The organism is Streptomyces sp. NPDC090106 (assembly GCF_044747265.1).
GTDB lineage: Bacteria > Actinomycetota > Actinomycetes > Streptomycetales > Streptomycetaceae > Streptomyces.
Genome location: NZ_JBIVDS010000013.1, coordinates 114,583 through 154,994, shown reverse-complemented (window position 1 = coordinate 154,994; position 40,412 = coordinate 114,583). Strand labels below are relative to the sequence as shown.

Annotated in this window: 39 protein-coding genes (1 of these 39 running past the window's edge); 35 read left to right on the top strand and 4 right to left on the bottom strand. The window is 70.7% G+C overall.

The genetic code is table 11. The annotated features are described in order from the left end of the window. Window positions 1-619: 619 nt before the first annotated feature. The 12 genes from ACIPSE_RS35205 to ACIPSE_RS35150 all read left to right on the top strand — a co-directional run bounded on the left by ACIPSE_RS35205 (window position 620) and on the right by ACIPSE_RS35150 (window position 13,025). Window positions 620-1,162 (top strand): hypothetical protein, encoded by a 543-nt coding sequence (locus ACIPSE_RS35205; RefSeq protein WP_401670922.1) that lies wholly within the window; start codon window positions 620-622, stop codon window positions 1,160-1,162. A 126-nt stretch (window positions 1,163-1,288) separates the two neighbouring features. After that, the gene (pdxS, locus tag ACIPSE_RS35200) at window positions 1,289-2,194 is read left to right on the top strand and encodes a pyridoxal 5'-phosphate synthase lyase subunit PdxS (protein WP_401670919.1); all 906 of its coding nucleotides are present in this window, start codon (window positions 1,289-1,291) and stop codon (window positions 2,192-2,194) included. Beyond that, on the top strand, window positions 2,194-2,799 hold the full coding sequence (gene pdxT, locus ACIPSE_RS35195) for a pyridoxal 5'-phosphate synthase glutaminase subunit PdxT (protein ID WP_401670917.1): 606 nt from the start codon (window positions 2,194-2,196) through the stop codon (window positions 2,797-2,799). The genes pdxS and pdxT overlap by 1 nt, the downstream gene beginning before the upstream one ends. Window positions 2,800-2,848: 49 nt before the next feature. Beyond that, window positions 2,849-3,601, top strand: coding sequence for a YebC/PmpR family DNA-binding transcriptional regulator (locus tag ACIPSE_RS35190; protein ID WP_401670914.1), 753 nt, complete (start codon window positions 2,849-2,851; stop codon window positions 3,599-3,601). Window positions 3,602-3,712: 111 nt separating this feature from the next. Continuing rightward, window positions 3,713-4,252: a crossover junction endodeoxyribonuclease RuvC gene (gene ruvC / locus ACIPSE_RS35185; RefSeq protein WP_401670911.1), complete on the top strand. Its 540-nt coding sequence runs from the start codon at window positions 3,713-3,715 to the stop codon at window positions 4,250-4,252. Beyond that, entirely contained in the window at window positions 4,249-4,857 is a 609-nt protein-coding gene (ruvA, locus tag ACIPSE_RS35180) for a Holliday junction branch migration protein RuvA (protein ID WP_401670908.1), read from the top strand. The genes ruvC and ruvA overlap by 4 nt, the downstream gene beginning before the upstream one ends. Window positions 4,858-4,881: 24 nt before the next feature. Next, window positions 4,882-5,952 carry a Holliday junction branch migration DNA helicase RuvB gene (gene ruvB, locus ACIPSE_RS35175; protein ID WP_401670905.1) on the top strand — a complete coding sequence of 357 codons (1,071 nt, stop codon included), beginning with the start codon at window positions 4,882-4,884 and terminating at the stop codon, window positions 5,950-5,952. A gap of 198 nt (window positions 5,953-6,150) precedes the next feature. Further along, a complete protein-coding gene (gene yajC / locus ACIPSE_RS35170; protein ID WP_401670902.1) occupies window positions 6,151-6,675 on the top strand; it encodes a preprotein translocase subunit YajC in 525 nt (174 codons plus the stop codon). A 132-nt stretch (window positions 6,676-6,807) separates the two neighbouring features. After that, window positions 6,808-8,574: a protein translocase subunit SecD gene (gene secD / locus ACIPSE_RS35165; RefSeq protein ID WP_401670899.1), complete on the top strand. Its 1,767-nt coding sequence runs from the start codon at window positions 6,808-6,810 to the stop codon at window positions 8,572-8,574. A gap of 2 nt (window positions 8,575-8,576) precedes the next feature. Beyond that, window positions 8,577-9,665: a protein translocase subunit SecF gene (gene secF / locus ACIPSE_RS35160; RefSeq protein WP_401670896.1), complete on the top strand. Its 1,089-nt coding sequence runs from the start codon at window positions 8,577-8,579 to the stop codon at window positions 9,663-9,665. Beyond that, complete coding sequence (locus tag ACIPSE_RS35155; protein WP_401670894.1) at window positions 9,662-10,201, top strand: adenine phosphoribosyltransferase; 540 nt, start codon at window positions 9,662-9,664, stop codon at window positions 10,199-10,201. Before secF ends, ACIPSE_RS35155 begins: the two co-directional genes overlap by 4 nt. Window positions 10,202-10,487: 286 nt before the next feature. Next, a complete protein-coding gene (locus ACIPSE_RS35150; protein WP_401670892.1) occupies window positions 10,488-13,025 on the top strand; it encodes a RelA/SpoT family protein in 2,538 nt (845 codons plus the stop codon). 85 nt (window positions 13,026-13,110) lie between these two features. Here ACIPSE_RS35150 and ACIPSE_RS35145 read toward each other — a convergent pair whose 3' ends face one another. Both ACIPSE_RS35145 and ACIPSE_RS35140 read right to left on the bottom strand, forming a co-directional pair. Continuing rightward, a complete protein-coding gene (locus ACIPSE_RS35145; protein ID WP_401670889.1) occupies window positions 13,111-14,340 on the bottom strand; it encodes a DUF349 domain-containing protein in 1,230 nt (409 codons plus the stop codon). A 135-nt stretch (window positions 14,341-14,475) separates the two neighbouring features. Then, window positions 14,476-15,309, bottom strand: coding sequence for a peptidylprolyl isomerase (locus ACIPSE_RS35140; protein ID WP_401670887.1), 834 nt, complete (start codon window positions 15,307-15,309; stop codon window positions 14,476-14,478). Window positions 15,310-15,509: 200 nt separating this feature from the next. On the opposite strand from ACIPSE_RS35140, the gene ACIPSE_RS35135 reads away from it, so the two are divergent. The 5 genes from ACIPSE_RS35135 (at window position 15,510) to rpsD (ending at window position 20,720) form a co-directional block, all read left to right on the top strand. Then, entirely contained in the window at window positions 15,510-16,220 is a 711-nt protein-coding gene (locus ACIPSE_RS35135) for an MBL fold metallo-hydrolase (protein ID WP_401670884.1), read from the top strand. Between the two features lie 11 nt (window positions 16,221-16,231). Continuing rightward, the gene (hisS, locus tag ACIPSE_RS35130; RefSeq protein ID WP_401670881.1) at window positions 16,232-17,494 is read left to right on the top strand and encodes a histidine--tRNA ligase; all 1,263 of its coding nucleotides are present in this window, start codon (window positions 16,232-16,234) and stop codon (window positions 17,492-17,494) included. Between the two features lie 266 nt (window positions 17,495-17,760). Then, entirely contained in the window at window positions 17,761-18,411 is a 651-nt protein-coding gene (locus tag ACIPSE_RS35125; RefSeq protein WP_401670878.1) for a vitamin K epoxide reductase family protein, read from the top strand. Between the two features lie 44 nt (window positions 18,412-18,455). Continuing rightward, window positions 18,456-19,811: a replication-associated recombination protein A gene (locus ACIPSE_RS35120; protein ID WP_401670875.1), complete on the top strand. Its 1,356-nt coding sequence runs from the start codon at window positions 18,456-18,458 to the stop codon at window positions 19,809-19,811. 294 nt (window positions 19,812-20,105) lie between these two features. Continuing rightward, window positions 20,106-20,720: a 30S ribosomal protein S4 gene (rpsD, locus tag ACIPSE_RS35115; RefSeq protein ID WP_401670873.1), complete on the top strand. Its 615-nt coding sequence runs from the start codon at window positions 20,106-20,108 to the stop codon at window positions 20,718-20,720. Between the two features lie 30 nt (window positions 20,721-20,750). Here rpsD and ACIPSE_RS35110 read toward each other — a convergent pair whose 3' ends face one another. Beyond that, window positions 20,751-22,889 (bottom strand): ATP-binding protein, encoded by a 2,139-nt coding sequence (locus tag ACIPSE_RS35110; RefSeq protein ID WP_401670871.1) that lies wholly within the window; start codon window positions 22,887-22,889, stop codon window positions 20,751-20,753. A 156-nt stretch (window positions 22,890-23,045) separates the two neighbouring features. Between ACIPSE_RS35110 and ACIPSE_RS35105 the strand changes: the two genes are divergently transcribed. The 14 genes from ACIPSE_RS35105 (at window position 23,046) to nusB (ending at window position 36,198) form a co-directional block, all read left to right on the top strand. Beyond that, entirely contained in the window at window positions 23,046-23,480 is a 435-nt protein-coding gene (locus ACIPSE_RS35105) for a DUF948 domain-containing protein (RefSeq protein ID WP_401670869.1), read from the top strand. A gap of 10 nt (window positions 23,481-23,490) precedes the next feature. After that, complete coding sequence (locus tag ACIPSE_RS35100) at window positions 23,491-23,853, top strand: hypothetical protein (RefSeq protein WP_401670867.1); 363 nt, start codon at window positions 23,491-23,493, stop codon at window positions 23,851-23,853. Then, on the top strand, window positions 23,853-26,525 hold the full coding sequence (alaS, locus tag ACIPSE_RS35095; protein WP_401670864.1) for an alanine--tRNA ligase: 2,673 nt from the start codon (window positions 23,853-23,855) through the stop codon (window positions 26,523-26,525). The genes ACIPSE_RS35100 and alaS overlap by 1 nt, the downstream gene beginning before the upstream one ends. A gap of 2 nt (window positions 26,526-26,527) precedes the next feature. Next, window positions 26,528-26,992 carry a Holliday junction resolvase RuvX gene (gene ruvX, locus ACIPSE_RS35090; RefSeq protein WP_401671306.1) on the top strand — a complete coding sequence of 155 codons (465 nt, stop codon included), beginning with the start codon at window positions 26,528-26,530 and terminating at the stop codon, window positions 26,990-26,992. Between the two features lie 116 nt (window positions 26,993-27,108). Then, entirely contained in the window at window positions 27,109-28,812 is a 1,704-nt protein-coding gene (gene mltG / locus ACIPSE_RS35085; protein WP_401670862.1) for an endolytic transglycosylase MltG, read from the top strand. After that, window positions 28,812-29,651, top strand: a complete 840-nt coding sequence (locus ACIPSE_RS35080; protein WP_401670859.1) for a shikimate dehydrogenase — start codon at window positions 28,812-28,814, stop codon at window positions 29,649-29,651. Before mltG ends, ACIPSE_RS35080 begins: the two co-directional genes overlap by 1 nt. 69 nt (window positions 29,652-29,720) lie before the next feature. Continuing rightward, a complete protein-coding gene (locus tag ACIPSE_RS35075) occupies window positions 29,721-29,999 on the top strand; it encodes a hypothetical protein (protein WP_401670857.1) in 279 nt (92 codons plus the stop codon). 170 nt (window positions 30,000-30,169) lie between these two features. Continuing rightward, window positions 30,170-31,354, top strand: coding sequence for a chorismate synthase (gene aroC / locus ACIPSE_RS35070; protein WP_401670856.1), 1,185 nt, complete (start codon window positions 30,170-30,172; stop codon window positions 31,352-31,354). Continuing rightward, on the top strand, window positions 31,351-31,866 hold the full coding sequence (locus ACIPSE_RS35065; RefSeq protein ID WP_401670853.1) for a shikimate kinase: 516 nt from the start codon (window positions 31,351-31,353) through the stop codon (window positions 31,864-31,866). The genes aroC and ACIPSE_RS35065 overlap by 4 nt, the downstream gene beginning before the upstream one ends. Then, window positions 31,863-32,954 carry a 3-dehydroquinate synthase gene (gene aroB / locus ACIPSE_RS35060; protein ID WP_401670850.1) on the top strand — a complete coding sequence of 364 codons (1,092 nt, stop codon included), beginning with the start codon at window positions 31,863-31,865 and terminating at the stop codon, window positions 32,952-32,954. Before ACIPSE_RS35065 ends, aroB begins: the two co-directional genes overlap by 4 nt. A gap of 164 nt (window positions 32,955-33,118) precedes the next feature. After that, window positions 33,119-33,961 (top strand): Pro-rich N-terminal domain-containing protein, encoded by an 843-nt coding sequence (locus tag ACIPSE_RS35055; RefSeq protein WP_401670848.1) that lies wholly within the window; start codon window positions 33,119-33,121, stop codon window positions 33,959-33,961. Between the two features lie 67 nt (window positions 33,962-34,028). Further along, window positions 34,029-35,135, top strand: coding sequence for an aminopeptidase P family protein (locus ACIPSE_RS35050; protein ID WP_401670846.1), 1,107 nt, complete (start codon window positions 34,029-34,031; stop codon window positions 35,133-35,135). Window positions 35,136-35,194: 59 nt separating this feature from the next. Then, on the top strand, window positions 35,195-35,761 hold the full coding sequence (gene efp, locus ACIPSE_RS35045; RefSeq protein ID WP_401670843.1) for an elongation factor P: 567 nt from the start codon (window positions 35,195-35,197) through the stop codon (window positions 35,759-35,761). A gap of 2 nt (window positions 35,762-35,763) precedes the next feature. Then, window positions 35,764-36,198, top strand: a complete 435-nt coding sequence (gene nusB, locus ACIPSE_RS35040) for a transcription antitermination factor NusB (protein WP_401670840.1) — start codon at window positions 35,764-35,766, stop codon at window positions 36,196-36,198. A 194-nt stretch (window positions 36,199-36,392) separates the two neighbouring features. On the opposite strand, the gene bldD is transcribed toward nusB, so the two are convergent. Further along, window positions 36,393-36,896, bottom strand: coding sequence for a transcriptional regulator BldD (gene bldD / locus ACIPSE_RS35035; RefSeq protein WP_401670838.1), 504 nt, complete (start codon window positions 36,894-36,896; stop codon window positions 36,393-36,395). Window positions 36,897-37,148: 252 nt separating this feature from the next. On the opposite strand from bldD, the gene pyrR reads away from it, so the two are divergent. The 4 genes from pyrR to ACIPSE_RS35015 form a co-directional block, all read left to right on the top strand. Beyond that, window positions 37,149-37,727, top strand: coding sequence for a bifunctional pyr operon transcriptional regulator/uracil phosphoribosyltransferase PyrR (pyrR, locus tag ACIPSE_RS35030; protein ID WP_401670836.1), 579 nt, complete (start codon window positions 37,149-37,151; stop codon window positions 37,725-37,727). Between the two features lie 84 nt (window positions 37,728-37,811). After that, on the top strand, window positions 37,812-38,789 hold the full coding sequence (locus ACIPSE_RS35025; protein ID WP_401670833.1) for an aspartate carbamoyltransferase catalytic subunit: 978 nt from the start codon (window positions 37,812-37,814) through the stop codon (window positions 38,787-38,789). Between the two features lie 5 nt (window positions 38,790-38,794). Continuing rightward, complete coding sequence (locus tag ACIPSE_RS35020; protein ID WP_401670831.1) at window positions 38,795-40,081, top strand: dihydroorotase; 1,287 nt, start codon at window positions 38,795-38,797, stop codon at window positions 40,079-40,081. Further along, window positions 40,078-40,412 carry the 5' portion of a hypothetical protein gene (locus tag ACIPSE_RS35015; protein WP_401670828.1) on the top strand. 235 nt of this gene lie beyond the right edge of the window, so the window shows 335 of its 570 coding nt (coding positions 1-335); its start codon is at window positions 40,078-40,080; its stop codon lies off the right edge, out of view. The genes ACIPSE_RS35020 and ACIPSE_RS35015 overlap by 4 nt, the downstream gene beginning before the upstream one ends.

Genomic DNA, 40,412 nt, shown 5'->3' with positions numbered 1-40,412 from the left:
CTGCGGGCACGTTCGGGGCGGCTTGCGGCCGACGGGCTTGCCGTCTGCGCAGTGTGGTCGAGCCGACCGGTCGCGGGTGCCGATGGCGATCGGGTTTTGGGGCGGGAGGGCGTGGGCTGTGATGTCCGGTCAGGCCCGCGTCTGAGGGCTCGCTGCGGCGGCCTGTGGTTGACGTGCGGGCGGCGGATGCGGCGGTGGTGCCGCGCCTGTCGACGACGGGTCTGGGGGCCGGGGCTGCGGGCACGTTCGGGGCGGCTTGCGGCCGACGGGCTTGCCGTCTGCGCAGTGTGGTCGAGCCGACCGGTCGCGGGTGCCGATGGCGATCGGGTCTCGCGGGCGAGGTCGCGGGCGGTGCTGGCACGGCCCAGGTCTGAGTGCGGCCTGCGGTGGCCTGTGGCCGATGTGCGGGTCGCGGGTGCGGCGGCGGTTGCTGCGTTCGACGTCGACCGGACCTCGGGACCGGGGCTACGGGCGCGTCCGGGCTCGGCCCGTGGCCGACGGGTGCGTCGGCGGCGCCGTGCGCGGGCGATTCCCGGCCCGGCCCGCGGCCGGCGTCTTCCGGTGGCGGGGAGGTGAGGGCGTCGCGGTCCGGACGGTGGACGTCGGTAACCTTCCGCCCGTGACCGCAACCCTCATCTGGATCCTCGTCGCCCTCGTCGCGATCGGCCTGTACCTGAGCTGGACCGCGGGGCGGCTCGACCGGCTGCACTCGCGGATGGACGCCGCCCGGGCCGCCCTGGACGCGCAGTTGCTGCGCCGCGCCTCGGTGGCGCAGGAACTCGCGACCTCCGGGGTGCTCGACCCGGCCGCCTCGATCGTGCTGTACGAGGCCGCGCACGGCGCCCGGCAGGCCGAGGAGGAGCAGCGGGAGGTCGCCGAGAGCGAGCTGAGCCAGGCGCTGCGGGCCGTGTTCGCGGAGGGCGCGCAGGTCGAGACGGTCAAGGAGGCGCCCGGGGGAGAGGCCGCGATCCACGAGCTGACCGAGTCGGTCCGCCGGGTTCCGATGGCCCGCCGCTTCCACAACGACGCGGTCGGCGCCGCCCGGCGGCTGCGCGAGCACCGCAAGGTCCGCTGGTTCCGGCTGGCCGGCCACGCCCCGTTCCCGCTCGCGTTCGAGATGGACGACGAGCCCCCCGTGGCCCTGGTGGACCGGGCCGCCTGAGGCCCGCGGAGTCCAAAACGATCCACCGCCTCATCATTGGCCCTTGCTGTGGACTGGTCGTCTCCCGTTTCCTCGATGCTGCAGAACCGCTCAGGAAATCCTCTTTTCACACAGCGAGGTCAACCCGTGTCCAGCACCGAGAACCAGGCCCCCGAGACCGGCACCGCGCGCGTGAAGCGCGGCATGGCGGAGCAGCTCAAGGGCGGCGTGATCATGGACGTGGTCAACGCCGAGCAGGCGAAGATCGCCGAGGACGCCGGCGCCGTGGCCGTCATGGCCCTGGAGCGGGTCCCCGCCGACATCCGCAAGGACGGCGGCGTGGCCCGGATGTCGGACCCGAACATGATCGAGGAGATCATCGAGGCCGTCTCCATCCCGGTCATGGCCAAGTCCCGCATCGGACACTTCGTCGAGGCCCAGGTCCTGCAGTCCCTCGGCGTGGACTACATCGACGAGTCCGAGGTCCTCACCCCGGCCGACGAGGTCAACCACAGCGACAAGTTCGCCTTCACGACCCCGTTCGTCTGCGGCGCCACCAACCTGGGCGAGGCCCTGCGCCGGATCGCCGAGGGCGCGGCCATGATCCGCTCCAAGGGCGAGGCCGGCACCGGCAACGTCGTCGAGGCCGTCCGCCACCTGCGCCAGATCAAGAACGAGATCGCCCGCCTGCGCGGCTTCGACAACAACGAGCTGTACGCCGCCGCCAAGGACCTCCGCGCCCCGTACGAGCTGGTCAAGGAAGTCTCCGAGCTGGGCAAGCTCCCGGTGGTGCTGTTCTCCGCCGGTGGCGTCGCCACCCCGGCCGACGCCGCCCTGATGCGCCAGCTCGGCGCCGAGGGCGTCTTCGTCGGCTCCGGCATCTTCAAGTCCGGCGACCCGGCCAAGCGCGCCGCCGCCATCGTGAAGGCCACCACCTTCTACGACGACCCGAAGATCATCGCCGACGCGTCCCGCAACCTCGGCGAGGCCATGGTCGGCATTAACTGCGACACCCTGCCCGAGGCCGAGCGGTACGCGAACCGGGGCTGGTGATGACCGATCCCGTCATCGGAGTGCTCGCGCTCCAGGGCGATGTACGCGAGCACCTGATCGCCCTGGCCGCGGCGGACGTCGTGGCCAGGCCGGTCCGGCGCCCCGAGGAGCTCGCCGAGGTCGACGGCCTCGTCATCCCCGGCGGCGAGTCCACGACCATCTCGAAGCTGGCCGTCCTCTTCGGCGTGATGGAGCCCCTTCGCGCGCGCGTGCGGGCGGGGATGCCCGTCTACGGCACCTGCGCGGGCATGATCATGCTCGCCGACAAGATCCTCGACCCGCGCTCGGGCCAGGAGACGATCGGCGGCATCGACATGATCGTCCGCCGCAACGCCTTCGGCCGCCAGAACGAGTCCTTCGAAGCGGCGGTCGACGTGCAGGGCGTCGCGGGCGATCCCGTGGAGGGCGTCTTCATCCGGGCCCCCTGGGTGGAGTCCGTGGGCGCCGAGACCGAGGTCCTCGCCGAGCACGACGGCCACATCGTCGCGGTCCGCCAGGGCAACGCGCTCGCCACGTCGTTCCATCCGGAGCTGACCGGCGACCACCGCGTGCACTCCCTGTTCGTCGACATGGTGCGCGCGAACCGGACGGCTCAGTCCTTGTAGGATCGCTGGCGTTCGTTGTTTGGATGGGTTACGCGAAGGAGACAGGCAGATGTCCGGCCACTCTAAATGGGCTACGACGAAGCACAAGAAGGCCGTGATCGACGCCAAGCGCGGCAAGCTCTTCGCGAAGCTGATCAAGAACATCGAGGTCGCGGCCCGTATGGGCGGCGTCGACATCGAGGGCAACCCGACCCTTTACGACGCCATCCAGAAGGCGAAGAAGCAGTCGGTCCCGAACAAGAACATCGACTCCGCGGTCAAGCGCGGCGGCGGCCTGGAAGCCGGCGGCGCCGACTACGAGACGATCATGTACGAGGGCTACGGCCCGAACGGCGTCGCGGTGCTCATCGAGTGCCTCACCGACAACCGCAACCGCGCCGCCTCCGACGTGCGCGTCGCCATGACCCGCAACGGCGGCAACATGGCCGACCCCGGCTCGGTGTCGTACATGTTCAGCCGCAAGGGCGTCATCATCGTCCCCAAGGGCGAGCTCAGCGAGGACGACGTCCTCACCGCCGTCCTGGAAGCGGGCGCCGAGGAGGTCAACGACCTCGGTGAGTCCTTCGAGGTGCTCAGCGAGGCCACCGACCTGGTCGCGGTCCGCACCGCCCTCCAGGAGGCCGGCATCGACTACGACTCCGCCGACTCCAACTTCGTCCCCTCCGTCCAGGTCGAACTGGACGAGGACGGCGCCCGGAAGATCTTCCGGCTGATCGACGCGCTGGAGGACAGCGACGACGTCCAGAACGTCTTCGCCAACTTCGACGTCAGCGACGAGGTCATGGAGAAGGTCGACGCCTGAGCCGGCACTCCGGATTCGAACGGGCCGACGGGACACACCCCGTCGGCCCGTCGCATTGTCGGTGGCACCCGATAGCCTGCACAAACAGGCGATCGAGCGGGAGGGGGCGCGGTGCGGGTACTCGGGGTGGACCCCGGTCTGACGCGATGCGGTGTCGGTGTCGTCGAGGGGGTGGCGGGACGGCCGCTCACCATGGTGGGCGTCGGTGTCGTCAGGACGCCCCCGGACGCCGAGCTGGGAAACCGCCTCGTCGCCATCGAGCAGGGAATCGAGCAGTGGCTGGATGAGCACCGGCCCGAATGCGTCGCCGTGGAGCGGGTGTTCAGCCAGCACAACGTCCGCACGGTGATGGGCACCGCCCAGGCCAGCGCCGTCGCCATGCTGTGCGCAGCCCGCCGCGGCATCCCCGTCGCCCTGCACACCCCCAGCGAGGTCAAGGCCGCCGTCACCGGCAGCGGACGCGCCGACAAGGCACAGGTCGGCGCCATGGTGACCCGGCTGCTGCGGCTCGACGCACCGCCCAAGCCGGCCGACGCCGCCGACGCCCTCGCCCTCGCCATCTGCCACATCTGGCGCGCCCCCGCGCAGAACCGACTCCAGCAGGCCGTGGCCCTGCACACCGCCCAAGCAGGGAAAGGCCGTACGGCATGATCGCCTTCGTCAGCGGCACGGTCGCCGCACTCGCCCCCGACTCCGCGGTCGTCGAGGTCGGCGGGGTCGGCATGGCCGTGCAGTGCACACCGAACACCCTCTCCACCCTCCGCCTCGGCCAGCCCGCCAAGCTCGCCACCTCCCTCGTCGTACGCGAGGACTCCCTCACCCTCTACGGCTTCGTGGACGACGACGAGCGCCAGGTCTTCGCGCTGCTCCAGACCGCGAGCGGCGTCGGCCCGCGGCTGGCCCAGGCGATGCTCGCCGTCCACACCCCCGACGCCCTGCGCCGCGCCGTCGCGACCAACGACGAGAAGGCGCTCACCGCCGTCCCCGGCATCGGCAAGAAGGGCGCCCAGAAGCTGCTCCTGGAGCTGAAGGACCGCCTCGGTGAGCCCGTCGGCACCGCCCCCGCGATCGGCGCCCCCGTCACCCAGAGCTGGCGCGACCAGCTGCACGCCGCCCTGATCGGCCTCGGCTACGCGACCCGCGAGGCCGACGAGGCCGTCTCCGCCGTCGCGCCCCAGGCGGAGGCCGCCGAGGGCACACCCCAGGTGGGGCAGCTGCTGAAGGCGGCCCTGCAGACCCTGAACCGCGCCCGCTGACCACGACTTCCGTAAGGCACGTACATGAACTGGGACGACACGACCGACGAGACGGCCGCCGAGCGGCTCGTGGGCTCCGTCGCCGACCGTGAGGACCAGGCCGTCGAGGCCGCGCTGCGCCCCAAGGACCTCGGCGAGTTCATCGGCCAGGAGAAGGTCCGCGAACAGCTCGACCTCGTCCTGCGCGCCGCCCGCGCGCGGGGCGCCACCGCCGACCACGTCCTGCTCTCCGGCGCCCCCGGCCTCGGCAAGACCACCCTGTCGATGATCATCGCGGCCGAGATGGGCGCCCCGATCCGCATCACCTCGGGCCCCGCCATCCAGCACGCGGGCGACCTCGCCGCGATCCTCTCCTCCCTCCAGGAGGGCGAGGTCCTCTTCCTCGACGAGATCCACCGCATGTCCCGGCCCGCCGAGGAGATGCTGTACATGGCCATGGAGGACTTCCGCGTCGACGTCATCGTCGGCAAGGGCCCCGGCGCCACCGCGATCCCGCTCGAACTGCCGCCCTTCACCCTCGTCGGCGCCACCACGCGCGCGGGCCTGCTGCCGCCCCCGCTGCGCGACCGCTTCGGCTTCACCGCGCACATGGAGTTCTACGAGCCCGCCGAACTGCGACGGGTCGTGCACCGCTCCGCCGACCTGCTCGACGTGGAGATCGACACCCACGGCGCCGCCGAGATCGCGGGCCGCTCGCGCGGCACCCCCCGCATCGCCAACCGCCTGCTGCGCCGGGTGCGGGACTACGCGCAGGTCAAGGCCGACGGTCGCATCGACCGGGAGATCGCCGGCGCCGCGCTCCAGGTGTACGAGGTGGACGAGCGGGGTCTGGACCGCCTCGACCGCGCCGTCCTGGAGGCGCTGCTGAAGCTGTTCGGCGGCGGTCCGGTGGGCCTGTCGACGCTGGCCGTGGCCGTGGGGGAGGAGCGCGAGACCGTCGAGGAGGTCGCCGAACCCTTCCTCGTCCGGGAGGGGCTGCTCGCCCGCACCCCGCGCGGACGCGTCGCCACTCCGGCCGCCTGGGCGCACCTCGGCCTCACCCCGCCCCGCGCGGCGGGCACAGGAAACGGACAAGGGGACCTGTTCGGGACGTGACGTCCGTCGCGGCGTCCGGCGTGATGTCTTTGTGACGGCGGGGTATTGGCCGGGCCAGGAACCCGGGTGCCATGCTGAGCGTTGTTCCATGCGCGCGGACTCGCTTAGACTCCGCCGATGCCGCCTTTGTCGGCGGCGTACATACCCCCAACCAACAGGCCGCTCACCATCGCGGTCACGTGAAGGAAGTACCGACCCGTGAGTCTCGTGACCCTCCTCCCGTTCATCGTGCTCATCGGGGCCATGTTCCTGATGACCCGGTCGGCGAAGAAGAAGCAGCAGCAGGCCGCCGACATGCGCAATGACATGCAGCCCGGCAGTGGCGTCCGCACCATCGGGGGTATGTACGGCACCGTCAAGGAGGTCAACGACGACACCGTCCTCCTCGACGCGGGCCCGGGGGTCGAACTCCTCTTCGCGAAGAACGCGATCGGTGCCGTCCTCACGGACGACGAGTACAACCGCATCGTCCACGGTGTCGAGCACGACCTGAAGACCGACGTCGTCCCGGACGACGCCTCCTCCCTCACCGGGACCGACGAGTCCGCCGACGAAGCTGCCGCCGCCTCCGACGACGACAAGGCCGTCGACCTCGGCAAGAAGGACGAGCCCGCCGACAAGGCCCAGGCCGAGGAGAGCGCCGAGACCGCCGATGCCCCCGAGGCGAAGACGGACACGGACGACGAGCCGAAGAAGACCGACGGCGACTCCGACGCGAAGTAGTCGTGCCCCGGGGCGTGCGGCCCATGCCCGCGTGCCCCGGTACCGACCCAGTGCGCAGGGGATCCCTACACATTGTCATGGCCGCCCGCACGCCCGACCGGCGTGAGGCGGCCCGAGAGGGAGTACGAGAAGGTGGCAGCACCTAAGAAGGGCCGGAGCGCGAGCGCCCAGAGCAAGCCAGGGCGCTCGCTGGCCCTGATCCTGATCGCCATCGTGGCGCTCACTGGGGGAATGTTCCTCTCCGGACACACCACCCCGCGCCTCGGCATCGACCTCGCCGGCGGTACGAGCATCACGCTCGAGGCGAAGGCCGACCAGGGGTCGGCGATCAACAAGGCCAACATGGACACCGCGGTCGAGATCATGAACCGCCGTGTCAACGGGCTGGGCGTCTCCGAGGCGGAGGTGCAGACCCAGGGCGATCGCAACATCATCGTCAACATCCCCAAGGGCACCAACTCCAAGGAAGCCCGGGATCAGGTCGGCACCACCGCCAAGCTGTACTTCCGCCCCGTGCTGGCCCAGGAGGCCACCGGCGCCGCCGCGGCCACCGAGTCGCCGAGCGCGTCGAGCAGCAGCTCCTCCAGCGCCTCGCCGAGCCCCTCCGCGAGCGCGTCCGGCACCGGTGAGAAGGCGACCTCCACCTCCTCCGCGAGCCCCTCGTCCTCCGCCACCTCGCAGGGCCGCGCCGTCACCGACGCGCTGAAGGCCGACTCCTCGCCGTCGGCGTCCGCGAGCGCCTCCGCCTCGGCGAGCGCCTCCGCGAGCAGCAGCGCCGCCACCAGCGACGCCGACGCCAAGATCCAGGCCGCGTACACCGCCCTGGACTGCTCCAAGCAGGCCCAGCGCACCAAGGCGGGCGAGGGCGCCAAGCCGGCCGACACGACCGTCGGCTGCGGCGAGATCTCCGGCGTCTGGTACAAGTACCTGCTCGGCCCGGCCGCCGTCGCCGGCACCGAGGTCGACAAGGCCCAGGCCGTCTACGACACGCAGACCGCCGCCGGCTGGCAGGTCACGATGGACTTCAACGACAGCGGTGCGAAGAAGTTCGCGGACGTCACCGCGCAGCTCGCGCAGAACACCCAGCCGCAGAACGAGTTCGGCATCGTCCTCGACGGCGAGGTCGTCTCCAGCCCGTACGTGAGCCAGTCCATCACCGGTGGCCAGGCCCAGATCTCCGGCAGCTTCACGCAGGAGGAGGCCCAGAGCCTCGCCAACATGCTGTCGTACGGCGCGCTCCCGCTCTCCTTCCAGGAGCAGAGCGTCACCACCGTGACCGCCGCGCTCGGCGGTGACCAGCTGCACGCCGGTCTGCTCGCCGGCGCGATCGGCCTCCTGCTGGTCGTCATCTACCTGGTGGCCTACTACCGCGGCCTGTCGGTCGTCGCGATGGCCTCGCTGCTCGTCTCCGCGATCCTCACCTACGTGCTCATGGCGCTGCTCGGCCCGGCCATCGGCTTCGCGCTGAACCTGCCGGCCGTGTGCGGTGCGATCGTCGCCATCGGTATCACCGCGGACTCGTTCATCGTGTACTTCGAGCGCATCCGGGACGAGATCCGTGAGGGCCGCACCCTGCGCCCCGCCGTCGAGCGGGCCTGGCCGCGCGCCCGGCGCACGATCCTCGTCTCCGACTTCGTGTCGTTCCTCGCCGCCGCGGTCCTGTTCATCGTGACCGTCGGCAAGGTCCAGGGCTTCGCGTTCACCCTCGGTCTGACCACCGTCCTGGACGTCGTCGTGGTCTTCTTCTTCACGAAGCCGCTGATGACGCTCCTGGCCCGCCGGAAGTTCTTCGCGGGCGGCCACAAGTGGTCCGGCCTCGACCCGAAGAGCCTGGGCGCCCAGCCGCCGCTGCGCCGCACTCGCCGTACTTCCGCCCCCGCTGAACCGAAGGAGGCGTGAGCATGTCGAAACTCGGCAACCTCGGCGCCCGACTGCACCGTGGCGAGGTCTCCTACGACTTCATCGGCCACCGCAAGCTCTGGTACGGCATCTCGATCCTGATCACCATCACGGCGATCGTCGGCCTCGCGGTGCGCGGCCTCAACATGGGCATCGACTTCCAGGGCGGTGCCGTCTTCACCACCCCGAAGACGAGCGTCTCGGTCTCCCAGGCCGAGGAGTACGCGAAGGACGCCTCCGGCCACGACGCGGTCGTGCAGAAGCTCGGCAACGGCACGCTGCGCATCCAGATCGCCGGCATGGACACCACGCAGTCCGACGACATCAAGAACAAGCTCGCCGCGGACTTCAAGGTCGACGAGGAGAAGATCGCCGCCGACCTCGTCGGTCCGAGCTGGGGCGACCAGATCGCCAACAAGGCCTGGCAGGGCCTGGCGATCTTCATGGTCCTCGTCGTGATCTACCTGGCGATCGCCTTCGAGTGGCGCATGGCCATCGCGGCGCTCGTCGCGCTGATCCACGACATCACCATCACCGTCGGCATCTACGCCCTCGTCGGCTTCGAGGTCACCCCGGGCACGGTGATCGGTCTGCTGACCATCCTCGGTTACTCGCTCTACGACACGGTGGTCGTCTTCGACTCCCTCAAGGAGCAGACGAAGGACATCACCAAGCAGACCCGCTTCACCTACAGCGACATCGCCAACCGCTCGATCAACAGCACCCTGGTCCGCTCCGTCAACACCACGGTGGTCGCGCTGCTGCCGGTGGCGGGCCTGCTGTTCATCGGTGGCGGCTTCCTCGGCGCGGGCACCCTCAACGACATCTCGCTGTCGCTGTTCGTGGGTCTCGCCGCCGGTGCGTACTCCTCGATCTTCATCGCCACGCCGCTCGTCGCCGACCTCAAGGAACTCGAGCCGCAGATGAAGGCCCTCAGGAAGCGGGTCCTGGCCAAGCGTGCCCAGGCCGCCGCCGAGGAGGGCCAGGCCCAGTCCCGCGGCGAGTCCCCCCTGGACGGTCCCGAGGACGCCACCCCGGCGGTCGTCGGCCCGCGTGCCACCCGCCGCCGTCCCTCGGGCAAGCGCCGGTGACCGGCGTCGAGGAGCTGCTGCTCAGCCGCATCCGGGACGTGGCGGACTACCCGGAGCCGGGCGTGATGTTCAAGGACATCACCCCGCTCCTGGCGGACCCCGCGGCGTTCACCGCGCTGACGGACGCGCTCGCGGAGATCGCCGGGCGCACCGGCGCCACGAAGATCGTCGGCCTGGAGGCCCGCGGCTTCATCCTCGGTGCCCCCGTCGCCGTCCGCGCCGGGCTCGGCTTCATCCCCGTCCGCAAGGCCGGCAAGCTCCCCGGAGCGACGCTCGGCCAGACGTACGACCTGGAGTACGGCTCCGCGGAGATCGAGGTGCACGCGGAGGACCTGTCCGCCGGTGACCGCATCCTCATCGTCGACGATGTCCTCGCCACGGGCGGCACCGCCGAGGCCTCCATCCAGCTGATCCGCCGGGCGGGCGCCGAGGTCGCCGGCCTCGCGGTCCTGATGGAACTCGGCTTCCTCGCGGGCCGCACCCGCCTGGAACCGGCTCTCGCGGGCGCCCCGCTGGAGGCACTCCTCCAGGTGTGACGCACCCCGAGCACCCCCGAGCACCACTCGGTCACGGCCGCCCCCGCACTCCGGGGGCGGCCGTCGCCGTCCGCACGCCCCGTCGGCGCACCCCTGGGGGCGGCAGTCCCGCACCGCACCCCCGTATCCACCCACGGGCCACCCTCAGGAATCCCCGGCTCGCCCCTCGCGTTACTTGCGTAGACGGCCCTCACACCGGGCTGGAGGCGATCCCGCCGCTCAGGATCGCTACCATGGGATCTCCGGAGCCTGACCGGGGGACCCGGATCGCGCACGAGGAGTCCTCTTGGCAGACGAGGCCCAGCCCCTGACCGCCGCCAAGCCCGAGTCCGCCTCGGGAGCCGCGGCGACGCCCGCGTCGAGCCCGAAGAGCGCCACCCAGGGCTCCGCCGAGCACGCCCAGTCCGCGCCCGCCGACGGGCAGGCCGACCGGTCGCGCCCCAAACCGGCCACCCCGGCCGAGCGCCCCACCCCCGCGTCCACGCCGCCCGCGGTCCGTCCGCCCGCCGGGCAGCCGGCCCGCTCCGGCTCCTCCAACCGCGTCCGCGCCCGCCTCGCCCGCCTCGGCGTCCAGCGCTCCAACCCGTACAACCCGGTCCTGGAGCCCCTGCTGCGGATAGTGCGCAGCAACGACCCGAAGATCGAGACGGCGACGCTGCGCCAGGTCGAGAAGGCCTACCAGGTCGCCGAGCGCTGGCACCGCGGCCAGAAGCGCAAGAGCGGCGACCCGTACATCACGCACCCGCTCGCCGTGACCACCATCCTCGCCGAGCTCGGCATGGACCCGGCCACCCTCATGGCCGGTCTCCTGCACGACACGGTCGAGGACACCGAGTACGGCCTCGACCAGCTCCGCCGTGACTTCGGAGACTCCGTCGCCCTCCTCGTCGACGGCGTCACCAAGCTCGACAAGGTCAAGTTCGGCGAGGCCGCGCAGGCCGAGACCGTGCGCAAGATGGTCGTCGCCATGGCCAAGGACCCCCGCGTCCTGGTCATCAAGCTCGCCGACCGCCTGCACAACATGCGCACCATGCGCTACCTCAAGCGCGAGAAGCAGGAGAAGAAGGCGCGCGAGACGCTGGAGATCTACGCGCCCCTCGCCCACCGCCTCGGCATGAACACCATCAAGTGGGAGCTGGAGGACCTCGCCTTCGCGATCCTCTACCCCAAGATGTACGACGAGATCGTACGGCTGGTGGCCGAGCGGGCGCCCAAGCGTGACGAGTACCTGGCCATAGTGACCGACGAGGTGCAGCAGGACCTGCGCGCGGCCCGTATCAAGGCGACCGTCACCGGCCGCCCGAAGCACTACTACAGCGTCTACCAGAAGATGATCGTCCGCGGCCGTGACTTCGCGGAGATCTACGACCTGGTCGGCATCCGCGTCCTCGTGGACACCGTCCGGGACTGCTACGCCGCCCTCGGCACCGTGCACGCGCGATGGAACCCGGTCCCCGGCCGGTTCAAGGACTACATCGCGATGCCCAAGTTCAACATGTACCAGTCGCTGCACACGACGGTCATCGGACCCAACGGCAAGCCCGTCGAGCTGCAGATCCGCACCTTCGACATGCACCGCCGCGCCGAGTACGGCATCGCCGCGCACTGGAAGTACAAGCAGGAGGCCGTCGCCGGCGCCTCCAAGGTGCGCTCGGACGCGCCCCGGACGACCGGCAAGGACGACCACCTCAACGACATGGCGTGGCTGCGCCAGCTCCTCGACTGGCAGAAGGAGACCGAGGACCCGGGCGAGTTCCTGGAGTCCCTGCGCTTCGACCTGTCCCGCAACGAGGTCTTCGTGTTCACGCCGAAGGGCGACGTGATAGCGCTGCCCGCCGGCGCCACCCCCGTGGACTTCTCGTACGCGGTGCACACGGAGGTCGGCCACCGGACGATAGGAGCACGCGTCAACGGACGCCTCGTGCCCCTCGAATCCACCCTCGACAACGGCGACCTGGTCGAGGTCTTCACCTCCAAGGCGGCCGGCGCGGGACCCTCGCGGGACTGGCTCGGCTTCGTCAAGTCGCCGCGCGCCCGCAACAAGATCAGAGCGTGGTTCTCCAAGGAGCGCCGAGACGAGGCGATCGAGCAGGGCAAGGACGCCATCGTCCGTGCGATGCGCAAGCAGAACCTGCCGATCCAGCGCATCCTCACCGGCGACTCCCTGGTCACGCTCGCGCACGAGATGCGCTACTCCGACATCTCCGCGCTGTACGCGGCGATCGGCGAGGGCCATGTCTCGGCGCAGCACATCGTGCAGAAGCTGGTCTCCGCGCTCGGCGGCGAGGAGGCCGCCACCGAGGAGATCGACGAGGCCGTCCCGCCCACCCGCACCCGGGGCCGCAAGCGCCGCTCCAGCGCCGACCCGGGCGTCGTCGTCAAGGGCGTCGACGACGTGTGGGTCAAGCTGGCCCGCTGCTGCACGCCCGTACCCGGCGACCCCATCATCGGGTTCGTCACGCGGGGCAGCGGCGTTTCGGTTCACCGCAGCGACTGCGTCAACGTGGACTCCCTGTCCCGTGAGCCCGAGCGCATCCTGGACGTCGAGTGGGCGCCCACCCAGTCCTCGGTCTTCCTGGTCGCCATCCAGGTCGAGGCCCTGGACCGCTCCCGGCTGCTGTCGGACGTCACCCGCGTCCTGTCCGACCAGCACGTCAACATCCTCTCCGCGGCCGTCCAGACCTCCCGCGACCGTGTCGCCACCTCCCGCTTCACCTTCGAGATGGGCGACCCGAAGCACCTGGGCCACGTCCTGAAGGCCGTACGGGGCGTCGAGGGCGTCTACGACGTCTACCGCGTCACCTCGGCGCGCAACAGGTCGTAGGAGCCCCGAGAGCGGCAGACACGACGAGAGGGGCCCCGTACGCGAAGTACGGGGCCCCTCTCGTCGTGTCGAGGAAGCGGGCGGATCAGCCGCCGAACTCCTGGAGACCCTTCAGCGCCTGGTCCAGCAGGGCCTGGCGCCCTTCCAGCTCACGCTCCAGCTTGTCCGCGCGGGAGGCGTTGCCCTGGGCGCGGGCCTGCTCGATCTGGCCCTTGAGCTTGTCCACGGCCGCCTGGAGCTGACCGGTCAGACCCGCCGCACGCGCGCGTGCCTCCGGGTTGGTCCGGCGCCACTCCGTCTCCTCGGCCTCCTGAAGGGCCCGCTCGACGGCGTGCATCCGGCCCTCGACCTTGGGCCGGGCGTCGCGCGGGACGTGGCCGATGGCCTCCCAGCGCTCGTTGAGCGAGCGGAACGCGGCACGGGAGGCCTTCAGCTCGCCGATCGGCAGGAGCTTCTCGGCCTCCTCGGCCAGCTCCTCCTTGAGCTTCAGGTTCTCCGTCTGCTCCGCGTCACGCTCCGCGAAGACCGAGCTGCGGGCGGCGAAGAAGACGTCCTGGGCGCCGCGGAAGCGGTTCCACAGATCGTCCTCGTGCTCGCGCTGGGCGCGGCCCGCGGCCTTCCACTCCGCCATCAGCTCGCGGTAGCGGGCCGCCGTCGGACCCCAGTCCGCGGAGCCCGACAGCGCCTCGGCCTCGGAGACCAGCCGTTCCTTGGTCTTGCGGGCGTCCTCGCGCTGCGCGTCCAGCGCCGCGAAGTGCGCCTTGCGACGCTTGGAGAACGCCGAGCGCGCGTGCGAGAAGCGGTGCCACAGCTCGTCGTCCGACTTGCGGTCGAGGCGCGGCAGCCCTTTCCAGGTGTCCACCAGCGCGCGCAGCCGCTCGCCGGCGGCCCGCCACTGGTCGGACTGGGCCAGCTCCTCGGCCTCGACGACCAGCGCCTCCTTGGAGTGACGCGCCTCGTCGGACTGCTTCGCGCGCTGCTGCTTGCGCTCCTCGCGGCGCTTGTCGACGTTCTCGACGAGCTTGTCCAGACGCGTCTTCAAAGAGGCCAGGTCACCCACCGCGTGGTGTGCGTCGACCTGCTCGCGCAGATGGTCGATCGCGACCTGGGCGTCCTTCGCCGACAGGTCGGTGGTCTGCACTCGCTTCTCGAGGAGGCCGATCTCGACAACCAGGCCTTCGTACTTGCGCTCGAAATAGGCCAGCGCCTCCTCGGGGGAGCCTGCCTGCCAGGAACCGACGACCTGCTCGCCCTCGGCCGTACGCACGTACACGGTCCCCGTCTCGTCGACGCGGCCCCACGGGTCGCTGCTCACAGCGCCTCCTCCACATGATGCCTGCGCGAGGCGTCAGCGCCCCCGGGCATCGTCCACAGTTTCGTCACGGCCAACATAGGCGACCGGCGGGTGGCCTGTCCGCATCCCGCGCGACCGAAATTTCGCAGTTGGCGGTCAGGATTTCGTGACGGTGGCCTTGTTGATCACGACCGTCGCGTTGGGAGTGCCGTCGCCCGCTCCGGTGCTCTCACCTGCCGCCGCGATCTTCTTCAGGACGGTCATGCCCGATTCGGACACCGTACCGAACGGTGTGTAGTTGGCCGGCAGTGGACTGTCCTGGTAGACGAGGAAGAACTGGCTGCCGCCGGTGTCCTTGCCCTCGCCCGTCGAGGAGTTGTACTGGTTGGCCATCGCGACCGTGCCCGCCGGGTAGACGTCGCCCTTGAGCGTCTTGTCCTTCAGGTTCTCGTCCGGGATCGTGTAGCCCGGACCGCCGCTGCCGCTGCCCGAGGGGTCGCCGCACTGCAGGACGTAGATGCCGTTGGTGGTGAGCCGGTGGCACTTGGTGTGGTCGAAGTAGCCCTTGCCCGCGAGGAAGTCGAACGAGTTCACGGTGTGCGGGGCCGCCGACGCCTTCAGGGCGATGTCTATGTCACCGCAGGTCGTCGCGAGCGTCATCGTGTACTTGGCGGACTTGTCGATGGTCAACGCCGGCTCCTTCTTCCAGGTAGCCGTCTTGACCTTGCCCTCCTCCGCCTTCTCGCACGGGTCCGAGATCGCGCTCGGGGTGGCGGACGCCGACGCGCTCACGTCGGCCTTGTCGTCACCGTCGTCCTTGAGGACACCGGTCGTGTACAGCGCGAGGCTGCCCACCAGGATCACGCCGAGCACCGACGCGATCACGGAGTTGCGCATGCGGGCCTTGCGCCGCGCGGCCGTGCGCCGCTGCTGCTGCCGCAGAAACTTCTCCCGGGCGAGCTGCCGCTTCCGCTGTTCCTGGGTGACCACCGGGTTCTCTCCTCATGCGTCTCGTACGTCGACTGGGACGCGTGCGTCTTGTGAGCCGACCGCCTGCGTGTGCCCCGTACCGTATATGGGTTCGCTGAGGAAACGGCAGCGCCGGTAGGCTCTGACCACAGGCGCAGCCGTTTTTTAAGCCCGCCTTCAGTCCGCAGAGTCCGCACTTATCGACACAACGAAGGACGATCGTGCTCATTGCCGGGTTCCCCGCCGGGGCTTGGGGGACGAACTGTTATCTCGTCGCCCCCGCCGCCGGTGAGGAGTGCGTGATCATCGACCCGGGCCATCAGGCCGCCGAGGGAGTCGAAGAGGCGCTGAAGAAGCATCGGCTCAAGCCCGTCGCCGTCGTCCTCACCCATGGCCACATCGACCATGTGGCCTCGGTCGTCCCGGTGTGCGGCGCGCACGACGTCCCCGCGTGGATCCACCCCGAGGACCGCTACATGATGGCCGACCCGGAGAAGGCCCTCGGCCGCTCCATCGGGATGCCGCTCATGGGCGAACTGACTGTGGGGGAGCCCGACGACGTACGGGAACTGAGCGACGGATCGCGGCTGGAGCTGGCGGGCCTGGAGTTCTCCGTCGCGCACGCGCCGGGCCATACCAAGGGGTCGGTGACCTTCGGGATGCCCGAGACGACGGAGATCCCCCCGGTCTTCTTCTCGGGCGACCTGCTCTTCGCCGGCTCCATCGGACGCACCGACCTGCCCGGCGGTGACATGGCCGAGATGCTCGACTCGCTGGCCCGCGTGTGCCTGCCGCTCGACGACTCGACCGTGGTCCTGTCCGGCCACGGCCCCCAGACGACCATCGGCCAGGAGCGCGCCACCAACCCGTATCTGCGGCAGGTGGCGGCCGGCCCGGGAGCTGACGTGGACGCTCCCCGACGAGGAATGTGACGAGACCTTCCGTGAGCACCTTCAAGGCCCCCAAGGGCACGTACGACCTGATCCCCCCGGACAGCGCCAAGTACCTGGCGGTGCGCGAGGCGATCGCCGCCCCGCTGCGCAACTCCGGCTACGGCTACATCGAGACGCCCGGCTTCGAGAACGTCGAGCTGTTCGCGCGCGGTGTCGGTGAGTCCACCGACATCGTCACCAAGGAGATGTACGCCTTCGAGACCAAGGGCGGCGACCGGCTCGCCCTGCGCCCCGAGGGCACCGCCTCCGTGCTGCGCGCCGCGCTGGAGGCCAACCTTCACAAGCTCGGCAACCTCCCCGTCAAGCTCTGGTACTCCGGCTCGTACTACCGCTACGAGCGCCCCCAGAAGGGCCGTTACCGCCACTTCTCCCAGGTCGGCGCGGAGGCCATCGGCGCGGAGGACCCGGCGCTCGACGCCGAGCTGATCATCCTGGCCGACCAGGCGTACCGCTCGCTGGGCCTGCGCGACTTCCGCATCCTGCTCAACAGCCTGGGCGACAAGGAGTGCCGTCCGGTCTACCGCGAGGCCCTCCAGACCTTCCTGCGCGGCCTGGACCTCGACGAGGAGACCCTGCGGCGCGCGGACATCAACCCCCTGCGCGTCCTCGACGACAAGCGCCCCGACGTCCAGAAGCAGCTCGGCGACGCCCCGCTGCTGCGCGACTACCTCTGCGACGCCTGCAAGGCGTACCACGAGGAGGTCCGCGAGCTGATCACCGCCGCGGGTGTGGCCTTCGAGGACGACCCCAAGCTGGTGCGCGGCCTGGACTACTACACGCGGACGACCTTCGAGTTCGTCCACGACGGTCTGGGCTCCCAGTCCGCGGTGGGCGGCGGCGGTCGCTACGACGGGCTGTCCGAGATGATCGGCGGTCCCGCGCTGCCCTCCGTGGGCTGGGCGCTCGGTGTGGACCGTACGGTGCTCGCCCTGGAGGCGGAGGGCGTCGAGCTCGAACTGCCCTCCACGACCAGCGTGTTCGCCGTGCCGCTCGGCGAGGAGGCCCGGCGGGTCCTTTTCGCCAAGGTCACCGAGCTGCGCAAGCTCGGGGTCGCCGCGGACTTCTCCTACGGGGCGAAGGGGCTCAAGGGCGCGATGAAGAACGCCAACCGCAGCGGGGCCCGGTACACCGTCGTCGCCGGTGAGCGGGATCTCGCCGAGGGGGTCGTGCAGCTCAAGGACATGGAGTCCGGCGAGCAGACCGCGATCGGCGTGAACGAGATCGTGGCCGAACTGGAGTCGAGGCTCGGCTGAGTCCCCCGCCTCCCCGGCCCTGAACGGGCCTTCCCCGCGAACGCCGGACGGGCTGCGAACAGCCCGTCCGGCGTCGTGCGTCAACCCGGTGGGCGCCGATTCGCCCCCGAGTGTCGTCCTGCCCGTGCCTCTCGGCCGGAACCCGCCGTTCAGGGGGGTCCGGCCGGCCTTCCTTATGTCCAGCGAACGGTGGACAGTGGGGTGTGTGCGGCACAATGGCCCGTGCCCGAAGAAGGTCCAACTCTCAAGCAGACGGAATCGGCGTGATGAGCAAGACCACAGTCAAAGACGTCTCCACCGAGCCGGAGCGCCCCGCCGCCGAACCGCGCAAGGAGGGAGGCAGCCGCGCCTTCGCCCTGCTGCTGGTGATCACCGGTGCCGCGGGCCTGCTCGCCGCGTGGGTCATCACGATCGACAAGTTCAAACTGCTCGAGGCCAAGGTCGCGGGAACCACCTTCACCCCCGGGTGCAGCCTGAACCCCATCGTCTCCTGCGGCAGCGTCATGGAGTCGAAGCAGGCCGCCGCCTTCGGGTTCCCCAACCCGATGCTCGGCCTCGTCGCCTACGGCATCGTGATCTGCGTCGGCATGAGCCTGCTGGCCAGGGCCCGCTTCCCACGCTGGTACTGGCTCACCTTCAACGCCGGAACCCTGTTCGGCGTGGGCTTCTGCACCTGGCTCCAGTTCCAGTCCCTGTACCGGATCAACGCGCTGTGCCTGTGGTGCTCCCTGGCCTGGGTCGCGACGATCATCATGTTCTGGTACGTGACCTCGTTCAACGTGCGCAACGGCTTCCTGCCCGCGCCGAAGTGGCTCAAGGGCTTCTTCGGGGAGTTCACCTGGGTCATGCCCGTCCTGCACATCGGGATCATCGGCATGCTGATCCTGACCCGCTGGTGGGACTTCTGGCTCAGCTGACAGCGCCGCCCGCGATGTCAGTGCGGTGATTTAGGGTTCTTGACGTGGAGCCCGACCTGTTCACCGCCGCCGCCGAAGAACGCCAGGAGAAGGACCCCGCCGGGAGCCCCCTGGCGGTGCGGATGCGCCCCCGCGTCCTCGACGAGGTCGTGGGGCAGCAGCATCTGCTGAAGCCCGGCTCGCCCCTGCGCCGCCTCGTCGGCGAGGGCGCGGGCGGCCCCGCGGGGGCCTCCTCCGTGATCCTCTGGGGCCCGCCCGGCACCGGCAAGACCACCCTCGCCTATGTCGTCTCGAAGGCGACCGACAAGCGGTTCGTCGAGCTGTCGGCGATCACCGCGGGCGTCAAGGAGGTCCGCGCGGTCATCGACGGCGCCCGCCGCGCGGCCGGCGGGTACGGCAAGGAGACCGTCCTCTTCCTCGACGAGATCCACCGCTTCAGCAAGGCCCAGCAGGATTCCCTCCTCCCGGCCGTCGAGAACCGCTGGGTGACCCTCATCGCGGCGACCACCGAGAACCCGTACTTCTCGGTGATCTCCCCGCTGCTGTCCCGGTCCCTGCTCCTGACCCTCGAACCCCTCACCGACGACGACCTGCGCGGCCTGCTGCGCCGGGCCGTCACCGACGAGCGCGGACTCAAGGACGCCGTCACCCTCCCCGAGGACACCGAGGACCACCTCCTGCGCCTCGCGGGAGGCGACGCCCGCCGCGCGCTGACCGCCCTGGAGGCCGCCGCCGGAGCCGCCCTCGACCAAGGCGAGAGCGCTGTCAGCCTCCAGACCCTGGAGCAGACCGTCGACCGCGCCGCCGTGAAGTACGACCGCGACGGCGACCAGCACTACGACGTGGCCAGCGCCCTCATCAAGTCCATCCGGGGCTCCGACGTCGACGCGGCCCTGCACTACCTGGCCCGCATGATCGAGGCCGGCGAGGACCCCCGCTTCATCGCCCGGCGCCTGATGATCTCCGCCAGCGAGGACATCGGCCTCGCCGACCCGAACGCCCTGCCCATCGCGGTCGCCGCCGCCCAGGCCGTCGCCATGATCGGCTTCCCCGAGGCCGCCCTCACCCTCAGCCACGCCACCATCGCCCTCGCCCTCGCCCCCAAGTCCAACGCCGCGACCACCGCGATCGGCGCCGCCCTGGACGACGTGCGCAAGGGCATGGCCGGGTCCGTGCCGCCGCATCTGCGGGACGGGCACTACAAGGGCGCGGCCAAGCTCGGGCACTCCCAGGGGTACGTGTACCCGCACGATCTGCCCGAGGGCATCGCCGAGCAGCGGTACGCCCCGGAGGAACTCAAGGACCGCGAGTACTACGAGCCGACCCGGCACGGAGCGGAGGCGCGGTACGCGGACGCGGTGGAGTGGACGCGCAAGCACCTCGGTCGCAGGCGGTCCTGAGCAGCCTGTAGAATCCCTCGGAGCGCTGTGTCCCGTGCAGTCAGAACGGGACGATCAGCCGGAACCCCCAGTGGGTTCCAGGAGCGTCGCGCACCGTTCGAATGGTGTCGCGGGCAGCCCACCACCACTCACCGCACGGTGAGAACGGTCGGTGGGCCACTCGCGTGCTGCACGTAGTGCCCAGACCAGGGAGCGGCTGCCCACCAGGCCCGGCAACGGACCCGGAGGGTTTCCCCGGCTGCGGATGCGACCTCCCTCAACCCTGACGAGCCGAACACTGAGAAATGAGAGATTGTGGCGAACCAGTCCCGCCCCAAGGTCAAGAAGTCGCGTGCCCTCGGCATCGCGCTGACCCCGAAGGCCGTCAAGTACTTCGAGGCCCGTCCCTACCCGCCGGGTGAGCACGGCCGTGGCCGCAAGCAGAACTCGGACTACAAGGTCCGTCTGCTGGAGAAGCAGCGTCTGCGCGCGCAGTACGACATCTCCGAGCGTCAGCTGGTCCGTGCCTACGAGCGTGCCTCCAAGGTGCAGGGCAAGACCGGTGAGGCCCTGATCGTCGAGCTCGAGCGCCGTCTCGACGCCCTGGTCCTGCGTTCGGGCATCGCCCGCACCATCTACCAGGCCCGTCAGATGGTCGTGCACGGCCACATCGAGGTCAACGGTCAGAAGACCGACAAGCCCTCGTTCCGTGTCCGTCCCGACGACGTCGTGATGGTTCGTGAGCGCAGCCGCGAGAAGACCCTCTTCTCCATCTCCCGTGAGGGCGGCTTCGCCCCCGACGGCGAGACCCCGCGCTACCTCCAGGTGAACCTCAAGGCCCTGGCGTTCCGCCTGGACCGTGAGCCGAACCGCAAGGAGATCCCGGTGATCTGCGACGAGCAGCTCGTCGTCGAGTACTACGCCCGCTGATCACCAGCCGGACGTAGTACGGGCACCGCCTCAGCCCGCCGTCTCCCCGCCCTTCCGGGTGGGCGAGGCGGCGGGTTCGCGCATTCCCGCGGGCTCCCGCGCGGGCCGGACCGCACCGCGCTGCGCGGGCAGCGCCCGTGGGACCCGCCCCAGCGCCCGTGCCACCGCCGCCTCCCGGTCCAGCCGCGCCCCCGCGCGCACGCACTCCTCGTACCGGGCGTCGCCCAGCCGCTCACGGGCCGTCGCCTCGCACCGCTCGTGCGGGGCGTTGTAGAAGGCCGAGCCGAACAGCGGCAGACCCACCGAGGGCCACATCGCGGCGGCGGCGCCCTGGAGCACCGCGGCCTCGACGGGATCGTCCTGCGCCATCGTGACCAGGGCCAGCAGCTCGATCGACAGGACCGAGCCGAGCAGGTCGTTGAAGGCGTGCGCGGCCCCCAGGCAGTCGGTCAGCAGGTCCCGCGCACCGCCCGGATCGCCCTCGCTCCAGGCCGCGTACGCCAGCACGTACAGCGCGTACGACCTGGTCCAGCGCTCCCCGTGGTCCTCGCAGACCCGGCGCACGTCGTCGCAGAGCTTCACCGCCTCCGACAGGTCGCCCTGGAACGCCCGGGCCATCGCCAGCTCGACCTGGCCCATCAGCACGTTGCTGTTGAGCTCGCCGATCTCCTGGTAGCGCTCGAGGGCCGAGCGCAGCAGGGCCTCGGCGCGCGGCATGTCGTCCGTGACCAGGGCCAGACAGCCGGTGCGGTGCTCGGCGTAGGCGACGGCCGTCGGGTTCGCCGAGCGCTCCGCCTCCTCACGGCACTCCTGGAGCGCGGCGAGCGCCGGCACCGGATCGCCCTGGAGGATCGCCACATAGCCGAGCACCCACAGGGCCTTGAGCCGGGACAGCTCGTGCCCGGAATCCAGCCGCACCGCCTGCTCCAGCCAGTGCCGCCCCTCCGACAGCCGCCCGCAGCCCGCCCAGTAGAACCAGAGCGAACCGGCGAGGTACTGGCCCAGATGGGCCTCCTCGGGATCGGCCAGACAGTGGTCCAGCGCGCACCGCAGATTCGGCAGCTCCGCCTCCACCCGGGCCGCGACCTCGCTCTGCCGGGGCGAGAACCAGTCCAGCTCGCACCAGGTCGCGAGGCCCAGGTACCAGTCCCGGTGCCGCCGCCTGAGCCGGTCCGCGTCCCCGGTCCCCTCCAGCCAGTCCGCGCCGTACGCGCGCACTGTGTCGAGCATCCGGTAGCGCGCTCCCGCCGGGCTCTCCTCCCGCCCGACCACCGACTGCGCGACCAGCTCGGCGAGCACGTCGACGACGTCCTCCTCGGGCAGACCGTTGCCGCTGCACACGTATTCGGCGGCCTCCAGGTCGAAGGGCCCGGCGAACACCGTCAGCCGCGACCACAGCAGCCGCTCCCCGGGCGTGCACAGCTCATGGCTCCAGCCGATGGCCGTGCGCAGCGTGCGGTGCCGCGCCGGGGCGCACCGCGCGGCGCCTGCCAGCAGCCGGAAGCGGTCCTCGAACCGGTCCAGCAGCTGGGCGGGGGACAGCGCCCTCAGCCGCCCCGCCGCCAGCTCGACGGCGAGCGGGATGCCGTCCAGCCGGCCGCACAGCTCCCGTACGTCGGGGTCCTCGGCCAGGACGGTCACGCCCTGCTGCGCGGCGCGGTCCACGAACAGCTCCACGGCCTCCGGCGCGCCGAGCGGCGCCAGCGGGAACACCCGTTCCCCGGCGACGGCCAGCGGTCTGCGGCCCACGGCGAGCACCCTGAGCCCGGGGAGCCGGCGCAGCAGGTCGTCCACCAGCTCGGCGCACACCTCGACGAGATGCTCGAACCCGTCCAGCACCAGCAGGAGTTCACGCCCGGGCTCGGCGAGACGCGCGAGCAGGGCCTCGCGGGGCGGGCGGGCGGTGTGGTCGGTCAGGCCCAGGGCCTCCACCACCGCGTGGTCGACGAACTCCGGGTCCCGCACCGACGCCAGCTCCACCAGGCACGCGCGGTGCGGCCGGGCCGCGCGGGTCGCGAGCCGTGACTTGCCGATGCCGCCCGCGCCGGTCACCGTCACCAGCCGGGCGCTGTCCAGGAGCCGGGACAGTCCGGCGAGTTCGGCCGAGCGGCCCACGAACGCGTCCAGTTCGAGAGGCAGATTGCCGTCGCTGAGCCGATCATCCCGCATAGGACACGGAGCGTACTGAAGTGTGTTCACTCCGTACAATCGCTTCCCGTAACTCGCCAGCGCGCGGACGGTAATCCGGTGCGGCTGTCCAGCGCGGGCGCGATAGGCTCAGACCTCATTGTTGATTTCGCGGGAACAGCGGGAAGCAGGTGCGCGGTGTCCGGTGGCGAGGTTGCCGGAATCCTCGTGGCCGTCTTCTGGGCGATCCTGGTCTCCTTCCTCGCCGTCGCGCTGGCGAGGCTGGCCCAGACGCTGAAGGCGACCACCAAACTCGTGGCGGACGTGACCGATCAGGCGGTCCCGCTGCTCGCCGACGCGTCCTCGGCGGTGCGCTCCGCGCAGACCCAGATCGACCGGGTCGACGCGATCGCCTCCGACGTCCAGGAAGTCACCTCCAACGCCTCCGCGCTGTCCACCACCGTCGCCTCCACCTTCGGCGGCCCCCTGGTCAAGGTCGCGGCCTTCGGCTACGGCGTCCGCAGGGCGATCGCGGGCCGTAAGGACGACGTGCCCGCCAAGGAGCCCCGGCGTACCGTGATCGTGGGCCGCACGGTTCCGGCGAGCCGCCGCAGCCGGTGGAAGAAGGGCTGAGAACCAAGCGATGTTCCGCCGTACCTTCTGGTTCAGCACGGGTGTCGCCGCCGGTGTGTGGGCCACCACCAAGGTCAACCGCAAGCTGAAGCAGCTCACTCCCGAGCACCTCGCCGTCGCCGCCACCAACAAGGCGATCGAGACGGGCCACCGGCTCAAGGACCGCGCGGTCGGCTTCGCGCTCGACGTGCGCGACAACATGGCCCGCCGCGAGGAGGAGCTGGGGGAGGCGCTCGGCATCAACGCCGACCCCGAACTCCCCGCGCCCCGACGGCTGGCCGCCATCGAGAACCGCACCACCCCCAAGAAGGCCAAGTACGTCGACACGACGACGTACCCGACACACCCGTACAACCGGAATGAGGACCACTGATGGAGTCGGCCGAGATTCGCCGCCGCTGGCTGAGCTTCTACGAGGAGCGCGGTCACACCGTCGTCCCTTCGGCGTCGCTCATCGCGGACGACCCGACTCTGCTCCTGGTCCCCGCCGGCATGGTCCCCTTCAAGCCGTACTTCCTCGGTGAGGTCAAGCCGCCGTGGGCGCGCGCGACCAGCGTGCAGAAGTGCGTGCGCACGCCCGACATCGAAGAGGTCGGCAAGACCACCCGGCACGGCACGTTCTTCCAGATGTGCGGCAACTTCTCCTTCGGCGACTACTTCAAGGAAGGCGCCATCAAGTACGCCTGGGAGCTGCTCACCAGCCCCCAGGACAAGGGTGGTTACGGCCTGGAGCCGGAGAAGCTCTGGATCACCGTCTACAAGGACGACGACGAGGCCGAGCGCATCTGGCACGAGGTCGTCGGTGTGCCCAAGGAGCGCATCCAGCGCCTGGGCATGAAGGACAACTACTGGTCCATGGGCGTCCCCGGACCCTGTGGCCCCTGTTCCGAGATCAACTACGACCGCGGCCCCGAGTTCGGCGTCGAGGGCGGCCCCGCCGTCAACGACGAGCGGTACGTGGAGATCTGGAACCTCGTCTTCATGCAGTACGAGCGCGGCGAGGGCATCGGCAAGGACAACTTCGAGATCCTCGGCGAGCTGCCCAGCAAGAACATCGACACGGGCCTCGGCCTGGAGCGTCTCGCGATGATTCTGCAGGGCGTGCAGAACATGTACGAGATCGACACCTCCATGGCCGTCATCGAGAAGGCCACCGAGCTGACCGGTGTCGCGTACGGCGACGCCCACGCCTCGGACGTCTCCCTGCGCGTGGTCACCGACCACATGCGCACCTCGGTGATGCTCATCGGCGACGGCGTCACCCCCGGCAACGAGGGCCGCGGCTACGTCCTGCGCCGCATCATGCGCCGCGCCATCCGCAACATGCGTCTGCTCGGCGCCACGGGTCCGGTCGTCCTCGACCTGATCGACACCGTGATCGCGATGATGGGCCAGCAGTACCCGGAGCTGGTCACCGACCGCGAGCGCATCGAGAAGGTCGCCGTCGCCGAGGAGAACGCCTTCCTCAAGGCCCTCAAGGGCGGCACGAACATCCTCGACACCGCCGTCACCGAGACCAAGGCCGCCGGCGGCACGGTCCTCGCCGGCGACAAGGCGTTCCTGCTCCACGACACCTGGGGCTTCCCGATCGACCTCACCCTGGAGATGGCCGCCGAACAGGGCCTCTCCGTGGACGAGGACGGCTTCCGCCGCCTGATGAAGGAGCAGCGGGAGCGCGCCAAGGCCGACGCCCAGGCCAAGAAGACCGGCCACGCGGGCGCCGGCGCCTACCGCGAGATCGCGGACAAGACCGGCGAGACCGAGTTCATCGGCTACGGCGACACCGAGGGCGAGTCCACGATCGTCGGCATCCTCGTCGACGGCGCCTCCTCCCCGGCGGCCACCGAGGGCGACGAGGTCGAGATCGTCCTCGACCGTACCCCGTTCTACGCCGAGGGCGGCGGCCAGATCGGCGACACCGGCCGGATCAGGGTCGACACCGGTGCCGTCATCGAGATCCGCGACTGCCAGAAGCCGGTGCCCGGTGTGTACGTCCACAAGGGCGTCGTCCAGGTCGGCGAGGTGACCGTCGGCGCCAAGGCCCAGGCCTCCATCGACGTCGTGCGCCGCAAGGCCATCGCCCGCGCCCACTCGGCCACCCACCTCACCCACCAGGCGCTGCGCGACGCGCTCGGCCCGACGGCCGCCCAGGCCGGTTCCGAGAACCAGCCCGGCCGCTTCCGCTTCGACTTCGGTTCCCCCTCCGCCGTCCCGACGGCCGTGATGACCGACGTCGAGCAGAAGATCAACGAGGTCCTCGCCCGTGACCTGGACGTCCGCGCCGAGATCCTGAGCCTCGACGAGGCCAAGAAGCAGGGCGCCATCGCCGAGTTCGGCGAGAAGTACGGCGAGCGGGTCCGTGTCGTCACCATCGGCGACTTCTCCAAGGAGCTGTGCGGCGGCACCCACGTGCACAACACCGCCCAGCTGGGCCTGGTCAAGCTGCTCGGCGAGTCGTCGATCGGTTCCGGTGTGCGCCGGATCGAGGCCCTCGTCGGTGTCGACGCGTACAGCTTCCTCGCCCGCGAGCACACGGTCGTCGCCCAGCTCCAGGAGCTGATCAAGGGCCGTCCGGAGGAGCTGCCGGAGAAGGTCTCCGTGATGCTCGGCAAGCTGAAGGACGCCGAGAAGGAGATCGAGAAGTTCCGCGCGGAGAAGGTCCTCCAGGCCGCCGCCGGTCTCGCCGAGTCCGCCAAGGACGTCCGGGGCGTCGCCCTGGTCACCGGCCAGGTCCCGGACGGCACGACCGCCGACGACCTGCGCAAGCTGGTGCTCGACGTGCGCGGTCGCATCCAGGGCGGCCGGGCCGCCGTGGTGGCCCTGTTCACGGTGGCGAACGGCAAGCCCCTCACCGTCATCGCCACCAACGAGGCCGCCCGCGAGCGCGGTCTCAAGGCCGGTGACCTGGTCCGCACGGCCGCCAAGACCCTCGGCGGCGGCGGTGGCGGCAAGCCGGACGTCGCCCAGGGCGGCGGCCAGAACCCGGCCGCGATCGGCGAGGCCGTCGACGCCGTCGAGCGACTGGTCACGGACACCGCCAAGTGACGATGCGCAGAGGACGTCGGCTCGCCGTCGACGTCGGGGACGCCCGGATCGGGGTCGCCTCGTGCGACCCCGACGGGATCCTCGCCACCCCGGTCGAGACGGTCCCGGGCCGGGACCTCCCGGCCGCCCACCGCCGGCTGAAGCAGTTGGTGGAGGAGTACGAACCGATCGAGGTCGTCGTCGGTCTCCCTCGCTCCCTCAAGGGGGGCGAGGGCCCGGCCGCGGTGAAGGTCAGGGGCTTCGCGGGGGAGCTGGCCCGGGGCATCGCACCGGTCCCGGTACGCCTGGTGGACGAGCGGATGACCACGGTCACGGCCAGCCAGGGACTGCGGGCCTCCGGGGTGAAATCCAAGAAGGGCCGGTCGGTCATCGACCAGGCAGCCGCTGTGATCATCCTTCAGCAGGCGCTCGAATCCGAACGGGTGTCAGGTAAAGCTCCCGGAGAGAGCGTCGAAGTGGTCATCTGATCGCGATACGGTAACGTTCCGCGCGACTGCAACGCTGTTCGAACAGGTGCTGCACAGAAAGAGGCGGACGGTAGCCGAGCAGCCCGCGACCGCCGCCTCGCGGCTCTAGGGGATCGATGACTGAGTATGGCCGGGGCGAAGGCTCCGAACCGTGGCATCCGCAGGACCCTTATTACGGGGACGGCGGATGGGAAGGGCAGCAGGGCCACGCCGGCCAGCAGCAAGCTGCCTACGGCGGCCAGCCGCAGCACTATCCGCAGCAGCCGCAGCAGCAGGAGTACGGCGACTGGACCAACGGCGGCCACCCTCAGCAGCAGGCCGCGTACGGCCAGACGCAGCAGCAGTACGACCAGTACCAGCAGCAGTACGACCCGCAGCAGTACGCGCCCCAGCAGCCGTACGATCAGCAGCAGTACGACAACAACAACGCCTGGGGTACGGGCGCCCATACCCATGTCCAGTACACGGACCCCACCGACCCGTACGGTCAGCAGGCCGCCGCGTACGGAGCCGGTGAGCAGCCCGACTACTACGGCACCCCCGACGCCTACCCGCCCCCGGAGCCGCCCGGCCGCCGCCGTGCCGAGCCCGCGCCCGAGCCGGCGCAGACGGACTGGGATCCCGGACCCGACCAGGGCGAACACGCCTTCTTCGCGGGCGGCGGGGACGACGAGGACGAGGTCGACGACGACCAGGGCGGACGCGGGGACCGCCGGGGCCGGGGCGGCAAGAAACCGAAGAAACGCCGCAGCGGCTGCGCCTGCCTCGGCGTGCTGATGGTGTTCGGCGGAATCGGTGCAGGGATCACGTACTTCGGCTACCAGTTCTACCAGGATCGTTTCGTCTCGGCGCCGGACTACGCGGGCGAGGGCGCGAGCACGACCGTGTCCGTGACCATCCCCAAGGGCGCCAACGGCGCGGAGATGGGACGGCTGCTGAAGGAAGCGGGCGTCGTCAAGAGCGTCGACGCGTTCGTGTCCGCGTTCACGCAGAACAACGACGCGGGCAGCATCCAGGCCGGTGCGTACCTCCTGAACAAGGAGATGTCCGCCAAGAGCGCCGTCGAGCTGATGCTCGACCCCAAGAGCCAGAACAACCTGATCATCACCGAGGGCGAGCGCAACACCTCGGTCTACGCCAAGATCGACAAGCGTCTGGACCTGGACAAGGGCTCCACGGCGAAGGTCGCCAAGGCGAAGTACAAGGAGTTCGGGCTGCCCGACTGGGCGGAGAACAACTCCGAGGTGAAGGACCCGCTCGAAGGGTTCCTCTACCCCTCCAGCTACGCCGCCAGCAAGGGCCAGAAGCCGGAGACCATCCTCAAGGAGATGGTCTCCCGGGCCAATGAGAAGTACGAGGAACTCGGCCTGGAGAAGAAGGCGGAGAGCCTCGGCCTCGACGGCCCCTGGCAGCTCCTCACCGTGGCGAGCATGGTGCAGGCCGAGGGCGTCAGCCACGACGACTTCCGCAAGATGGCCGAGGTGGTCTACAACCGCCTCAAGCCCGGCAACCCCGAGACCTACGGCTCCCTGGAGTTCGACTCCACCTACAACTACATCAAGAACCAGAGCAAGATCGACCTGAGCATCTCCGAGCTGCGGCAGTACAACAACCCGTACAACACGTACTACGTCAAGGGCCTGACCCCCGGGCCCATCGACAACCCCGGCGAGGACGCGCTCAAGGGCGCGCTCAACCCGACCGACCAGGGCTGGTACTACTTCATCTCGCTCGACGGCAGGACCACCAAGTTCACGAAGACGCTCGCCGAGCACGAGAAGCTGGTCGAACAGTTCAACGAGTCAAGGAAAAACAACTGATGACAGGTCGGGCCACCGACGCCCGCCGGGCCGCCGTGCTCGGTGCGCCCATCGCCCACTCCCTCTCACCGGTGCTGCACCGCGCCGCGTACGACGAACTCGGGCTCATGGACTGGTCGTACGACCGGTTCGAGACGGACGAGGCCGCGCTGCCCGGGTTCTTCGGGGAGCTGGGGCCCGAGTGGGCCGGGCTGTCGCTGACCATGCCGCTCAAGCGCGCGGTCATACCGCTGCTCGACGAGATCAGCGAGACGGCCCGCTCGGTGGAGGCCGTGAACACGGTCGTGTTCACCGAGGACGGGCGTCGCGTCGGCGACAACACCGACATCCCCGGGATCGTCGCCGCCCTGCGCGAGCACGGCATCCAGCAGGTGGAGTCCGCGGCGATCCTCGGCGCCGGCGCCACCGCGTCCTCCGCGCTCGCCGCGCTCTCCCGGGTCTGCTCGGGCGAGGTCGTCGTCTACGTCCGCAGCGCGGCCCGCGCCGCCGAGATGCGGGAGTGGGGCGACCGGCTCGACGTCGAGGTGCGCACCGAGGACTGGGCGGACGCGGGCGACGCGCTGCGGATGCCCCTGGTCGTCGCCACCACCCCGGCCGGTACGACGGACGCGCTGGCCACCGCCGTGCCGGAACGGCCCGCGACCCTCTTCGACGTGCTGTACGAGCCCTGGCCGACCGAGCTGGCGGCCCGCTGGTCCATGTTCGGCGGCGCCGTCGTCAGCGGCCTTGACCTGCTCGTGCACCAGGCCGTGCTCCAGGTCGAGCAGATGACGGGCATCACGCCCGCGCCCCTGGACGCCATGCGAAAAGCAGGGGAACAGGCGCTCGCCGCCCGCTAGGATCACCGCGTTCCGGCTGAGCGAACTCGGCCGATCTCAGGGGTGGTTGAGGGGAATCCGGGGGGATTCATGTCCGCAGGTGTGTCACTCGCGTCCGGCAAGAGCGAGATATTCGAGGCCGTGCTCAAGTTCCTGCCCGACTGGGTGCAGATCACGGTGCTCGGGCTCGTCGTCCTCGCCGTCCTCGTGTCGTGGGGACTCAAGCTCAAGCGCAAGATCGAGTACCGGCGTGCCGTGCGCGCCGGCCGGCCCGTCCACGCGGCGGCCCAGTACGGGCAGGGGAGGGGCGCCGACTACCTCGGCTCCTACGCCGCCCCGCAGCAGCCCCGGGGCGGCGACCACGCCTGACCCTTTCCGGTGAGGGCCGTCCGTCTGGTGGACCGGCGGCCGGACATGTCCGTGGGACATGGGAGGATCGAAGGTGGCGGGCCGGGGCCGCGCACCCGGTCGCGCCATCGCCGTACGCGAGGACACGCGTACGCAGGGCAGTACGAGGGCGCGAGCACTGAGGAGCACCGTTGAGCAGGTTGCGCTGGCTGACCGCGGGGGAGTCCCACGGTCCCGCACTTGTCGCGACGCTGGAGGGCCTTCCCGCCGGCGTGCCGATCACGACCGAGATGGTCGCCGACCATCTGGCGCGGCGCCGGCTCGGTTATGGCCGCGGTGCCCGGATGAAGTTCGAGGCCGACGAGGTCACCTTCCTGGGCGGTGTCCGGCACGGCCTGAGCCTCGGCTCCCCGGTCGCCATCATGGTCGGCAACACCGAGTGGCCCAAGTGGGAGCAGGTCATGTCGGCCGACCCGGTCGACCCCGAGATCCTCGCGGGCCTCGCCCGCAACGCCCCGCTGACCCGCCCGCGCCCCGGCCACGCCGACCTCGCCGGCATGCAGAAGTACGGCTTCGACGAGGCCCGGCCGATCCTGGAGCGCGCCTCCGCCCGCGAGACCGCCGCCCGGGTGGCGCTGGGCGCGGTGGCCCGGTCGTACCTCAAGGAGACCGTCGGCGTCGAGATCGTCTCGCACGTCGTCGAGCTGTGCTCCGTCAAGGCCCCGCAGGGCGTCTACCCGACCCCGGCCGACGTCGAGAAGCTGGACGCCGACCCGCTGCGCGTCATGGACGCCGACGCGTCGAAGCAGATGGTCGCCGAGGTGGACCAGGCTCACAAGGACGGCGACACCCTCGGCGGTGTCGTCGAGGTGCTGGCGTACGGCGTGCCCGTCGGGCTCGGTTCGCATGTGCACTGGGACCGGAAGCTGGACGCCCGGCTGGCCGGCGCGCTCATGGGCATCCAGGCGATCAAGGGCGTGGAGATCGGCGACGGCTTCGAGCTGGCGCGGGTCCCGGGCTCCAAGGCGCACGACGAGATCGTGAACACCCCCGAGGGCATCCGCCGCGTCTCCGGACGCGCGGGCGGCACCGAGGGCGGACTGTCCACCGGTGAGCTGCTGCGGGTGCGGGCGGCCATGAAGCCGATCGCGACCGTCCCGCGCGCCCTCCAGACGGTCGACGTCGCCACCGGTGAGGCCACGCAGGCCCACCACCAGCGCTCCGACGTCTCCGCGGTCCCGGCCGCGGGCATCGTCGCCGAGGCGATGGTGGCCCTCGTGCTCGCCGACGCGGTCGCCGAGAAGTTCGGCGGCGACAGCGTGGCCGAGACCCGCCGCAACGCCCGCTCGTACCTCGACAACCTGCACATCCGATGAGCGCGCCGCTGGTCGTCCTCGTCGGCCCGATGGGCGTGGGCAAGTCCACCGTCGGCCTGCTGCTGGCCGAGCGCCTCGGCGTGGCCTACCGCGACACCGACGAGGACATCGTCACCGAGCAGGGCCGGGCCATCGCCGAGATCTTCGTCGACGAGGGCGAGAGCGCCTTCCGGGCGATCGAGAAGGCCGCCGTGGCCCGCGCCCTCGGCGCGCACGAGGGTGTCCTCGCGCTCGGCGGCGGCGCGATCCTCGACGAGGACACGCGCGCGCTGCTCGACGGGCTGAAGGTCGTCTACCTCTCGATGGACGTCGAGGAGGCGGTCAAGCGCACCGGTCTCAACCAGGCCCGCCCGCTGCTCGCGGTCAACCCGCGCAAGCAGTGGCGCGAGCTCATGGAGGCCCGGCGCCACCTCTACGAGTCGATCGCCACCGCCGTCGTCGCGACCGACGGCCGCACGCCCGAAGAGGTCACCCAAGTCGCCCTGGACGCACTGGAGTTGAAGGAAGCATGAGCGAGACGGTGACACGGATCCAGGTCGGCGGCACGGCGGGCTGCGAGCCGTACGAGGTCCTGGTGGGCCGTCAGCTCCTGGGCGAGCTGGGGACCCTGGTCGGGGAGAAGGCCAAGCGGGTCGCGGTGATCCACCCCGAGGCGCTCGCCGAGACCGGTGACGCGCTCCGCGCCGACCTGGCCGGACAGGGCTTCGAGGCGATCGCCATCCAGGTGCCGAACGCGGAGGAGGCGAAGACCGCCGAGGTCGCCGCCTACTGCTGGAAGGCGCTCGGCCAGTCCCACTTCACCCGCTCCGACGTCGTCGTCGGTGTCGGCGGCGGCTCCACCACGGACCTGGCCGGGTTCGTCGCCGCGACCTGGCTGCGCGGGGTGCGCTGGATCGCGATCCCCACGACCGTCCTCGCGATGGTCGACGCGGCCGTCGGCGGCAAGACCGGCATCAACACCGCCGAGGGCAAGAACCTCGTCGGCGCCTTCCACCCGCCCGCGGGCGTGCTCTGCGACCTCGCCGCGCTGGACTCGCTGCCCGTCAACGACTACGTCTCCGGCCTCGCCGAGATCATCAAGGCCGGCTTCATCGCCGACCCGGCGATCCTGGAGCTCATCGAGGCGGACCCGCAGGCCGCCCGCACCCCGGCGGGACCGCACACCGCCGAGCTGATCGAACGCTCGATCCGGGTCAAGGCCGAGGTCGTCTCCTCCGACCTGAAGGAGGCGGGCCTGCGCGAGATCCTCAACTACGGCCATACGCTCGGCCACGCCATCGAGAAGAACGAGCGGTACAAGTGGCGCCACGGCGCCGCCGTCTCCGTCGGCATGCACTTCGCCGCCGAGCTCGGCCGGCTCGCGGGCCGGCTGGACGACGCCACCGCCGACCGGCACCGCGCGGTCCTCGAATCCGTCGGCCTCCCGCTGCACTACCGCTACGACCAGTGGCCCAAGCTGCTGGAGGCGATGAAGGTCGACAAGAAGTCCCGCGGCGACCTGCTCCGTTTCATCGTCCTGGACGGACTGGCCAAGCCGACCGTCCTGGAGGGGCCCGATCCGGCCGTGCTGCTCGCCGCGTACGGCGAAGTGGGCCAGTAAGTCCCACCGCACGCCGTACGCCCGATTTCCCCTGTGGACATGGGCACTTCGAACCGCCCCCGGCCGTTCACCAATCGACGGCCGGGGGCGGTACCGTTCGGTAAGGAGCGGGTCCGCACCCCGCTGCCAGCACCCATGGCCCGTACGAGATGGAGTGGCACCGGATGCAGCACGCAGTGGGTCCTCCGCTGCCGCCGCCCCACCAGCCGGGGCACGGACCGGCCTCCGGCTGGTCGCCGGCCGCACAACACCCGGGTCCCCAGCACCCGGGCGCGCACCAGGGCTCCGCCCCGGTCCCGCCACCGCCTCCCGCCCCGGGCTTCGCACCGCCGCCCCCGCAGGCGCCGGCACCGCCCGTCCCGGACACCACCGGCCATGTGCCGCTGCCGCCCGGCGGTCCCGTCGGCGTGCCGGCCGCCCCGCCCGCCGCGGTCGTCCCGGACCCGACCAGCACGACCCTCGCGGTGCTGCTCATCGGGCCGGCCGGCGCGGGCAAGACCAGCGTCGCCAAGTACTGGGCGGACCACCGCCGGGTGCCCACCGCGCACATCAGCCTCGACGACGTCCGCGAATGGGTCCGCTCCGGCTTCGCCGACCCCCAGTCCGGGTGGAACGACCACTCCGAGGCCCAGTACCGCCTCGCCCGCCGCACCTGCGGCTTCGCCGCGCGCAACTTCCTCGCCAACGGCATCTCCTGCATCCTCGACGACGCCGTCTTCCCCGACCGCCCGGTCGTCGGCCTCGGCGGCTGGAAGCGGCACGTGGGCCCCGGACTGCTGCCCGTGGTGCTGCTGCCCGGCCTGGAGATCGTCCTGGAGCGCAACGCGGAACGCTCCGGCAACCGCCGTCTCACCGACGAGGAGGTCGCCCGGATCCACGGCCGCATGGCCGGCTGGTACGGCTCGGGCCTCCCGATCATCGACAACTCGCAGATGGACGTCCCCCAGACGGCACGCGTCCTGGACGACGTGCTGACCCGGAGCATCGCCAGCCCGCCGAGCTGGTAGGAGCCGTCCCGTCCCCCGAACGCCCTCCCAACCGGCACAAAGGGGACAAGGCTCCTACGCTCGTGTCATGTCAGAGGTGTACACGGCCCGCAGACAGCGGCTGAGAGAACGCTGCGACGCGGTGGGCAGCACATCCGCACTGGTGTCGCGCCCCGCCAACGTCCGCTACCTCGCGGGAGCGGCCCCGCAGGGCTCCGTCCTGCTGCTCGGCCGCAGGGAGGACCTCCTGGTGTGCTCCGGCCCCCGGGAGGACCGTCCCGTCGACGGCCGCCCGGACGACGCGCTGCGCCTGCACCTGCTGCCCGGCAGCGGGGGCGACCCGGCCGTCGCGGCGGCCGGTCTCGCGGCGGCGCAGGGCGGCGACACCCTGGCCATAGAGGAGCACCACCTCACCGTGGCCCGCTACCGGGCCATCGGCTCGGTCGCTCCCGGGCTGCGCCTCACGGAGCTGGGCGGTGCCGTCGAGCAGCTCAGGGTGGTCAAGGACGAGGAGGAGATCTCCTTCCTCCGCACCGGCGCCGAGATCGCCGACCAGGCCCTGGGCGAGCTGCTGGAGTCGATCCTCGTCGGCCGCACCGAACGGCATCTCGCGCTGGAGCTGGAGCGGCGCCTGGTGGACCACGGCGCCGACGGCCCCGCGTTCCCGACCTCGGTGGCGACCGGACCGCACTCGGGACGCCGCGGGCACCGGCCCACCGACCGCAGGGTGGAGGAGGGCGACTTCCTCACCGTGTGCATGGGGGCGGCCTATCGCGGCTACCGGTGTGAGATCGGTCGTACCTTCGTCATCGGCACCTCCCCGGCGGACTGGCAGATCGAGCTGTACGACCTCGTCTTCGCCGCTCAGCGGGCCGGACGGGAGTCCCTGGTACCGGGTGCCGCCTACCGTGACGTGGACCGCGCGGCCCGTCAGGTACTGGGTGCCGCGGGGTACTCGGAAGGGCTTCCCGTGCTCACCGGACACGGTGTCGGACTCGAAATCGACGAGGACCCGCAGTTGGCCCCCGCGGCCATGGGTAAACTGGACGCTTGCGTGCCGGTCACCGTCGAACCGGGGGTCCACCTCCCGGGCCGGGGCGGCGTCCGGATCGATGACACGCTCGTCGTGCGCCCTGAGGCGGACGGCGGACCCGAGCTACTCACCATCACGACCAAGGAGCTGCTCGCGCTCTAGCCCCCGGGCTGGGCGTGCGCCCCGGGGTCGTCCACGTCAGTCCAGGAGATTCCGCAACCGTGGCTTCCACGAACGACCTCAAGAACGGCTTGGTGCTCAAGCTCGATGGCGGCCAGCTGTGGTCCGTCGTCGAATTCCAGCACGTCAAGCCCGGCAAGGGCCCGGCCTTCGTGCGCACCAAGCTCAAGAACGTGCTGTCCGGCAAGGTGGTCGACAAGACCTTCAACGCCGGCGTCAAGGTCGAGACGGCCACGATCGACAAGCGCGACATGCAGTTCTCGTACATGGACGGCGAGTACTTCGTCTTCATGGACATGCAGACCTATGACCAGCTCATGGTCGACCGCAAGGCCGTCGGCGACGCCGCCAACTTCCTGATCGAGGGCTTCACCGCCACCGTCGCGCAGCACGAGGGCGAGGTGCTCTTCGTCGAGCTGCCCGCCGCCGTCGAGCTCGTCATCCAGGAGACCGAGCCGGGCGTCCAGGGCGACCGCTCCACCGGTGGCACCAAGCCCGCCACCCTGGAGACCGGTCACCAGATCCAGGTCCCGCTCTTCATCACCACCGGCGAGAAGATCAAGGTCGACACCCGCACGAGCGACTACCTCGGCCGGGTGAACAGCTAACCGTGGCTGCCCGCAACACGGCCCGCAAGCGCGCCTTCCAGATCCTCTTCGAGGGCGACCAGCGCGGCGTCGGTGTCCTCACGGTCCTCGCGGACTGGGTCCGGCTCTCCCGGGACGACACCCGGCAGCCGCCGGTGAGCGAGTACACGATGCAGCTCGTCGAGGGCTACGCCGAGCACACGCGGCGCATCGACGAACTGATCGCGCAGTACTCCGTCGGCTGGACGCTCGACCGGATGCCCGTCGTGGACCGCAACCTGCTGCGCCTGGGCGCCTACGAGCTGATCTGGGTCGACGAGACCCCGGACGCCGTGGTGCTCGACGAGATGGTGCAGCTGGCCAAGGAGTTCTCCACGGACGAGTCGCCGGCCTTCGTGAACGGCCTGCTGGGCCGGCTCAAGGAGCTCAAGCCGTCGCTGCGCCGGGACGAGGCGTAGGCCGGAGCGGCTACCCGCACCACATGCCTCAGGGCCCGCAGCGATCGCGCTGCGGGCCCTGAGGCGTTTTCCGGCCGTGTCGTGCCGCAGGGCACCCGGGGGCCCCGCCAGGCCCGCAGAACGCCGCCGGGGTGGCCGGAACCCTCAAGTTCCGGCCACCCCGGCGGTACGTTTCTGCTCAGTGCCTGGAAGGGTCAGCCCTCTTCGGCGTGGGACACCGCGCGGCGCGCGTCCGCGTCCAGGACACCCCAGTTGATCAGCTGCTCGGTCAGGACCGAGGGCGACTGGTCGTAGATGACGGCGAGTGTGCGCAGGTCGTCCTGGCGGATCGACAGCACCTTGCCGTTGTAGTCGCCGCGCTGGGACTGGATCGTCGCCGCGTAGCGCTGGAGCGGGCCCGCCTTCTCGGCCGGCACGTGGGCCAGCCGCTCCAGGTCGAGGACCAGCTTCGGCGGCGGCTCGGCGGCGCCGCCCGGGGTGGTGCCCGGCAGCAGCTCCTGGACGGGTACGCCGTAGAAGTCCGCGAGCTCGGCGAGGCGCTGCACGGTCACGGCACGGTCGCCGCGCTCGTACGAGCCGACCACGACGGCCTTCCAGCGTCCCTGGGACTTCTCCTCGACACCGTGGAGGGAAAGGCCCTGCTGGGTGCGGATGGCCCGGAGCTTGGCCCCGAGCTGTTTGGCGTATTCGCTGGACATATAGCTCCCCGGCACTGTGTCGACGCGGCCGGCAGGGGCGCCGTACCGCGCGGCTGGTAACTCACTGTGAGGTTACGCAGCGTTACTCTTCTCCGTCAAGCCGAATGAGCCGCACCGACTCTTCCGTGGTACCGGTGGCCGATTAGGCCATGGGGGTGATTTGGGGGCTCGTGCGGCCTGCTACCGTGGATGGCGCAAATCCGACGTCCTTTAAGGTCCGTCCCGTGAGGCGGAGAAGGAGGTCCGTTTCTTATGGACAAGCAGGACCCGCAGCAGGACGCACCGTCCGCCGATGCCCGGCCCGTTCTCGAAGGCCCCGACATCGCCCGTGTGCTGACCCGCATCGCCCACGAGATCGTCGAACGCGCCAAGGGCGCCGACGACGTGGTGCTCCTCGGCATCCCGACCCGGGGCGTCTTCCTCGCCCAGCGGCTCGCCGCCAAGCTGGAGGAGATCACCGAGCGCAAGATTCCGGTCGGATCGCTCGACATCACCATGTACCGCGACGATCTGCGCATGCACCCGCCGCGTGCGCTGGCCCGCACCGAGATCCCCGGTGACGGCATCGACGGCAGACTCGTCGTCCTCGTCGACGACGTGCTCTTCTCCGGCCGCACCATCCGCGCCGCCCTCGACGCCCTGAACGACATCGGGCGCCCGCGCGCGGTGCAGCTCGCGGTCCTCGTCGACCGGGGCCACCGCGAACTGCCCATCCGCGCCGACTACGTCGGCAAGAACCTCCCCACGTCGTTGCGGGAGACGGTCAAGGTCCAGCTCGCCGAGGAGGACGGTCGCGACACCGTGCTGCTCGGCGCGAAGCAGACCCAGTAGCAGGCCAACCGGCACGCCGTGATTCGGCATGCCCTGCCCTGCCCCGGAACCTCCCGAACTGAACTTCCTTACGGAGCCTGACAGATGCAGCGTCATCTCATCTCGGCCGCCGACCTCTCCCGCGACGACGCCGTCCTGATCCTCGACACCGCGGAGGAGATGGCCCGGGTCGCCGACCGGCCCATCAAGAAACTGCCGACCCTGCGCGGGCGCACGGTCGTCAACCTCTTCTTCGAGGACTCCACACGCACCCGGATCTCCTTCGAGGCCGCGGAGAAGCGCCTGTCCGCGGACGTCATCAACTTCACCGCCAAGGGGTCCAGCGTCTCCAAGGGCGAGTCCCTCAAGGACACCGCCCAGACCCTGGAGGCCATGGGCGTCGACGCTGTGGTCATCCGGCACGGCGCCTCCGGCGCGCCCTACCGTCTCGCCACCTCCGGGTGGATCGACGCGGCCGTCATCAACGCCGGTGACGGCACTCACCAGCACCCCACACAGGCCCTGCTGGACGCCTTCACGATGCGCCGCCGGCTCGTCGGCCGGGACGCCGGGCTCGGACAGGACCTGGCCGGCAAGCGGATCACGCTCGTCGGCGACGTCCTGCACAGCCGGGTCGCCCGCTCCAACGTCGACCTGCTGCACACCCTCGGCGCCGAGGTCACCCTCGTCGCCCCGCCCACCCTGGTGCCGGTCGGCGTCGAGCGCTGGCCGTGCGAGGTGTCCTACGACCTCGACGCCGTGCTGCCCAAGTCCGACGCCGTGATGATGCTGCGCGTGCAGCGCGAGCGGATGAACGCCGCGTTCTTCCCGACCGAGCGCGAGTACTCGCGGCGCTACGGCCTCGACGGCGAGCGCATGGCGAAGATGCCCGAGCACGCCATCGTGATGCACCCCGGCCCGATGGTCCGCGGCATGGAGATCACCGCCGAGGTCGCCGACTCCGACCGCTGCACCGTCGTCGAGCAGGTCGCAAACGGAGTGTCCATCCGGATGGCCGTTCTGTACCTGCTGCTCGGCGGAAACGAACCCGCCGTGAGCCACACCCGTACCGAGGAGAAGTAAGACAGATGAGCAAGATCCTGATCCGTGGTGCGAAGGTGCTCGGCGGCGAGCCGCAGGACGTCCTGATCGACGGCGAGACCATCGCCGAGGTGGGCTCCGGCCTCTCCGCCGAGGGCGCCGAGGTCGTCGAGGCCGCCGGCAAGGTGCTGCTGCCGGGTCTCGTGGACCTGCACACGCATCTGCGCGAGCCCGGCCGCGAGGACTCCGAGACCGTGCTGACCGGCACCCGCGCGGCGGCCTCCGGCGGCTACACGGCCGTGTTCGCCATGGCCAACACCTTCCCGGTCGCCGACACCGCGGGCGTCGTCGAGCAGGTCTACCGGCTCGGCCAGGAGCACGGCTACTGCGACGTGCAGCCCATCGGCGCCGTCACCGTCGGCCTGGAGGGCAGGAAGCTCGCCGAGCTGGGCGCCATGCACGAGTCGGCGGCCGGTGTCACCGTCTTCTCCGACGACGGCAAGTGCGTCGACGACGCCGTGATCATGCGCCGCGCCCTGGAGTACGTGAAGGCCTTCGGCGGGGTCGTCGCCCAGCACGCGCAGGAGCCGCGGCTGACCGAGGGCGCCCAGATGAACGAGGGCGTCGTCTCCGCCGAGCTCGGACTCGGGGGCTGGCCCGCGGTGGCCGAAGAATCGATCATCGCCCGGGATGTCCTGCTCGCCGAGCACGTCGGCTCCCGCGTCCACATCTGCCACCTCTCCACCGCGGGCTCGGTCGAGATCGTCCGCTGGGCCAAGTCCCGCGGCATCGACGTCACCGCCGAGGTCACCCCGCACCACCTGCTCCTCACCGACGAGCTGGTCCGGTCCTACAACCCGGTCTACAAGGTCAACCCGCCGCTGCGCACCGAGCGCGACGTGCTGGCCCTGCGCGAGGCGCTCGCCGACGGCACGATCGACATCGTCGCCACCGACCACGCCCCGCACCCGCACGAGGACAAGGACTGCGAGTGGGCCGCCGCCGCCATGGGCATGGTCGGCCTGGAGACCGCGCTGTCGGTGGTGCAGGAGACCATGGTGGACACCGGGCTCCTCACCTGGGCCGGGGTCGCCGAGCGCATGTCCGTCAAGCCCGCCGAGATCGGGCAGGCACGAGGCCACGGCCGTCCCGTCTCGGCTGGTGAGCCCGCCAACCTCACGCTCGTCGACACGGCATACCGTGGGTCCGTGGACCCCGAGGGCTTCGCCTCGCGCAGCCGGAACACCCCGTACGAGGGGCGTGAGCTGCCGGGCCGTGTGACGCACACGTGGCTCCGGGGCAAGGCCACGCTCGTCGACGGGAAGCTCACGTGACACCTGTAATCCTGCTGGCAGCCGAGCAGAAGTCCGCCGAGGTCACCGACTGGGCCGCCCGGGTCGGCTGGCTCGTCGGCCTGGCGCTGTTCGTCGCGCTCATCTACTGGCTGATGCGCGAGGGCTGGAAGTGGCGCGGCACGCTCCAGGGCGACCTGCCCGAGCTGCCCGACGCGCCGGACACGACAGGCCCGGCGAGACTGAGCATGAGCGGCCGCTACCACGGCTCCACCACCGCCGGGCAGTGGCTCGACCGGATCGTGGCGCACGGCCTCGGCACCCGCAGCCGGGTCGAGCTCACGCTGACGGACGAGGGACTGGACGTCGTACG

Excerpts from the sequence above, each read along its gene's own strand:
- pdxT (WP_401670917.1), top strand. The coding sequence starts at position 2,194 with ATGACCGATCCCGTCATCGGAGTGCTCGCGCTCCAGGGCGATGTACGC.
- ACIPSE_RS35190 (WP_401670914.1), top strand. The coding sequence starts at position 2,849 with ATGTCCGGCCACTCTAAATGGGCTACGACGAAGCACAAGAAGGCCGTG.
- ruvA (WP_401670908.1), top strand. The coding sequence starts at position 4,249 with ATGATCGCCTTCGTCAGCGGCACGGTCGCCGCACTCGCCCCCGACTCC.
- ruvB (WP_401670905.1), top strand. The coding sequence starts at position 4,882 with ATGAACTGGGACGACACGACCGACGAGACGGCCGCCGAGCGGCTCGTG.
- secF (WP_401670896.1), top strand. The coding sequence starts at position 8,577 with ATGTCGAAACTCGGCAACCTCGGCGCCCGACTGCACCGTGGCGAGGTC.
- ACIPSE_RS35125 (WP_401670878.1), top strand. The coding sequence starts at position 17,761 with ATGAGCAAGACCACAGTCAAAGACGTCTCCACCGAGCCGGAGCGCCCC.
- ACIPSE_RS35110 (WP_401670871.1), bottom strand. The coding sequence starts at position 22,889 with ATGCGGGATGATCGGCTCAGCGACGGCAATCTGCCTCTCGAACTGGAC.
- ACIPSE_RS35100 (WP_401670867.1), top strand. The coding sequence starts at position 23,491 with ATGTTCCGCCGTACCTTCTGGTTCAGCACGGGTGTCGCCGCCGGTGTG.
- alaS (WP_401670864.1), top strand. The coding sequence starts at position 23,853 with ATGGAGTCGGCCGAGATTCGCCGCCGCTGGCTGAGCTTCTACGAGGAG.
- ruvX (WP_401671306.1), top strand. The coding sequence starts at position 26,528 with ATGCGCAGAGGACGTCGGCTCGCCGTCGACGTCGGGGACGCCCGGATC.
- mltG (WP_401670862.1), top strand. The coding sequence starts at position 27,109 with ATGACTGAGTATGGCCGGGGCGAAGGCTCCGAACCGTGGCATCCGCAG.
- ACIPSE_RS35080 (WP_401670859.1), top strand. The coding sequence starts at position 28,812 with ATGACAGGTCGGGCCACCGACGCCCGCCGGGCCGCCGTGCTCGGTGCG.
- ACIPSE_RS35075 (WP_401670857.1), top strand. The coding sequence starts at position 29,721 with ATGTCCGCAGGTGTGTCACTCGCGTCCGGCAAGAGCGAGATATTCGAG.
- ACIPSE_RS35065 (WP_401670853.1), top strand. The coding sequence starts at position 31,351 with ATGAGCGCGCCGCTGGTCGTCCTCGTCGGCCCGATGGGCGTGGGCAAG.
- aroB (WP_401670850.1), top strand. The coding sequence starts at position 31,863 with ATGAGCGAGACGGTGACACGGATCCAGGTCGGCGGCACGGCGGGCTGC.
- ACIPSE_RS35055 (WP_401670848.1), top strand. The coding sequence starts at position 33,119 with ATGCAGCACGCAGTGGGTCCTCCGCTGCCGCCGCCCCACCAGCCGGGG.
- ACIPSE_RS35050 (WP_401670846.1), top strand. The coding sequence starts at position 34,029 with ATGTCAGAGGTGTACACGGCCCGCAGACAGCGGCTGAGAGAACGCTGC.
- bldD (WP_401670838.1), bottom strand. The coding sequence starts at position 36,896 with ATGTCCAGCGAATACGCCAAACAGCTCGGGGCCAAGCTCCGGGCCATC.
- pyrR (WP_401670836.1), top strand. The coding sequence starts at position 37,149 with ATGGACAAGCAGGACCCGCAGCAGGACGCACCGTCCGCCGATGCCCGG.
- ACIPSE_RS35025 (WP_401670833.1), top strand. The coding sequence starts at position 37,812 with ATGCAGCGTCATCTCATCTCGGCCGCCGACCTCTCCCGCGACGACGCC.
- ACIPSE_RS35020 (WP_401670831.1), top strand. The coding sequence starts at position 38,795 with ATGAGCAAGATCCTGATCCGTGGTGCGAAGGTGCTCGGCGGCGAGCCG.